Raw genomic sequence first — 57,671 nt, 5'->3', positions numbered from 1 at the left:
AAAGACTAAAAATGCTAATGCTAATACTGAACTTTTAAATGTCCGAAACTTTCCTTTTACACTACGAGGATAAATAGGAATTCGTTTTGCATAAAGATCACCGGCATTAGGTGTTTGATTCTGCTCTGTTACATTGTTTGCCACGATAGATACCCTTATGAGCTAATTATTAATTATTATTTGAATCATTATACCAACTTTCTAATAAACATTAAGGTCTCGGATCAACTAAATGATACCAAGATCATGTTTCACAGCAAGAATGTAAATACTGATATCGATATTATAGTAATATCGGTTCAAAATAAGCCAATAGAAATGCCAGCCCATCAACTGATCAAGGTGAGGAAACTGTTTTGTCTGGCATCTTATAAATGTTATTTAGTATGGTTTAATGTTCTTTTAAAATCGCACTCGCTACTTAACACTATTTTAAGCGTATAAAAAACGCCCTTTTACTCCAAAGGGCGTCTAATTATCATCAATACTTACCATGTATATAAATATTGATTAATTGAGTCTATTACTTACTAGCTTCAGCAGGAACAACCCCACCACCTAACTGATGAACATAAACAGCTAATGCACGAATTTGTTCAGGTGTTAAACGAGATTCCCAAGCAGGCATCACACGATGTGTTGTTGCAGGATCTACCCCATCACGAATTTGTGGAATAATCGCTGCCACTTTCTCTTCTGGTGTATTTTTAGAGTTGATGTCCACGATTTCCCAAATTTGATCAGTTAAGTTAGGTGCCCCTAAAAGTGGGTTACCTTGCGCTTTACGTGGATCTTTGGTGAAATCTACGTGACAAGTAAAACATGCACCTTTACCGAAGAATAACTCTTCACCTCTTGAAGTGGCTTCATCAGGTGTATAGTTATTTGATAAAGTTAAAACATATTTGGCAACATCCTCGATCTCATTAGGTGTCATCGTTAACTTACCAGCAGGCATGTTACCACGACGACCTTTTGTGATAGTCTCTTCAATACGCGCTAATGTTCCACCCCACAACCAGTTATCATCGTTAAGGTTTGGATACATACCAATTACACCTTCCGCTTGTGGCCCATGACAAGTTGCACAGTTATCAGCAAATAATGTTTTACCTGCATTTTGCGCAAACTTGATCATGTTAGGATCATTGATAATTTCAGCTTCTGTTTTCTCCATCAATTCAGAGAAATGCTCATGGCGTTTTAATGCTTCTGGTGAAGATTGTAATTCATGAACAAGACGTGAACGCGTTGTCCAATGAACCTTAACTTTCTCCATAGGTGCATTATCAGCATCTTCAGCATTCACTAAAGCATCACCAGATTGTTGTACTACAGGACGTTCAATCTCAACTTTATAGATTCCTTTCGTATAACCATCACCCATCGGCCAGGTTGGGAAAAGAATCCAATAGCCAATTGCAAAGATGATTGTGCCATAGAAGGCATAGAGCCACCATCTTGGAAGAGGATTATTATACTCTTGTAGATCACCATCCCACACGTGACCGGTGGTTTCGGTCTCTAAGTTCTCTAAATCTTTCTTATTTGTGTTATCACTCATTATTGTATTCCTCAATCATTTTGATCATGAAGAGTGGTTCTATTATTTCGCTTGAGAGTCTTGATCTTTCTGCTCTTTAGATTCTTTGCGATCAAAAATAAATTCTTCATCATCCATAAATGGAATATATCGATATTCATCAAACCGTTCTTTCCGCGCTTTTCCAGTAAAAGTGTAGATGATGATTCCAATAAATGTTACAAAAAAGATAACTGCTGCTAATGTCTTACTGTTACCTAAATCAGTAAACCAATTTAAAATGTCCATCATCGTACACTCTCCTTAAAACTTTATAACGCTTTTAATTTTATAAACTAACTATAAATTAACGGAATTCACTAAATTCGATACCTTGATCTTCTTTGAACTCAACCATCGTACCTAATACTTGTAGGTAAGCAATGAGTGCATCCATCTTAGTCAAGCGTGAAGGATTCATGTCGTAGTTACCGGCAGCAGCTTGTGCTTCAAGATTTTGTGCAGCTAAATCAATCACAAGCATATTCGCTACATCGACACCGAAACGTTCAATATTCGCTTCGTACTCTTCTTGTGTTTTAGAGTAAGGAATACCAGCGATACGTGCCGCATTCATCTGCGCCTTAACATCTGCATAGTAAAGATCTTCTTCTAATAACCAAGGATACTTAGGCATGATTGAAGCAGGTACACGGCTCTTAGGATTCACTAAGTGGTCAACATGCCACTGGTTATCCATTTTACCACCAACGCGAGCCAAGTCTGGTCCGATACGGCGTGAACCCCATTGGAATGGTTTATCAAATTGCGACTCAGCCGCAAGTGAGTAGTGACCATAGCGCTCATACTCATCTTGCATAGGACGAATTTGTTGTGAGTGACAGTTATAACATCCCTCAGCCACGTAAATATTACGACCTAAGAACTCTAGTGGTGTATATGGACGAATCGCATCTACTTCACGAGTGACCATAACAGCATTACCATTCTCATCTAAGACTTGTTGATAATTCTCATCGAGTTTCACCTCGGTGATATTTTTCTTAACTTCCTCAACTGAGCCATCGATATAGAAAAGGGGAACAATCTCAATAAGACCACCGATACTAATAACTACTAATGTAAAAAGAAGTAGAAGACCGGTATTTTTTTCTAAACGTTCATGTTTAATCATTTAATGTTTTCTCCTATTAAGCATGAGCTCTTGCATCAGGAATCATCGCATTGCTATCTGCTTGTGCGCGTGATCCAATGATCATAGTCATAATGAAGTTGAAGATCATAATAACTGCACCCAATAAGAATAGACCACCACCAATTGCTCTGAAGATATATGGTGTATGCATGAATTTCACTGTTTCGATAAATTCATAAGCTAATGTACCGTATTCAGGGTTAAATGCACGAAGCATCATACCTTGACCAATACCTGCAACCCAGAGAGAAACAATGTAGATAACGATACCAATAGTTGCTAACCAGAAGTGAGCAAAAATTAGTTTTTCACTATAAATTTTACCACCAAAGATACGTGGAACCATGTGATAGAGCGAGCCGAAAGTAATCATCGCAACCCAACCTAAAGCACCCGCATGAACGTGACCAATGGTCCAGTCTGTATAGTGTGATAAAGCGTTTACAGAACGTAAACTCATTAATGGACCTTCAAAAGTACTCATACCGTAGAATGAGAGAGAAACCACCATGAAGCGGATAATTGGATTTGTACGAATACTATCCCAAGCACCAGAAAGGGTCATAATACCATTGATCATACCACCCCAAGATGGAAGCAATAGAATAATCGAGAATGTCGCTGAAAGCGATGATACCCAGTCAGGAAGTGATGTCCAGTGAAGATGATGCGCACCGGCCCACATATAGAGGAACGTCAATGCCCAGAAGTGAACAATTGATAAACGATATGAGTAGATTGGACGACCTGCTTCTTTAGGTACGAAGTAGTACATCATACCGAGGAACGCAACTGTTAAGATAAATCCTACAGCGTTATGTCCATACCACCATTGAACCATCGCATCCTGCATACCACTAAAGACGTTATATGATTTGAGGCCTTCTGCACCAAATACAGGAATTGAGATGTTATTAAATACATGAAGCAATGTTGTTGCAAGGATAAATGCAAGGTAGAACCAGTTTGCAACATAGATATGCTTCTGTTTACGACGAAGAACAGTTGTTACATAGACAAAGAAGTAAATTAACCAAATTACCGCAACCGCCCAGTCAAAAATCCATTCAAACTCAGCATACTCTTTACCTTGTGTATAACCCATCATGTAGCTAATTGGCACAAGAATAAAGATGACTGTCCAGCCAATCCACACAATATAAGCTAAAACTGGATATGCTAAACGAACTTGACATGTTCTCTGTACAACATAGAACGATGTTGCGATCAATGCTGAACCACCCATACCAAAAATCACAAGCGTAGTATGAACAGGTCTTAATCGACCGAAAGTCAATCCTGGTAAATCAAAGTTAAAAACAGGCCATGTCAGCTCAAGCGCTGCCCAAAGCCCTGCGGACAATCCTAATGCTCCGAAAAGCAGAGTACTCATTACAAGTCCTCGGATTACCCCATACTCATAATGATCATGAAGACTATTGCTTTGTCCCATAGTTCCCCCAAAAGTTAATAAACATCATATATAAATGCATCCCATTCTAATATTACTCGTCGTGATATCTTACAAGAATCAATTAGCTGTGTCTTGATATCCGTCAAGAAACAATTCTCATTATCATAGAATCTCTTGACATGATTAGTGACTATACCTTTCAGTAATAGCGCATATTAAACAAGAGTTATACAGGCAAATCAACCCCCGTAATCATTTTAAATACTTTTACTGCATAGCGATCCGTCATTCCGGAAACAAAATCGGTTATTCTTTGCGCACGCAAATACGAATTTTCACTAATCTTACGATTCTTTTCAAAAAATTGATCGGGCAAAAATTTCAACAACATTTTTGAACGAGCCCCCCCTCGACTCCCCTGCTCAACCGCATCCACAAAAGCCTCTAACAATGTATCTATCACCTTAAACCCAGCGATACCAACCTTTAGCACAGAGTCTGAGTGATAAATATACTCTTGTGAATAAGTTTTAATCTCTTGCAATACTTTTGCCTCAGGAATTAAATCTAAGAGAGGCTGCGTTAACTCACCCTCAATAATTTTTGTTTCATTAGCAATAAACGCTTCCATCACTCGATCAATGAGCAACCCAATTGTAAAAGCGCGTAAATATTCCACACGATCTTTTGTTCTCCCAATACTCTTCAATTTACTTTCAGGTAATGGTCTTGTGACAGTAATCAAACGTTCTAGAAAATGGGTAATTTCCTCACTTGAGATTAACTTCAGCCGATAAGCATCCTCTAAATCCACCAAGTGGTAACAGATATCATCAGCAGCTTCTAGCAAATAGGTCAGAGGATGCCGATACCACACTCCCTCTAGGCCCTCATATCGTTTCATACCGCATTGATCAGCAACCGTTGCAAACAACGTTTTTTCTGACTGAAAGTAATTATATTTCTTATAAGCAATATGCTTCTCTTGTGGCTTATGACTACTTGCACAAGGATATTTCATAATCGAGGCTAAGACGGGTAAAGAGAGTTGTAATCCACCGACATTATCGACATTTTGTAATTTCGTCAGCACTCTAAAAGCTTGTGCATTACCTTCAAATGACAAAAGATCTGCTTGCTCTTCCGGCACCATAGATTGAATAGCTTCAATACCGACAGGATTTCTTTTAAAAAAACGACTAATCGCCTCTTCCCCGGCATGACCAAAAGGGGGATTACCAATATCATGCGCTAATGCACCGGCCGCTAAAATAGCGCCTAGATCTGCCGGCGTAAGATTATTTATTCTTTCAGACTTAACGAGATGCTCACCGAGTAATGTCCCTAAGCTTCGACATACACTACTCACTTCTAAGCTATGCGTTAATCGAGTTCGGACATAATCTGTTTGCGCTAGAGGAAAAACTTGCGTCTTATCTTGCAAACGACGAAAAGAGGCTGAAAAAATCAAACGATCAAAATCTTTCTGAAAATTAGTACGATAATCTTGAGGCTTTGCCTGTTGAACACCTAATCGTGTTTGAGGCAAAAGTGCTTGCCATCTCTGCGCTAAATAGGTATCGACCATTATATATTCATCCTTTTCATTCAGTACTAAAGACAGCAGATATTCCCAGAATATGACATTTCGTGATATTTAAATATAGTTAACTATCGAATGTTATACAATCTTCCATCTTTATCTATCGATAATATGACAATATTTTTGATAACTTCAAATAAAACATAGTGTAAATAGGAGAGCATTGGCAACTTAAACATCCGTTTGATTAGTCACCTGATCAATAGGCCAACGCGCCACTAATTGAATTTGTTCACTCTTTTCACCGCGAGATAGACGCTCATGTCCAAGATAAGCCACCATTGCCCCATTATCAGTACAAAATTCAGATCTTGGAAAATAGACATTAAACTGCCCTAACTCTGATAACCGACGTAATTCTGAACGTAAATATTGATTCGCACCGACCCCACCTGATACCACTAAAGCGCTAGCGCCGGTTTGCTTTAAGGCTCTTAAGGACTTTTGAATTAAAGTATCAATCAAGGCTGCTTGAAAGCTTGCGGCAATATCAGGATAATCAGCTTCTGTGGCTGACTCAATTGTCAATAATGCTTTTGTCTTGATACCGCTAAAGCTAAACTCAAGCCCCGGACGGTTCAACATTGGCCTTGGAAATGTATATCGCTCAGAATCCCCGTTTTCTGCAAGCTTTGCTAATTCAGGGCCACCAGGATAAGGTAGTCCCATAATTTTAGCAGTCTTATCAAATGCTTCACCTACTGCATCGTCTAGGCTTTCACCTAATAGTTCGTAATCTCCAAATGCTTTTACGAATACTAATTGTGTATGCCCGCCTGAGACCAAAAGCGTCACAAAAGGATATGAAGGTTTCTCTTCTTCAAGCATCACCGCCATTAAGTGAGCCTCCATATGATTGACCCCTAACACAGGGATATCGAGCGCTAAACCAAGTCCTTCAGAATAAGTAGCACCGACCATCAACGCGCCAATCAGCCCCGGCCCTCTTGTAAAAGCGATCCCTTCAAGATCCGAAAAATCAAGCCCTGCTTCTTTTAATGCAGCATTCACTAATAAAGGAAGCTTACGAATATGATCTCGAGAAGCAAGCTCAGGCACAACGCCACCGTATTGTGCATGCAGCTTTATTTGTGAATATAATTGATGCGCTAACAGTCCTTTATCACCACTATAAATTGCTACCCCTGTCTCATCGCACGAGCTCTCTATTCCCAATACAATCACTATCTGCCTCTTTATCTTCTACTGATTAATAAATCATTCATAAATGCTTATGACACCAAATCTTGTTTCGACGATTTTATATTTGTAAGCTTATATCTCTATCTCATAATTATCGACATATAATTGTTGGCAATGAATCATTACGGATAAAAAATGATCGCACCCCAAACAATGATAACTAGCCCTATCGCAATCATCACAAGTGCCGAGCCAATATCCTTTGCTTGCCCTGATAACGGATGATAATCAAAACTAATACGATCAACAATAGCCTCAATTGCCGAATTAATCAGCTCCATCAAAAACACGAGTATTAAGCTTCCGAGCAAAAGTGACAGCTCTATCCCGCTATCTGCAACATAAAAGGCTAAAGGAATTAAAAATATGGCTGCAAAAAGCTCTTGCCGAATCGCAGCTTCATTCTGAAAAGCCGCCTTTAGCCCACGCAAAGAGTAGCCCCCTGCTGCAATAATTCGCCCTAAACCTGTGCGATTGGGCTTATTCATTTTATTATTCATTATAATTTTGCACCTTGAGTCAACTGACCAATAATCTCAGATTTATTGAGCAATAAAAAATAGACAAATAGATAATTTGCCTATAATTGCGCAACAATCTCGACACTTTTTCGCGTAGACTATGCTATTTTAACGGGGTAATTGCACTTCAATGATCTGATTTGTTTCATTCTCTTTATCAGTATCATCAAGCATTACCCATACAATGAAAGCAATGATCAATACGAGAATAAGCCACTTAAAGGGACGTTTGCGTTTTTTTTCTTGGTAATACATAGTGATATAAATTCTACTTTTCTTGTTAATTTAAAGAGATTGCTTGAAATATTATTACAAATTACTCAAACTACTAATTCATTTTAAAAAGTATTTAAGAGTATCGAATTCACCCATTGTAGCAAATCCGAACCTTTTTGAACTATAAAATTCGTATCAATTAATCGTAGGAAGAGTTGAGAATATAGATGAGTAAATCATTAGTTATTGTTGAATCACCCGCCAAAGCGAAAACTATCGAGAAATACCTCGGTAAAGATTACACTGTCCTAGCCTCATTTGGGCATGTGCGTGCTTTAGTGCGCAAACAAGGATCCGTTGATCCTGATAATCATTTTGCGATGAAATACGAGGTGATCCCACAAAATAAAAAACACCTTGCTGCGATTGAAAAAGCACTCAAAGATGCCGACAACCTTATGCTCGCAACTGACCCGGATAGAGAGGGTGAAGCAATCTCTTGGCATATACTAGAGTATCTCAAAAGCAAAAGAGCCCTTACTGGTAAAAGCGTTTGTCGCGTCGTCTTTAATGAGATTACTAAAAGTGCCGTACAATATGCGGTTGCGCACCCACGACAAATTGATATGGATCTTGTTGAAGCACAACAAGCTCGAACAGCGCTCGATTATTTAGTCGGTTTTAATCTCTCGCCACTACTCTGGAAAAAAATTAATCCTGGACTTTCTGCGGGACGCGTACAATCTCCGGCACTTCGTCTCATTGTGGAACGAGAAGATGAAATTAACGCCTTTGTTAGCCAAGAATATTGGTCAATCTTTGCAGATATGGCAAAAGACAAGAGCCAATTCTCTGGTAAATTGACAGAATACAAAGGTGTAAAAGTTGAGCAATTCTCTTTTACCGATGAGAAAAGTGCTCTCGAAGTACAAAACACATTAGAAGCACGTTTTGGAAAGACGATTCCCGTTTATAACGTTGAGAAGAAACAACGTAAACGTAATCCGGCAGCTCCTTTTACTACCTCAACGTTACAACAAGAAGCTTCACGTAAATTGCGCTTTAGCACTTCTCGGACTATGCGCACAGCACAAGATCTCTATGAAGGGATCAACTTAGGTCATGATACGATCGGTTTAATCACCTATATGCGTACAGACTCTGTTGCGCTCTCCAATGAAGCGCTTGAGGATATCCGTAAATATATTCTCACCAAACATGGAAAAGAGTATCTTCCTAAAGAAGTTCGTGAGTACAAAACTAAAGCGAAAAATGCGCAAGAAGCCCATGAAGCCATTCGCCCTACCTCTGTCTTTAGAACGCCTGAATCAGTTAAAGAGTATTTAACCTCTGATCAATATCGCCTATATGAACTCGTGTGGAAACGTGCGATTGCCTCACAGATGGAATCTGCCATTATGGATACAACCGCCGTTGATCTTGGGGAAAAAGGGCTTCATACCTTTAGAGTTACAGGTTCAACCATTGCGTTTCCTGGCTTCATGAGTCTCTATCTTGAAGATGTGGATGATGAGAAAGAAGATCAAAAAGAGGAAGATCGTATCTTACCGGAGATGAAAACCGGCGATATTATCGATTTAGAAGCGATTAACCCTAATCAGCACTTTACAGAGCCACCACCGCGTTATACTGAAGCATCCTTAGTTAAATCATTGGAAGAGTTCGGCATTGGTCGTCCTTCTACCTATGCTTCCATTATTGCAACGTTACAGAAACGTGAATATGTCATTTTAGATAATCGCCGCTTTATCCCTACAGATACAGGTAAGATAGTCTCTCGATTCTTAAGTTCGGAATTTAAACGTATTGTCGATTATGAATTTACCGCCTTGATGGAAGATGGCTTAGATGAAATTTCTCGTGGAGAGAAAGAGTGGATTCCATTACTTCAAGAGTTCTGGAAACCTTTTATCGCTCAATGTGATTTTGTGGAAGAAAATGTCACACGCGCAGAAGTTGCTCAAGCTAAAGTATTAGGGGAAGACCCCAAAACCGGTAAGCCTGTCTCTGTGAGAGTTGGCCGCTACGGACCTTTTGCACAGATTGGCGATAAAGATGATGAAGAGAAACCTCGCTTTGCTTCCCTATTGCCGGGACAGAGTATTGATACTATTACCTTTGATGAAGCGATGGCGCTCTTTAGATTACCCCGCGTATTAGGTCAAGGTGAAGATGGCTATGATATTCGTGCGAATATCGGTCGTTTTGGACCTTATATTCAGTATGGTCCTCGCAAATTTGTATCACTCAAAGAAGATGATCCGTACAGTGTCTCTTTTGAGAGAGCCCTTGAAATCGTAGAAGCACATAAAGCAGCAGAAGCAGCGAAATTTATCAATTCTTTCCAAGATGGCGATGTCACGATTGAGATCATCAATGGTCGCTTTGGCCCTTATGTTACCGATGGTAGTAAAAACGCCAAAGTTCCAAAAGATCAAGATCCTGCAGAATTGACCCTTGAAGCCTGCAAAGAGATGCTAGAAAAAGCACCGGCGAAAGGAAAACGGAAAGCTGCCACGAAAAAAAGCACAAAAGCAGACGAAGATAAGAAAGCAACAAAATCAACAGCTGCTAAAAAAACAACTGCAAAAAAGACGACTGCAAAGAAAACAACTACTAAAAAAGCAACGACCAAAAAGACAACAACAGCCGCTTCAACAAAAACAGCTACAAAATCAAGTAGTACTACTAAGAAAAGTACTGCTAAAAAAGCACCGACAAAGACGACTGCTACAGCTAAAAGTCGTGCAAAAAAAACGACTGCTGAAAATTAATTGCTTTTTTAGGTATACTAAGGGGGAGTTTCGACTCCCCTTTTTCTATGCCCACCTCAACCACTATAATAAAGTCATGATCACTGAGCGACACATATAAGATACGACATTAAATTGGTATTATTAATTGATACCAAACATTGATATCAAATTGAAATAAAAATAAATTTATATGTCATATTGCGCTAATCGGGGATTAACCTTATCTGAACATAAAGAGAGATGTAACTGCTATGCTATCGGAAAAACCTTACATATTAATCGTAGATGATGAGAAAGATATCTGTAACCTTGTCAGCGATATCCTGCAAGATGAAGGATATGAAGTAGCGATGGCCTATAATGGCAATGAAGCGAAGGCTCTTAAAGCAAAACGGGAACCAGATCTGATTTTACTCGATATTTGGATGCCGGATATTGATGGGATCTCTCTTTTACAATCCTGGAAAGAGAATAATGACTTACACTGCCCTGTCATTATGATGAGTGGACATGGAACTTTAGAGCATGCGATCGAAGCAACTAAACTAGGCGCTTCTGATTTTCTAGAGAAACCTTTAACATTAGCCAAACTCTTACTTGTGGTAGAAAAAACACTGCAAGAAGTGAAAGAGATGCCCACCGTTGCTTCACAAGAAGGAATTAAACCTTTAGATATCCCGCCATTTGAGCCAATCGGTAGAAGTTCGATGATGAATCACCTACGACAAAAACTCAAAGAGGCGGCAAAATCAGAAACCAATATCCTTTTAATTCATACTTTTGGCTCAGAAGTTGCCGGCATTGCAAGTTATATTCATCATCAATCACATCGTAAAGCAGCGCCATTTTTTGAACTTAGCTTTAATTCTCTCACACTTACAGAGATGAAAGAATTAATCGAAAATGCAGATAAGCGCTCAAAATTATTGCAATCTATCGATGGTGGTACACTATATGTCAGTAATATTGAGCAAGCTGATGATCGTGCACAAAGACTGCTCTACGATTTACTGCAGACTAAATCATATACGCAACCTCAAACAGGAGCGATTGTTCCGACGAATATTCGCTATCTCTTTTCAGCACAACCCTCTCTTTTCAATCTTGTAGAAAATGATGAGTTTGATGAACGTCTATGGCACCTTATTAATGTTGTCGTGATTGAAATTCCATCACTAGCAGATCATCCTGAAGATGTTCCCGAGTTGATCAACTACTATGTGCATCATTTCGTGGAAGATAAACATCTCACCTATCGCCATTTCTCAATTGCGGCACAAAATCGTTTACGCAATCACTATTGGAAAGGTAATCATTTAACGCTTAAAAATATTATCCAGCGTCTCTTAATCCTAGGTAAAAGTGATGAAGTCACGTTAGATGAAGTTAATCAAGCTTTAGAGCAAGATAGTAAATTAGAAGAGAGTAGCGCATTTACCTCGACTGATCATTTACTGCTTCACTTACCCTTGAGAGAAGCACGCGAACAGTTTGAACGGGCTTACCTCATTGCCCAATATGAACGCTCAGAAGGTAATATTGCGAATCTTGCAGAACTTGTCGGCATGGAACGCACTAATCTCTATCGAAAACTCAAATCTTTAGATATCGATCCTAAAAAAGGCTATTAATCGAAGATTGATTAAGCATTATCTATTTATTGAGCCTTAGATATTTATTGAGCCTTAGATATTTGTTAAGTCCTAGATATTGATTGAGCAATATTCATTATCCATTCGAAAATTGAGGATATTTTACCTGTGATTACTCAAGCGCAATTACACGCAAATTTAGAAAAAATTAATGAGCGCATTGTAGAAGCGGCTCATAAAGCATCACGAGCGCCGGCTGATATTACCCTATTATTAGCCACCAAAACCCGAACGCCTGAAGTGATTAATGAAGCTATTCGTTTAGGTTATGGGTTAATTGGTGAAAACCGCGCACAAGAACTGGTTGAAAAAGCCCCCTTTTTAATACCGGCATCTATGCCTACCTCTAATAAAGAGATAGCTGACATCACTCAGCAGTCAATTTCTGCTGAAGCAATTTCTTACGTTACCCCTCGAGAAACGCATTTTATTGGCGCTTTACAAGGTAATAAAGTCAATGAAGTCACTAAACTTGCCGATTGCATACAAAGTGTCGATCGCTTACGAATCGCACGAAGAATTCATCAATATGCACTCGATAATCATCTGCAAAAACGGATTCTGATACAGGTTAATAGTAGCCTTGACCCTAACAAACAAGGGGTTTTACCTGATGAATTACCGCAATTTTTGGAGGATATTGCTTCTTTCTCAACCCTGAAAATAGAAGGATTAATGACCATAGGTCTACAGACTGAAGATGAAAAACTGATTCGACAAGGATTTGCTGACCTACGAATACTGAGTGAAAAGATGCGTACTCAAGGATTACTTCCGGCTGATGCCACAACTTTATCAATGGGTATGAGTGGTGACTTAGAGCTTGCAATCTTAGAGGGCTCGACACTACTTCGTGTGGGAAGTGATATATTTGGTGCTCGATAATCATCGAGTATTAACTTTCACAATATCATCGGATAAGCACAGCAACTTTGTTGTGCTTTCTTTATTGCTTCTTCATTATTGTATCTTCTTTGAACAATATATCGTGAAATCGGTTCAAAATAAGTTTATTAAAATGCCGGTGCATCAGTTGTAAGAAGTGCGAAAGCTGTTCTATCCGGCATCTTGCAAGTGTTGTCTAGCACGGTTTGATTTTTTTTAAAATCCCGTAATAGCTGTTTAAAAAACCATTTTTCTTAAACAAAATTTACTATAAGAACTTGAATTTCTATTTTCTACCTACATATTACCAATCGTTCAATAGAGGCAGGCTTACAGCGTGAATGATTATTAGATAATTATTACCTTGTCCATTACTTTGCTCATTATCCGATTCCGTTTAGATGAAATAAGGTAAATTCAAGAAGATTTACCTCAATGTGTGCACTAAGACTACGGTTTTTTCAATTTTTTTGTATTTTTTTGAATAAATCACTTGAAGTCTTAAAAATCGTTCCCATATTGTACTCAGAAACGGGCGAATGGACTCATAAGCAGATAATAAACAATGATTATCCCATTCATTCAAAACTGTAGTTCAGCCCAACAAGTTTTTAATATTAAAAGTTCATTCAAAAGTATATTTAAACATCAATTTAAAACAGATATTTTTACTCGATTTACTTTGATTCATTATCTTGTAATTCAAGTATCACTTAATAAAAAGGAAATAGAATAATGGCTAAAATTATTGGTATTGACTTAGGTACAACTAACTCATGTGTTGCGGTAATGGAAGGCGATAAAGTTCGCGTTATTGAAAACGCTGAAGGCGATCGCACTACCCCTTCAATTGTTGCTTACACACCAGATGAAGTATTAACCGGTGAACCTGCAAAACGTCAGGCAATCACAAACCCTAAAAATACGTTGTATGCAATCAAACGTCTCATTGGTCGCCGTTTTGATGACGCAGAAGTACAAAAAGATAGAGAGATCGTTCCTTTCTCTATTATCAAAGCAGATAATGGCGATGCTTGGGTTGAAGTATTAGATAACCAAAAAATGGCACCACCAGAAGTTTCAGCACGCGTTCTAATGAAAATGAAAGAGACTGCTGAAAAATATCTCGGCGAAAAAGTAACTGAAGCGGTTATTACCGTTCCTGCATACTTCAATGATGCGCAGCGTCAAGCGACTAAAGATGCAGGCCGCATTGCTGGTCTCGATGTAAAACGTATCATCAACGAACCAACAGCAGCAGCGCTTGCATATGGTCTTGATAAAGATACTAAAGGCGAGAAAAAAGTTGCAGTATTCGACTTAGGTGGTGGTACATTCGATATCTCTATCATTGAGATTGCAGACTTTGATGGTGACAAACAATTTGAAGTACTCTCTACAAATGGGGATACATTCCTAGGTGGTGAAGACTTCGATAATGCAGTAATCAACTATCTTGTTGAAGAATTCAAAAAAGAGTCAGGCATTGACTTACAAAATGACCCACTAGCATTACAACGTCTTAAAGACGCAGGTGAAAAAGCGAAAATTGAACTCTCTTCTGCACAGCAAACAGAGATCAACTTACCTTACATCACAGCAGATAATACAGGACCTAAACATCTTAATATCAAGATGACACGTGCTAAATTAGAAGCGTTAACAGAAGATTTAGTTGAGCGTACTTTAGAGCCTTGCCGTATCGCACTTAAAGATGCAGGTTTATCAGCGGGACAAATCGACGAAGTGATCTTAGTCGGTGGTCAAACTCGTATGCCTAAAGTACAAGAAAAAGTGAAAGAGTTCTTTGGTAAAGAGCCACGTCACGATGTTAACCCTGATGAAGCAGTAGCATCTGGTGCGGCAGTTCAAGGGGGTGTATTAGGGGGCGATGTTAAAGACGTTCTTCTTCTTGATGTAACCCCGCTATCACTTGGTATCGAAACTATGGGTGGCGTGATGACAAAACTCATTGAGAAAAATACAACGATTCCTACTAAAGCAAGCCAAGTCTTCTCTACAGCACAAGACAATCAGCCTGCAGTAACAATCCATGTATTACAAGGTGAACGTCCTCAAGCATCAGAAAACCACTCTTTAGGTCAGTTTGATCTTTCTGATATTCCACCAGCACCACGTGGAACACCACAGATCGAAGTGACATTTGATATCGATTCTGACGGTATTATGAACGTTTCGGCAAAAGATAAAGCAACTGGTAAAGAGCAATCTATCCAAATTCGCTCTAACTCAGGTTTATCAGAAGCTGATATCGAAAAAATGGTGAAAGATGCTGAAAAACATGCGGAAGAAGATAAGAAATTCCAAGAGCTTGTTTCAGCACGCAATATGGCAGAACAGATGATTCATGCTTCTGAAAAATCAATTAAAGATTTAGCAAATAAAGTAGAAGAATCAGAAAAAACAGCTATTGAAGCGGCGATCGAAGAGCTTAAAGTTGCAGTAAAAGGTAGTGACCTTGATGATATCAAAGGCAAAACTGAAAAACTCACTGAATTAGCTGGCGCATTAGCACAAAAAGCATACGCTGAACAAGGTGATGCTGCAGGCGCTGAGGCTGCTGAAGCCAAAGATGAAAATGTCGTCGACGCTGAGTTTGAAGAAGTTAAAGATGACAAGAAAAACCAATAAGGTTTAACACTTGTAATAGTTAATAGTAGGATACCTCTTAACGGGGTATCCTATTTTACAGATCACAATACAACAATCTTGAAACCCTTTATCAATAGAACATTTATAAAATTTGAACCTCATAAAAGGTTACAACCCTAAATTTCTATCGATAAATAGTTTTGATATTGAACGCTATTTATAACGCTATAGCGCTATCATGGCAGATAAGTATTACATAGGTAATACATAAGTAATAAATTCACAATATTTCAACGATATTCTGATAACATTCAAACAAAATTTAAAAACATTTAGATAAGATCAATAAGTAAGGACAAGCATTTATGGCAGAACGGGATTATTACGAAGTATTAGGTGTTTCTAAAACGGCAACACAAGATGAAATTCGTAAAGCTTACAGACGGTTAGCGGGTAAATATCACCCAGATCGTAATGCCGATGATAAAGAAGCGGCAGAAGAAAAATTCAAAGAAGTACAAAAAGCATATGAAATCCTCTCTGATGAAGAGAAAAAGGCTGCTTATGACCGTTTTGGTCATGCTGGTGTCAATGGCCAAGCTGGCGGATTTGGCGGTGGCGGTCAAGGTGGATTTGGCGGCTTCGAGGATATTTTTGGTGGCAATGGCGGTTTTAGCGATATCTTTGGTGACTTCTTCGGCGGTGGTCGAGGTGGTGCGAGCAGTGGTCCGCGCGCTTATCGGGGAGATGATATCGGTTATCAGCTTGATGTCACGCTTGAAGAAGCTGTATTCGGTACCACTACTCGTATTACAGTTCCTACAACCGTTCACTGTCACTACTGTAATGGAACCGGTGCAGCAGAAGGTTCTGAACCTGTGACCTGCCCTACCTGTCATGGTGCAGGACAAGTGAGAGTCTCTCAAGGTTTCTTCTCTGTGCAACAGACCTGTCCTGACTGCCATGGTCGTGGTAAGAAAATCACCAATCCATGTAAACATTGTCATGGTACCGGTAATGTGAAGAAAAATAAAACGCTCGAAGTTAAAGTACCTGCAGGTGTGGATACCGGTGATCGTATTCGTCTATCCGGTGAAGGAGAAGCGGGTGAAAACGGCGGACCTAACGGAGATTTATATGTACAAATCCGCGTGAAAAAACATGCCATTTTCACTCGAGAAAATGAAAACCTCTACTGTGAAGTCCCTGTAAGTTTTACAACAGCGGCACTCGGTGGTGAGATTGAAGTGCCTACCTTAGATGGTCGAGTAAATCTTAAAATTCCAGCGGAAACACAAACTGATCGCGTCTTCAGATTACGTGGTAAAGGTGTCAAACCGGTTCGTGGCGGCGCGCAAGGCGATCTATACTGTACCATTAAAGTTGAAACACCTGTAAAACTCAGCAATGAACAGAAGGATATGCTTCGTAAATTTGGGGAAACATTGGGAGAAAACCACGCCCCTAAGCAAAATAGCTGGCTTGACAAAGCAAAACGATTTTTCGAAGACTTGGGTAAATAGAGCCAGCGAGAAGTTACAAAAGTGGTTTCGCCACCTTAAAGATTGGTGGCATTCTCACACACAACGATAAAGATATTAAAAACGCATTTCAGCAGTGTGGAATGCGTTTTTTAGTACCCATTTTTTAATGCTCTCGCTTTTATCGTACGATCGATTCAAAATAAGCGTATTTAAATGCCGGCGCATCGGTTGTAATAAATAAGGAAACTGTTCTATCCGGCATCTTGCAAGTGTTGTTTAGTACGCTTTTATGTTTTTGAAATCCCACAATAGCTGCTGAAAAACCATTTTTCTTAAACCAAATTTACTATAGTGCTCTTGAGCACTCATTACGAATCTAATCAGCAACCTCAGATTTTTGCGCGATCTTATCATCCTGTGCAATATCCGCACTACTCGCACTTGGTAACTCTTTCCATGGTTGGAATAGGAAGAAATACGCAATTGCGCCCAATAATCCCGAAACTCCCATAACAGTTGTAAGCATCGATTGATCTTTCATTACAATAGAACTTGCGACAGCCCCGACAAAGAATTGCGTGGCCGAATTAAGTGCCATTGCTGCCCCTGCCCGATTGTAATTAAGCTCAATAATTTGAGAGATAATATTATTCCCAATAAAACCAGAAACACACATGAGCATAAAAGTAGAGAAGAAGAATCCCCATAAAGAGCGATCGCCAATTAAAAGCATTAAGATACCGGCCAGACTAATCCAAATAAGCCCAAAGATCGCCAGTGTTGCAATATTAAATCGGCGAAGTAAAACGATATTCATAAATGCACTAATGATCACACCAACAATATTGAGACCAAATAGTAGACTAAATTGGAATTCTGATAATCCGTAAGTCCCTTGATAGAGATAGGAGGATCCGGTGACATAAGCAAATACCATTCCTGCCGGCAATGCACAGCCGAGCATCGCTCCTAATGAACGGCGATCTTTGAGGATCAAATAATAGTTATAAAATGTCCCTTTGAGAGTAATATCCGGGCGATCTCCTTTTTTATAGGTTTCCGGTAAAAAGAAAAATGTCAGGAAAAATGCCAAAGAGCCAAAAAGTGTCAATACCCAAAAGAGCGCACGCCAATTATTAAAAAACTTCAGAACCATAACACCGACAAGAGGTGCTAAGAGCGGTGCAATCATCATAATGACCTGCACTACAGACATCATCACCGCAACTTGTTTACCTTTAAAAACATCTCGTATTACCGCACGCCCAACCACCATACAAGCACCTGCACCAATGGCTTGTAACAGACGTAGCACTTGTAAGCTCTCTACATAAGAGATTAATGTACTGCCAATACTCGTTAAGGAGTAAACAACAGCTCCAAAGAGAATAATATTCCGCCGGCCATATTTATCCGACAGAGGTCCATAAAACATCATACCAATACACAAACCGATCAAGAAAAAGGTCAATGTCTTCTTCACCTCAGCATCCGTTGTCGCTAATCCCTCTTGAATTTGTAGAAATGCCGGTAAATAGAGATCAATCGACATCGGTCCAAATGCCCCCATTAATGTAATAATAATGACCAATAATGGAACTTTAGGAAGCTTAGTAGGTGTATATATCGCCATAAAATCAGTGTCTTTCCTCTATTATCTATTATAAAGAGCTTCAGTTGCGAAGAACTATCAAAATTCAAGCTGTGAGAACCTACTTTGATCAAGCAACTAGCCTGTAGAATTGTAACATAGCTCTAAATTAAAGCTAAATAGTCGCTAAATGGAAGAATTTCTGCCCTTTACGTACCATTACCCTATGAGATGCGCTAGAATAACTGCTTTAAATGTCCTTGCTTCATTATTGATCGAAATTTAGCGATAGAGAGTAACCTATGATTCAACTATATAATAGCCTTACACGACAAAAAGAGACTTTTGTTCCCCTTGAAGAGAATAAGATTAAAATGTATGTCTGTGGAATGACCGTCTACGATTACTGTCATATTGGTCATGCGAGGTCATTAGTGGCATTTGATATGATTAATCGTTATTTTCGTCATAAAGGCTATCAAGTGAAATTTGTCCGTAATATCACCGATATTGATGACAAAATTATTGCACGTGCACAAGAACGTGGTATTACCATTCAAGCCTTGACAAGCGAATTTATCGACAAAATGCACGAGGATTGTGAAGCGCTCAATATCCTATCCCCTGATAGTGAGCCTCGAGCAACAGCGCATGTTGAAGGTATGATCACTATGATCAGCAAATTGATGGATAAGGGGCTGGCCTATCGTGCTGATAATGGAGATGTGTACTATCGTGTCCGCGCTTTCAAAGAGTATGGAAAATTATCGAATCAATCTATTGATGAACTACGCGCCGGTGAGCGTGTCGCCGTAGATCAATTTAAAGAAGATCCCGTTGATTTTGTGCTTTGGAAGCATGCGAAAGAAGGCGAACCTGCTTGGGATTCACCATTTGGCCCCGGTCGCCCCGGTTGGCATATTGAATGCTCTGTAATGAGTGAAGAAGAACTCGGCATTCATTTTGATATTCATGGCGGTGGCATGGATCTTAAATTCCCTCATCATGAGTGTGAAATTGCCCAATCAGAAGGCTGCCACGATGAGAAGATGGCTAATTATTGGATGCATAATGGCTTTATCAATATTGATAATGAGAAGATGAGTAAATCGCTCGGCAACTTCTTTACCATTCGTGAAATCTTAGAAGTCTACCCGGCAGAAGTGCTACGTTTCTTTATTTTAAGCACCCATTATCGTAGTCATATCAACTACTCTAATGAAACGATTACCCAAGCAGGTAATGGCTTACGCCGACTTTACACCGCACTCAGCAACGTGCCAGCTGAACTCCCTGCACTACCAGAATCTCATCCTTTACTGGATAAATTCTATGCAGCGATGGATGATGACTTTAATTCTGCCCTTGCCATCTCCATATTATATGAAGCAGCAACAACCTATAACAAAACTCAAGATGCCATTTACTATACAATCCTTAAAGAACTCGGCGCTGTCTTAGGATTGTTGCAACAAGATCCGAAACAATTCTTACAAGGTGATACAGAAAATCTTAGTATCGATATTGATGCGATGATTATTGCACGCAACCAAGCAAGAGCAGATAAGAATTGGGCAGAATCAGATCGTATTCGTGATGAGCTCGCAGCGCTCGGAATTGCCCTTGAGGATAAAAATGGCCAAACAACATGGAGAAAAATATCATGATTAATCCAGAAACTGGTGAAGCACTCGTTGAATTTCCCTGCCACTTTGCTTTCAAAGTGACCGGAGAAAATACCCCTGAATTTGAAGAGACTATTATTGCGTTGATGACTGAGGTTGATCCTAATCTCGATCATGATCGTATTAAACGTAATTTGAGTAAAACAGGAAAATATCTCTCTTTAACGATTGATGTTTACGTCACTGAGCAAGGACACATCGATAAAGTCTATGAATTACTCAAAGATGAGAAACGTGTTCTCTTTGCAATTTAAGATTCATAAGAGTAGGTTTATGATCAAGGGATACTTTGGCAATGCACAATCTATAATCGATTAGCAATAAGGTTGAGTAACAAGGTTAAAGTATCTAAAAATCCTCGGCTGTTACCCGAGGATTTTTTATGCTATAAGAAATGCTACAAACGGTAATGAGAGCGACTGATAGTCACAGTTAACTACTGCTAACTATTGGAATCTCCGATTATTTATCATACCATAACAAGATTCAGAAAATTATCACAAGTGAGGGAAAATCTATGTCCGGCAATAGTATCGGTCAATTATTTACAGTTTCTACGGCAGGCGAAAGTCATGGTAAAGCGCTAGTCGCCATTGTCGATGGTTGCCCAGCCGGTATTGAAATTGACGAGGCAATGTTGCAAGTGGATCTTGATCGTCGAAAACCGGGTCAATCACGCCATACGACACAGCGCCGAGAAGCCGATCGTGTCTCTATTCTTTCAGGTGTTTTTGAAGGCAAAACAACCGGCACTTCCATTGCACTGCTGATTGAAAATGAAGATCAACGCTCGAAAGATTATAGTAATATTCAAAATCTCTTCCGTCCCGGGCATGCTGATTTTACCTATCATCACAAATACGGTTTTCGAGATTATCGCGGTGGAGGACGCTCTAGCGCTCGAGAAACAGCGATTCGTGTTGCTGCCGGCGCTATTGCTAAAGCCGCACTCAAAAAGCTCTTTAATACGGAAATTTATGGCTACCTTTCCCAATTAGGCCCCATTAAACCGAGCACTTTTGATAAATCAGCCATTGAAGATACCCAAAATCCATTCTTTTGGCCGAATTTACAAGATATCGCAGAGCTTGAAACCTATATGGATCAACTGCGTAAATCAGGCAATTCTATCGGCGCTAAAGTAACCGTTATCGCTGACAATGTACCTGTCGGCTTAGGTGAACCCGTATTCGATCGTTTAGATGCTGATATTGCCCATGCATTGATGGGTATTAATGCTGTAAAAGGCGTTGAAATTGGCGATGGTTTTGATTGTATTGAAGCACTTGGCACTGAATTTCGTGATGAAATTACCGCTGATGGTTTTCTCTCTAATCACGCCGGCGGTATTTTAGGGGGAATCTCTTCAGGCCAGCCTATCATTGCCCATATGGCACTCAAACCGACTTCAAGCCTACGCTTAGAAGGTCGTACAATTGATACTAACGGGGCTGAAACGACTGTTATCACACAAGGCCGACATGATCCTTGTGTGGGTATTCGAGCAACGCCGATTGCTGAAGCGATGTTAGCGATTGTTCTACTCGATCATGCTTTAAGAAATCGAGGACAAAATGGCGTACAATAAACAACTATTAAAATCAGTAGGATAGTTTATTTCCCATAATCAATTTACCTATCTTAACCCACTTATAAAAGGAATTAATATGCGAATATATCAACGGAAGCCATTGATAATTCTCTTATTGTTATTTTCATTTTGTCTCTCTAGCTTTGCGCCTCTTACTTTTGCCAATGATCTCTCTAGTGATCAACGTGCTGAAAAGCTAAATGATATTGAACTAAAGCTTGAGGACATTAATCAACGTAAAAAAGCGTTACAAACTCAGCTGAAAGATAGTAATCTTTCCGAAGATGAGAAAACGGACTTAACTCAACGATTACAAACACTCAATAATCAGAGTAAAGATTTTAATGCGCTCTTTGAACAGACCGTTCTAGGCGGTATCGACCTCTCTCTTTTTCAAGAGCCCGCGGCCGAAGAACCTGCAACAAACCTCAATTACAACTGGCAACAAGAAGTTTTGCAAATACTCCAACCTTTCTTTGCACAAATGCAGAGAATGACCGAAAAAGCACGAACACGTGATCAATTAATTGAGGAACAAAAAGAGCTCAGCAAAAAAATTGAGCTGGCAAATGAAGGAATTGCGACTCTCAAAAGTATCGATCAAGCACAACTTAATCCGCAATCTGTAAAGCTCATTACTAAACTAGATGATGAATGGCTTGATCGTCTAAAATCGATCGAACATCAAAAAAATATTGTTGAGCTTAAACTACAAGATCTCACAGATAATCGTAGTTTCTTTGTGAAATTTACAGATAATCTTTGGAGTTTTATCAAAAATGAAGGGTTAGCGATACTCATTGCAATCGTAGTTTCTGTTGGTTTCTACTATATTCTCAGTCGCTTAATTTTAATATTTACTCGTTATCAACAACAAGATAAAAGTCGTGTCACGAACTTTAAATGGCGCTTAATGTTATTGATCTTCCAATCGTTCAATATCATCTTCTCGATCTCCATCTTTCTGGTCATATTACACACTAGTGGCAATATCATGCTCTTTGGAATCGTGGGCCTCATTCTATTAATGTTAGCCATCAGTTTTCGCGCAAAAATCCCTAGCTATATCAATAAACTACGAGTTTTTCTCAATCTTGGCCAAGCACGAGAAGGAGAACGTATTCTCTATAATGATATCCCTTGGGAAATTACTAAGATCAACCTCAATAACGTCTATCTTACCAATCCACTTCTTGATAATGGTAAATTACGAGTCACAATCGATCTCATCGATAAACTCTATTCTCGAGAAACGGTAAACGATGAACTTTGGTTCCCAAGCCGTAAAGGCGATATTCTCTTATTGCCGGATAAACGTATTGTTCAAGTTCTCCGTCAAACGCCTGAATCCGTCTATCTTGACCATGATGGCTCTACCATTGTGATGGGTACAAGTGAATTTTATAAACTGAAATTTAGTAATCTTTCGCGCGGATATAGTTTAACCCTTAACTTTACTCTCGAAGATACGCCGGAAGCACGCTTAGATTTTGATGATGTCAAAGCAAAAATGCAAGAAGGGATCTATGCAGAGATGAAGCTCGTAGATGAAGCATTGCCGGCGATGATTAAACATCTCAGTTTCAATATTCGCCAACTCATTAGTAGCAATAGTACAAGTTATCAAATCATTGCAGAGATGACACAACATTCAGCGAAACATTACCTCAAAGCCAAAGGAGCGCTTAATAGCGCAATTATCCATACAGCAAGAGATAATGGTTGGTCTATTCTGCTCACAGAGAATCTCTAATCATCATAGTTAGGCAGATACTCTCAACATTGATTAGATCCCTCAGTGGTCTATCGCTATTAAGCGAGCAAAATGCTCGCCTAATGAAATATTAACCTAGTAAAATGAATCACAAATAAGTGCCATCATTTTACTAGGTTTTTTGTTATGCCTTATTAGGAGAATAGGCCCATTTCACGCTTTTATATCTTATTTCCCTACCTTATTCCCCTACCTTGTTCCCATATATTGCTTTCCTATTTATATAGCAATATCGGTTCAAACTAAGCTTATTTAAATGCCGGCGCATCGGTTATAAAAAGGGAGAAAACTATTTTATTCGGCATCTTGTAAAAGTTGTTTAGCGCGGTTTGATGTTCTTTTAAACCCCACAATAGCTGTTTAAAAACCATTTTTTTAGATCCAATTTGCTATAGATTCATATAGCTTACTTTTTGTTATTTAGTGCTTTTTTAGAGATTTTTATAGATTTTTTAACAATTTTTTCTACCATTTTTATTTTATTGATTCATGTTGCCAAAAAACATCTTCATAAAAGCGCTCATAAAAAACACTATTCTTTGAAACCGGCCTAATAGAGAGCATTTTCAAATCTATTTTAATCGTCAATCTAAGATTTCTATCTTTCTAAATAAGTTTCAAAAATCATAAAAAATTACATTTTTTTATTGTTTTTCATAACATATTTGAAATAAAAATCAATATTGTATTTAAAAAATATTTTAGTTAGGGTTATAAAGGTCTTCACAAACAAAAGGAACCCTATGAATCAAAAGAAAAAGATTGCAATTCTAGGTGCAGGTCCAAGTGGACTAGCACAACTTCGAGCTTTTCAAGCGCTTAAAAATCAAGGCCAGGAAATCCCCGAAATTGTCTGTTACGAAAAGCAAGATGATTGGGGTGGTGTATGGCGATATAACTGGGAAACTAGCGTGGATCATAATGGTGAACCGATCCATGGCTGCATGTATCGTTTCCTCTGGATTAATGCACCAAAAGAAGCCTTAGAATTCGGTGATTATACCTTTGATGAGCACTTCAAAGAGCCGATTCCCTCTTACGTACCCCGAGCGGTACTCAAAGATTACATTGTAAGTCGAGTCGAGCGCGATAATATTCGTGACTATATTCGCTTTAATCATGCAGTGCGTTGGGTTGAATATCTTCCGGCTAATGAAAAATTCCGCGTCACAGTCATGGATCATACACAAGATCGACTCATCACTAATGAATTTGATTATGTTGTCTGTGCTACGGGTCATTTCTCAACCCCTTATCTACCACAAGTGGAGGGGCTAGAAGATTTTTCAGGCCGCGTGATTCACTCTCATGAATTTAGAGATGCCCGAGAATTTAAAGATCAAGATATTCTCATCGTCGGTAGTAGCTATTCTGCTGAAGATATTGGCACTCAATGTTACAAATATGGTGCAAAATCCATCACCTTTAGCTATCGTACTAATCCGATTGGTCATGATTGGCCACCTCATTTTGAAGAGCGTCCCTTATTACTCAAAGCGAAAGGTCGTACCGCCTACTTCAAAGATGGTAGCCACAAAGATTTTGATGCTATTATCTTCTGCACAGGCTATCGCTTTAACTTCAATTTCTTAAGCGAAGATATTCGCCTCAAAGCCCACAATAGTATTTATCCTGCCGACCTCTATAAAGGTATCTTCCTAATTGATCACCCCAAAATGATTTATCTCGGTATGCAAGATCAATACTATACCTTTAATATGTTTGATACCCAAGCATGGTACGCACGAGATGTCATCATGGGACGTATTCAACTTCCAAACCGAGAAACAATGATTAAAGATAGTCAGGCATGGATTAAAAAACTTCAGCAGTGTCAGACATCAGAAGATAATATTGATTTCCAAGCATCCTATATCCAAGATCTTTTAGAAGCGACTGATTATCCTGACTTCCACGTCTTTGAACAAGGATTAATTCTTAAATCTTGGCAGCAAGATAAGAAAGAAGACATTATGGGCTTTCGTAACAAGAGCTACAGTTCCACAATTACCGGTACATTAGCGGCTTGCCTACCAAAGCCTTGGATTGAGATTATGGATGACTCCTATAAATCATTTATGAAACAAGAATTTATTCCAGCAGAAGAAGATGCATTGGAATCATCTTAAAAAAGTAGATGAGATCATCAATAAACAACTTGGTTCATTCATAAATTACAACCTATTCAAAGAGCGTAGCTGCCCACTACGCTCTTTTTACTATAGTAAATTGGGTGTAAGAAAAATGATTTTTAAATCAGCTATTGTGGGACTTAAAAGAACATCAAACCTGACTCACCAACACTTGCAAGATGCCGAAGAGAACAGCTTCCTTATCTCTTACAACCGATGCGCCGGCATTTAATGAGCTTATTTTGAACCGATATTACTATAAATAGAGCAAATAAAGCTTGCTATCACGAAGTATTTAAATACATACTAAACATACCTTTCAACAATATTTAACTCAATACTATTCAAAAGTATTGTTATATCATAAAGATAGGATATCAATAATGAGCAAGCAGAATAACGACAATATGGGAATTCTAGAGAAACGTCGCATTGAAGCGGCGATCATTAAGCCCATTTATGAAATCATGAAACGAGAACTCGGCCAAGAAAAAGCCCAGTCGATCATTGCCGAAGCGATCAAGCAAGATGCTATCAATCAAGGCAAAACAATGGCTAATAATACGCTCTCCTCCACCGGCGAACCGCTACCAACCTCTATAACAACATTAGTGGCGATTCAGCCGCTTTGGACTAAAGAGGATGCACTAACCATCAAACCGGTAAGCCAAAGTGAAGCGCACTTGACCTATCGTGTTACGCGCTGTCGTTATGCTGAAATGTATCGTGAAATGGGATTAGAAGAGATTGGCTATCTACTCTCTTGTAATCGCGATCTCTCTTTTATTGAGGGATATGCCCCGGATATTACACTTGAAAGACCGCATACATTAATGCAAGGCGACCACTATTGTGATTTTCATTATCAGGTAAAGTCATAAATCCCCTTAATATATGAACTAATTACCATTACTTAACCTGAAATAAATTCTCACAAAAGTGCTATCTAAAGTGAACTAAACAAAGGTATGGGTAAATAGTGTTTAAATACAAATTTTATTGATTATTTTATGATCTATATTCTCTTTAAAATTGGGAACAAAGGCTTAAAAATAGTACAAAAATGCCCCATTAAATTCACCTCAACAAAATCATCTTTAGCGTTTCTTTCACAATTTTTTCAATTAGTTAACACTAAATTTTGCCTAAAAAATATACAAAAAAACAGAAAAAGGTGGTCATCTTCAAAAAAAAGTGTAAAATTCCCCGAACCTCAGAAAAGAAATGAGGTTTTTTTATGGGGCTTTGAATTTAAGTACCTGTATTAACACAAGGGGGCAATAATTCATCTGAATTAACGCGGCTAATTTATCTCTCTTAACATGCCATTTGAGGCTGGGGGAAATAAACTTATGTTTCATCAAAAAAAAGCGTTATCTCCTAACGCATCTTTCACACCTTCTTCACCTGCAAGATTACAAAAGACACTTGTGCTATGGCAACTGATTATGATCGGTCTTGCTTATATGCAGCCAATGACTGTCTTCGATACCTTTGGTATCGTCAGTGATGATACAGGTGGCCATGTACCAACGGCTTATATTATTACCTTGATTGCGATGATGTTCACTGCACTCAGCTACGGTAAAATGGTACGTTACTATCCTTCAGCAGGTTCTGCTTATACCTACGCTCAGCGTTCATTGAATCCAAACCTTGGATTTGTGATCGGTTGGTGTACGATGCTTGATTATCTATTTAATCCGATGATCAATATCTTATTAGCAACTATCTATCTCAAAACCCTGATTAGCAGTGATATTAGTATCTGGTTCTATGTTGTACCTTTAGCAATCGTCATGACCTATATTAACTATCGTGGTGTTGAGCTCGTTGCAAATGTGAATACTCTCATCGTCTTCTGTCAGTTGCTTCTTATGGGAATCTTCTTAGCATTAGTAATTAAAGGCTTGATGTTTGATGGTGTCGGTGCCGGAACTATTGCAAGTGTTGAACCCTTCTTTACACCTGATATGCAAATTGGCGCGGTTGCTGCTGGTTCGGCGATTCTCTGCTTCTCATTCTTAGGTTTTGATGGTTTAAGTTCATTATCAGAAGAGACCAAGAATGCAGCGAGAACAGTTCCACGGGCAATCTTCTTAACAACCTTTATCGGTGGTTTGATCTTTATCGGGATGACCTACTTTATGCAGCTCTACTTCAAAGGCTACGTATTCCAAGTACCTGATGAGAGTCAGCCGGAAATCCTGCTCTATGTCGGTGAGCAATCTATTACACGCTTTGTTGCCAAAACATTCTTGCAATCTGTAGGTCTTTGGTTAGCAGTATTAGCAGTGTGTGCGTCAGGGATTGCAGCCCATACAGGGGTTTCTCGAATGATGTATGTAATGGGTCGTGATGGTGTATTACCCACTAAAATCTTTGGTTACATCAATCCTAAATACAAAACACCTTCTATCAACATTATTATCGTTGGTGTGATCTGTTTAACTGCAGGGTTCTTTGACCTTAACTTTGCCCTTCACTTAGTAAACTTCGGCGCATTAACCGCCTTCTTCTTCGTGAATCTCTGTGTGGTTGTTCAATACTATATTCGTGATAAGCAACGTTATAGCGTCAACAATAATATTCAATACCTTGTTCTTCCATTCTTAGGAATGGCGTTCATCAGTTACCTCTGGTACAGTCTTGAATATCAAGCACTTGTGATTGGTTTAGTATGGGCAACCATCGGTATTATCTACCTTGCATTTGTAACACGTGGCTTTACCCAATATCCAAAAGAGTTCTTAAGCCGTTCACGTGAACCTGATGCATAATCAATTGATTCTGTTTAAATAACAGATGCAGTAACATCAAAAGGCCTCTTAATAGAGGCCTTTTTTCATTCCTAATCAAAAAACTGATTGCTCTCTTAACACGAAGCACCCAACTGCCGACGCGCGATTGTGACAAGAGCGAGATCATTCGCCCCGGCGATGCGCTTACCTTCTTACACTGAATCATTCTCAATCAACACTGATACCCGGCGGGATCGAACCTTGCCATTCCAGATCAATCCTGCGCCCGCAAGTGAGTGATTGACTCATCTCTCAACATTGTAACAATCAACTATAGCGGGAATAAAATAGGAATAAAGAAGACCGCAATTGCCATAACAATGAAGACAAATGGCACACCGATTTTGATAAAGTCTCCAAAGCTATAACGCCCTGGCGCTACGACTAAGGTATTCACAGGGGAAGAGACAGGAGTCATAAAGGCCGCTGAAGCTGCGATCGCAACCGCCATTGCAAAGGGATACGGGGAAACGCCTAATGCCGAAGCGGTTTGAATCGCAATCGGTGCTAAAAGAACCGCCGTTGCCGTATTTGAGACAAAAAGCCCAATAACCGCCGTAATACCAAAGAGCATCGCTAATAGGACGCGCGGACTTGCATCCCCACTCATATCGAGTAAGAATTGAACAGCTAAGTCAACACCACCGGTATTTTGTAGCGCAACGGCAAAGGGGAACATCCCGACAATCAGAATGACGCTCTGCCAATGAATTGACTTATAAGCACTATCCATCGTAATACAACCAAAAGCACCCATTAAAAGCGCACCAAAGATCGCTACTAATACCGTCGGGAAAATCCCTGAAATCATTAATGCTACCGTAATCAAGAGCGCAATAATCGCATACGGTGCTTTCTCCATTGCCGGCGCAACTTCATCAATCTCTGCCGGAATAGTTAATACAACGAAGTCATTTTTCATCGTCTGTAATTGCCGAATCGCGCGCCACATCCCGACAACTAAAATGGTATCTCCCCGTTTGAGCTTCTCATTGACAAGCTCATTCTCTAACACTTCCCCTTGTCGCTTAATTCCCATCACATTAAGACCATATTGGGAACGGAAAGCACTCTCTAAAACGGTTTTATCAATCAATTTAGAATCCGGATGAATAGTCACCTCAACCATACCGATCTCTCGGGAATGCTCATTAAAGTAGCTACTCATCAATGGTAGAGAAACCAAATTAAATTTCTGCAAGAAAAGATTCACCTGCTCAGGATAGAAGAAATCAAATAAGAGCACATCATTCTCTTGAATAACCCGGTCAGGTACTGCATCGAGCACCACATTGCGAAGACGATTTAAGCGACGTTCTACGGCAATAATATTCGCACCGTGCTCTTCCCGCAGATGCATCTCTGACAGACGTTTACCAATCATGGGCGAACCTTTCCCCACTTGCGCCCGATAATTGCGCCCTTTGAGCCCATATTCTGTCGCTAAATCATCGAAGTTAATGCGAGTATGCCCTGTTGTTGCTGTATCACTGCTCTTTTTCCCTAAAAAACGTCGAGCAAAGAGCATATAGATAATGCCCACTACTAATACAATCAGTCCGATCGGTGTAAATGAGAAGAATTGAAAAGGTGCGTGCCCTGCTAATTGTAACTGCCCTGAAACTACAAGATTCGGCGGTGTCGCCACGAGCGTTAACATCCCACTAATAAGACCGGCAAAGCTCAAAGGCATCATCAAACGCCGGGTATCTGCTTTCATCTTCGTAGCAACACTTAACAGAATCGGAATGAAAATCGCCACAATACCTGTTGAACTCATCACCGAACCTAAGAATGCAACAGAGAGCATTAAGAGTAAAATGAGCCTTGTCTCACTATTTTTAGATTGTTTCATTAACCAATCGCCGACCCGAAATGCAATACCGGTTCGCACCAAACCATCACCAATCACGAAAAAGACGGCCACCACAATCACACTGCTATCACTAAAGCCGGCCAGTGCCTGATCTAATGTCACACTGCCGGTCAATGGCAAGGCTAATAACGCACATACTGCGACCACATCCATTCGTGGCTTATTGAGCATAAATGCCACAACTGCCATAAATAGCAATGCTAATACAATCATCAATTCATAATTCATCTCAATAGCCCTCGACTGAGAAGAGTGGTAATAAGTAGTTCGGTTTTGTCCGAGAATTTTATTAGAAAAATCATCAATAATATTGCCTATATTATTGTTTAAATCATTTGTGATTCTACCTTATCTCGGATTTTTATTAAGTTTATTTTAAAGGGTCGATTAGAAATTTCATCAGGATATTTCATCTGAATATTTTTCAAAAACTCAATGCTCAATCCTCACGGATGAATGCCGAGCAATAACTTAAATTATCTCTTATCTATACAACGATATAAGAAAAAATCCCGATAATACAATAAGTCTACAAGCTACACTTATTGCTCTCATCGGGATCTATTTTTACAATAAATTTTGTAAATTATGATCAATACGCACGTTATTTCAAGCCATTATTGATCACTGCTTGATTCATTGATGAATCGATTCGTTGATGAATTGACTACTTAATCAATTTACTAATTGTCTTAAACTGTGGATGTTCAGCACTCCCCAAAAGCTCAAATAGACACATCTCAACGCTCGTTAAATCAGCGCCTAATTGCATCATCTTATTGAGCGCAATTTCTACACTCTCTTCCACGCGTGAACCTACCGCATCTGCGACCACTTCAACAGCGAGATCCTCCGCTAAAAGATCCCGAACCGTCTGATAGACACAGATATGCGCTTCAATGCCTGCCACAATAAAATGGCAATGCTCGGCAGTATACGGCGCTAATGCTTGTTGCATCGCTTCTGTTTTACAACCACTAAAACTCATTTTATCAATGGGTTCAATACCTTTCTCTTCTAATAGCGCTTTAAGCTCCGGCACTGTTCGCCCAAGTCCACGAGGATATTGCTCGAGCCAAATAATCGGCATATCAAGTGCAATGGCTCCTTCCACTAGAATCGTTAAATTCCGTAGTAGTTGTTCTTGCTTATTCATCACTCTCAAAAGCTTCTCTTGTACATCCACTAAAACTAATACTCTTGGATGATCTTCGTGGCTGTGATGTTCGTGATCGTGTTCGTGATGTTCGTGCATAGCTCACTCCTCTATTCATTAAATGAATTGCAACATAGTAAGGTTAAATTCCCATTCTAACGAATCCCTGCATACAATTGGAAAATATTGGTCGAATTTTTGATTTTAACAACAAAAAAGTACCACTCTCTCGAATGGTACTTCTTACTCAATGCTTTTTGTTCTAGCTTGGCAGTAATAGCGATCAGCCTGAGATCAGTTTAATTACTCTTGGCCGTTAACTTCCGAGGCTTTCGCTTCTCGCTCACGGGCTCTTTTGCCTTTTGCCATCTCTACTTCTTTGTGGTAGTGGGATTGTAAGCCACCTTCAGGAATGAAGTAAGTGACCTCTTCTTCCACAATCGCTTGTTGATCTTCATAGAGCATAATAAAGGGCATTGTGATCATATAGATTAAGCCCGCAACTAATACGATAAAGAGTAGATAGACTAATTTATGCATTGAAAATACCTTTGTTTTGCTGAAGTCTCAAAATGAATCTAGCAATGCTAGTTTGAACAGGATCTAAAAATGAGCACGCTATTTAAGAATCGTAGATTATACGATAAATTCCTTCTTAAAGGGAATATCTCTTACTCCATTACTCAATTTCTGATTCTTTCAGTTTGTAAACCTCTCCTTTTTTAGATCCTTTTGTGATCACTCTTATCATCTCTATAATCGAACAAATCGCATTCTTAAGCAGGTTTCGTGGCTGATTTTAAGCTGGTGACAAATTCTGCCAATGCCGGCAATAATGTTGCTAGATCGGAACAATGCGCCCCTTCTTGATAGTGAGTTCGAATCAATTTCACGATCGCTGAACCACTAATCACGCCCTCAATGCCGAGCGCAAGATAATGCTCTGCTTGTGCTTTTGTAGCAATACCAAATCCTTGAATAATCGGGGGTGCGCCGGCTTTTTTTAGTCTTGCAATATTATCTGTGGCATCACTGAGTAACGTTTGATCAACGCCTGTCACGCCGGCACGAGAGACAAGATAGGTGTAACCTTCCCCTTGCGCTGCAATGCCTTCGATCGTTTCCTCAGTGGCATCAGGCGGACAGATAAAGATCGGCGCGATATTGTATTTTCGAGCCTCTGTTACAAAAGGCTTAGCCTCCCGTAGCGGGACATCGGCGACTAATACAGAATCTACGCCCGCTTCTTTACACGCTTGATAAAAAGCCGATAACCCTTTGGCATTTATCAAATTGGCATACATCAAAAGCCCGATAGGAATATGCGGATGACGTTCGCGAATAATCTTGAGTAACTCAAAACTTCGTGCCACACTCATTCCATTATCCATCGCCCTGAGCACAGCGGTTTGAATCTCCGGCCCATCAGCAAGCGGATCAGAGAATGGGATACTTAACTCTAACGCATCTGCGCCGGAAGCCACTAATTGATCTATGATCGCTAAAGAATCCTCAAAGGTAGGATCGCCCAATACGACAAAGGGAATAAAAGCTTGTTCCTGTTTTTCGGCTAACTGCTGAAAGCATTGTTGATAGCGATTCATATTATGCGCGCTCCTCTAAAATTTTATGTACCGTAAAGATATCCTTATCTCCTCGACCTGAGAGATTGACCACTAATAATTGCGCCTTGTCAGGCTCTGCGTGAATCATCTTCAGCGCATAAGCTAAAGCGTGAGATGATTCTAACGCCGGTAAAATTCCTTCGTGTCTAGCGAGTTGTTGGAATGCATCGAGCGCCTCTTCATCTGTGACCGATACATATTCTGCTCTGCCGATCTCATTTAAATGAACGTGTTGTGGCCCTACGGACGGGAAATCAAGTCCTGCTGAAATTGAGTAAGACTCTTTGATCTGCCCTTCCTCTGTCTGCATCAAGTGGGATTTCATTCCAAAATAGATTCCCGGCGTACCATATTTGAGGGAAGCACCGTGTTCGCCGGTATGAATCCCTTTACCTGCCGGTTCAACGCCGATTAAACGAACATCGCTCTCCGGGATAAAATCCGTAAACATCCCAATGGCATTTGACCCACCGCCAATACAGGCAATCACCGCATCAGGTAAGCGCCCTTCGCGCTTGAGAATCTCCACTTTTGTCTCTTCACCGATCATCTTCTGAAATTCCCGTACAATCGTTGGAAATGGATGCGGACCCGCAGCAGTTCCTAAGAGATAATGGGTTGTTTTATAACTTGCAGACCAATCTCTCAACGCCTCATTACAAGCATCTTTTAGCGTACCTGAACCACTGGTAACCGGAATCACTGTTGCACCCATTAGCTCCATCCGAAAAACATTCGGTTTTTGTCGCTCAATATCTTTTGCGCCCATATAGATTCGGCATTTCATATTTAAAAGCGCACAAGCAAGGGCTGTGGCAACGCCGTGTTGACCGGCACCTGTTTCGGCAATAATCTCGGTTTTCCCCATTCGTTTCGCTAATAGCGCTTGCCCTAATACTTGGTTCGTCTTATGCGCGCCACCGTGCAGTAGATCTTCTCGTTTGAGATATAATTTACTCGCTGTCCCTGCCGTTAAATTACGGCAAAGGGTCAAAGCCGTTGGACGACCGGCGTAGTTTTTCAGCAGATCCATCAATTCTGCCTGAAATTCCGGATCTTGCTGGGCTTCAATAAAGGCATTTTCTAATTGATCAAGAGCGGGAATTAATAATTCCGGGACATATTGCCCACCAAATTCACCAAAGTAAGGATCGAGTTGTCTCATTGTTATACTCTCTTTAATAATCGTTTTTAGGAATATCGTTTCGTAATATCGTCTAGTAATTTTTTAGTTGTTGTTTGATTGTCTTTTAAGCATTTCAATCTACTGTTTAAACGTTTGCCATTGCTCTTAATGTCTGAAAAATTGCTTGTAACTTGACTGGATCTTTTTTGCCGGGGGATTTTTCTACTTTTGAGTTGATATCTAATCCAAAGGCGGGATATTGCAAGACCTCCGAGATGTTATCGCAGGAAATACCACCGGCAATAAAGCAATTAGAAAGATCGCGATTAGCTAACAATTGCCAATTAAAGGGCTCGCCACTTCCCCCTTTAACGCCGTCTAATAGATAGTAATCAACATCTTGGTAATCCATTAGCGGTAGCGTATTTTCCCGCACCGGCAAGGCTTTAATAATCTGGATATGATGCGGTAATAATTGACGAAGCTTTGAAATATAACTTTGTGGTTCTTCGCCGTGCAGTTGTACCGCCGATAATCCCACCTCTTGTGCAATAAAAGCAATGGTATCGATATCATCATTTTGAAAAACGCCCACCCATTTTAGGGGCGCAGATTCTCGAATCACTTTGGCTTGATGATAAGTGACACCCCGAGGACTTGAGAGAATAAAGATCAACCCACCGTACGTTGCACCGGCTTCATAGGCTAATTTGGCATCTTCTGCCGAGGTTAAGCCACAAACTTTATAGCCCCCTTGCAATAGCTGTTGTAAGGCTTGGGGCAGATGATCGCTAGCCATTAGATGACTGCCAATCAAAAAGCCATCGGCCGTTCGGCGTAGACGCTGAATATCTGCATATTGATGAATCCCAGATTCACTGATAACGCATTGATCTTGTGGCATTAAAGCGCGAAGTCGTTCAGTTTTACTCAAATCAATGGAAAGATCGTGCAAATTACGATTATTAATACCGATAATACGCGCTTGTAATTTGAGCGCCCTTGCCACTTCTGCTTCATTGTTCACTTCCGTTAAGATCCCTAAACCAAGCGTATGAGCAGTCTCTGCAAAATAGCGATACTCATCATCTCGTAATACCGAAAGCATTAAGAGCACCGCATCAGCGCCGGCCTCTTTAGCTAAATAGAGCTGATAGACATCCACTATAAAATCTTTACAGAGTAACGGACGGGTTGTCAGTTGCCGAGCTTGCTTCAGATCCTCATAACTTCCGCCGAAGTGACGATTTTCCGTTAAAACTGAAATCGCAGTGGCATAAGGTTCATAGGCACTAATAATGGTAGATAAGTTAAAATCGCTACGAATCAATCCTTTTGAGGGGGATGCGCGTTTGCATTCTAAGATATAGGCCGGTTTATGTGCCTTTTTCTGGGTTTCAATGGCTTGATAGAATCGTGGTTCACTAACAGTTTCACCCATAATATTATCCTGCACTAATTGCAAAGAGCGTTCGCTCCGTAATTGGGCAATATCTATCCGGCGTTGGGCCACAATCGATTCTAATACAGTCATACTCATCTCTACGGTTCCTTCTCTATCCTATTGTGCAATGTTTTGAATAAGGGTTGTGGTTATTGTTACGGTGATTATTACGGTTATCGTTATGGATCTTTCGGTTCTTCTCTTTTCCTTAGGCTCGAATAAGCTCTTCGGCAAAGGATGCAGAATCTTTTTCGGTTAAAATAGCTAATTTCTCTAAGGCGCGCCCTGAACGAATGGCCTCTAGCGCTTGCTCGGCATTCTCTTGTAGATTCTCTTTGCCGAATAGCGTCAAGAAGAGCGCCACATTGATCGCCACCGCTTCTTGATGTGCAAGTGGTGCGTTGCCTGATAAGAGTTGTAATAATGTTCGGCGATTCTCAAGCGCATCCCCACCACGTAACGCTTCAAGGGGATGATAATGTAGACCAAAATCAGCGGGATTCACCTCATACGTGGTAATATTCCCTGCTTTTAATTCTGTCACTTTCGTGGCGCTATGAAGCGCTACTTCATCCATTCCACCGCCGTGAATCACTAAGAGATGTTCATAGCCGAGAAGTGCGCCGGTCTGTGCGATCAGTTCTGTTAATTGCGGATCATACACACCGATCATCGCTCGCTTAGGGCGCGCCGGATTGGTTAATGGCCCTAAGATATTAAAAATAGTGCGTGTTTTGAGTTCTGCTCGTGTCTTGGCCGCATATTTAAAGCCTGTATGATAATGCGGTGCAAAGAGAAAGGTAATCTCATTGTCCATTACCGATTCTTTCGCAGCTTCCGGCGTTTTGAAGAGATCAATCCCAAGCGCTTGTAATAGATCAGATGAGCCCGTTAAACTTGAAACACTGCGATTACCGTGTTTAATCACAGTTGCACCACAGCAAGAAGCCACTAAAGCGCTAGCCGTTGAGATATTAACAGTATTAAGTCCATCACCACCGGTACCCACGATATCGGCAAAGGGTTGTTCAATCGCCGGGAATGGTTTCGCTAATGTGGTAAAAGCACTCGCCGCACCGGCAAGCTCTGCAGGCGTTTCGCCCCGTAATTTCATTGAGATCAGCGCCGCACTTAATCGAGATTCGCTGATTTTCCCCTCAGCGATAGCGGTAAAAAGTTGATAACTCTCCGCTAGGGTCATCGATTCCCCACTATAGAGCTTTTGGAAAATCGCCATTATCTCTACAGATAACTCTGCTCTATTCATCGTCGGATTATTGCTCATTTCTTGCATCTCTTTCATCTTGCTACTCCAATCTTTAATAGTGTCTTATCATCATTTCATCATCTATCTGCGGATTGTTTTAGCGATTCTAGAGACATAAAAAAACCCGCATTGTTGTTTGCGGGTTCTTCATCGATCTGCCTAGATAAAACTTTTAGCTATGCACAGTGACCTCTCCCGCTGTTGCGAGCTTGCCACCAATAGCTATAAAAGTTGATCGTTTGCATTTCTTAATTCCTTTGAATTCTGTTCTTTTTGAAAAACTGCTGAGATTGATTTGATCATTTGATTGATCAGTGAATTCATTCTCAAAAGTTCTCATTGCGTGTTAATAGTTATAGTGAGCTTTTAATTCTTTGTCAACAATCATTTCACAAAAAATGCATTTTTTCCATTGTTCCTCTTCGCAAAAAGCCTTTAACTTATGATCTTTTAATGACAATTTTTCCAAAAACTCGACCTGCCATAATATGACGATAAGCCTCTTTAGCTTCGGTAAAATCATATATTTTCTCAATCATCGGTTTAACATTATGCTCATCAATGAACTGGATATAATCCTGATAAGCCATTTCACTGCCGGTTAAGACACCAAAAATAGTAATGTTTTTCTGAATCATTAAGAGCATATTTTCAATCTCTTGACTATTCTCCATTGCACCAATCATCGACATTCTACCGCCTAGCGCTAATGCATTAATTGATTGAGCCATTGAGGCTGTTCCAGCGGTATTCACCACTAAATCTACACCACCTGTTTGCTGATATACAGCATCTCCCCATCGTGGATCTTCCCGATAATTAAAAACAGCTTTTACCCCCATCTGCTCTAATATCGCGATTTTATCGGGTTGACTTGTCGTACAATAGACTTCAGCACCAGCACTTAGAGCAATAGCAATCGCCCACATTGCCACGCCACCTGTGCCCAAAACTAATACCTTTTCGTGTGATTTTAAAGGCATATGATAAGGCCGATTTCCATAAATCCCTGACCACGCCGTAATACCTGCGCAAGCGAGTGTCGAAGCTTCTTCTACACTTAAAGTTTGAGGTGCTCTTATAATATTATTGACAGATAGGATCACATACTCCGCTAATGTCCCATCTAAATCATTTGAGCCTAATCCCTGCCCAATAGTGCTAGTGATAGTTCCCTCTTTCCAATTGGGATAGAGCTGAGTAACCACACGATCTCCCACTTGCCAGACTTCAACACCCTCTCCTACAGCATCAATCACGCCCGCGCCATCGGAAAGAGGGATGATATCCCGTGTTAAGGCTAATCCTTTTGCCCCCTGCATAATGACAATATCACGATAATTAATGGAATAAGCCTCCATTTTTACCCGAACCTCTCCTTTTTTAGGCTCAGGAATCGAGACAATTTCTAACGTTAAATCTGTCAGCCCTGTTGCCCCTTGATGTAATACCCAACACTGCATATTAGTTCTATTTTGATCCATTTTCATCTCCTAAATATTATCGAGCTTCATCTCATTACTTCGATCAAATAACAGCAATCACGTTATTGTTATTTTTTGTTTAACATTGTTAACAATAGAGCTTCAAGATAAACTATCCCATCGTAGTAGAGTCAAGTTTCCCCTTGGCTTTTTTGATCTCATTTGCAATGAAATCATAGACCAGGGGATGATGATCAATGGCTAGAAGCTAATGCCGAATGACTGATAACTAGTGGCGAAATTAGGAGGAAATGGATGAGATCAAAACAAACGCAATATTACACCATTGGCGAACTCGCGAAAATCAAGGATATTAGTATCAAAAATCTTCGCTATTATGATGAAATCGGCGTATTAACACCTGCTTATACTAATCCAGATAACCACTATCGTTACTATACTTATGAGCAGTTTTATGCGGTCGATCTTATTAAATTTTGCCTCTCGTTAAATGTTCCCCTCAAAACTTACAAAAAATATATCGAGGGGGATCAGATAGATCTCGAAAATTTTCTCACCTATTGCCAAGAGAGAGCGCTTGAACAGCGATATAAGGCCGAACGTAATTGCCATTATGTTGAAAAAGCTTTTAATGATCTTGATACACTCAAACATTATCCGCTTCATAAACCTTTTCAGAGAGAGCTTCCAGAAAGACAGCTCTACCTAATGCCCTATTTTGGTGAATATGGTACTCGAAGCTTTAGCGAAGCAATGACAGAGTTAAAGCATCAATTAGCCCCCTATATTCAAGGGGAAATTTTTGATTATGGCATCATCACTCATTATCAAGCACAGCAACAAATGCGCGCCGTTTACTGTATTCCTCATCAATCCATTGAGATAGATCTTCCTACACTTCTATTACCAAGTTTGCAGGTCAATTGCGTCACTTATACCTTAGAGCAAGATTCTAAAAATAGTGCAATGCAACAATTATTCCTCAATGCCCCACCACAATATTATCTGCTTGAAAAAGAGCTCTGCTCCTCTTTTATTACCACCTCTAAAACCTTGCTAGAGATGCAATGCTATCCGCTTTAAACGTGGTTTATCGTCTCTGACATTTATGGATATAAATATGGGCGGATAGATTGATGCCTCCTGATTGAATAGATATTATATATTATAGATATCAATATCTATGAACACCGATTCATATCCATCAATCTATTCATTCCATCGACTCAACAAACTTACTACTGACACACATCTAACACCATATAATCCGAGTGCGTGCCAATTCTAAACTGCCCGCCCCAAAGGCCAATGCCGGAACTGATAAGATAATTGTGAGAACCCTCTTGTAATTGTAATAATCCCGGCGCAACACCGTTAATCCATTTGGCGACATAATTATAAGGCCATACTTGCCCATCGTGGGTATGCCCTGAAAATTGCAATAGGTCACCCTCTGCACGTTGGTTTAGTGTTGGTTGATGATCTAATACAAAGAGTGGATATTGAGGGTCAAGCTCTGCGGTAAGTGCTTCAAAAGATTGCCGTAGCTTATTCATTTTGTCATCTCGCCCTACGAGATAGAATCCTTCCGGCAATAGCACCACTTCATCACGTAATAATTGAATATCGGTCTGTGCAAAAAAGTCGATACTCTCCTGCACGCCGGCAAGATACTCGTGATTGCCTAATACAGCATAGATCCCTTTTGTCGGTGCTAATCGGCCTAAAGCTTGCTCAATGCCTTGATGATAGAGCGGACGAACATCGTTATCAATTAGATCCCCGCTAATGAAGATATAATCAGGGTTCTCACGATTGATAAGATCAATCCATCGCTCTAATTGATCTCGCCCAATAATATGCCCTAAATGCAAATCACTTATCATCACCATCCGAAGCGGTTCAGCGCCATTTTGGCATTGTAATGGGGCTTCTCCTGATTGATGATGCTCTGCTTGCGTGGCTGTATGTGTTGCCATCTGCGTGACCGTTAATGGCGACAGCGTGACCACATAATGTTCCCGCACTTTTTGCTGATACGTATAATTTGCCCAACCAAAAAAGCCGGCATAACCGATCAGTAAAATAGAGAGTAACAGACCATTTTTCGTGCGAAAACGGTTCAATTTCGCCGATGAGATCCATTGAAAAGGCCAATTGATCAGGCGAAACAGATCCATCAAGAAAACAGGTAGGAAGAAGTAGATCAAACCAATAAGCCAAGCTGAGCCAATGGTATAGAAAAAGGCCATCAATGGCAGAGGCATCGTCCGAGCAAAATAGAGTGACAGCGGTAAGCTGACCGTTAAAATCAGCGCAATAATCAATGCAATCCAACGCAAGCCCCATTTTGCCGGCACCAATTGATAATAGCGCCACAACACATAACTCTGAATCAGGAAATAGAGTCCCATAATGACGATAAACATCTAGCCCTCCTTTTAAATTGAATCAAAAGGTTATCACACTCATTACTCGGCTTTCTACTCTTTTTAGTCGCCAAATCCATTGGACAGCAATCGGGAAACCCTCTATCATAGGGAACTATTTATATATTTATTTACACATCTATTACAAATATTTAAAATAGAGAAGTAATATCTGCTAACTTTGTCACAACCGATTTTATCGACGTAGAAGATAAGATGTAAAAGATAATCTAAGGCACGATAAAAGGTATCTACTTAGTCGCATTTCTCCCATATCTTTATCATATAGAGAATATCAAATAGAGGCGCTATCAATTTTTGCATCGTTCATAATTGTTCAACTAATTCCACGATCATAAAGGGATTACCACTTAAAGAGATCACTATTCAATGAAGCAATCTGTTCCAACATCACTTTGCCAAAAGATGAGATATCTCCAACATTTCAATCTCTATCAATTTCTCTTTTTTGTGGCCATATTGCTGATTGTCATCTTTTTCTCCCTCTTTTATGGCAGTGTTCATATCAGTTTTGAAGAACGTATCAGTACCGTTTTAAAAATCATCACCGGCACGCTCGACACTGACAATCTCAAGCCCTACGAAACGATCATCTACCATATTCGCCTGCCCCGAGTATTATTAGTGGCGATTACCGGTGCATCGCTCTCGCTCGTGGGGATTTTGATGCAAACCATCACCCGCAATGAATTAGCCGATCCCTATATTCTCGGCGTTTCATCCGGCGCAAGTGCCGGCGCTGTCTCGGCGATTGTGCTTGGCCTTTTCGCCTTTATCTCCCCTTATAATATCTACTTCGGCGCTTTTGTCGGTGGGTTAGTTGCTACAAGTGTAGTCGTGGTTTTTAACCTCAATCGGCGTAATATGAGTAATCTCGTGCTGATTGGTATCGGAATCTCCAGTCTCTTCTCGGCGATGACGACGGCAATTATCTACCTCTCGAAAAATGAGAGTCAGGTCAAAAGTGCGATGTTCTGGATGCTCGGTAGCTTCTCCGGCGTGAAGTGGTCCTTTCTTCCGCTTCCCTTTCTGGCGCTGATTGCCATTCTCATTTTCTGCCTACTCTGTAGCAATATTCTCGATACGCTCCTCTTGGGCGCTGAGGCTTCACAGCAATTGGGCGTGAATGTTGGGATGATTAAATTAGCCATTATTCTGCTCTCTTCGCTTGTGGTCTCTATTATTGTGGCAAATGTGGGTGTGATCGCTTTTATCGGCCTGATTATCCCCCATATTGTCCGGCAAATTATCTCGGTTAAGCACTTTAAACTCTCGCTCTATTCGGCCCTGATTGGTGCTACATTCCTCATTATTATCGATACTATCTCTCGCAGTTGGTTTAAGCCGGAAGAGATTCCTATCGGGATTCTCACCTCCCTCATCGGCTCACCGCTCTTTGTCTATATCATCATTCAAGGTAGCCGGAGACGTTAATGGCACAAGTTTATCCTATTCATATTCGCAATCTGAGTTACAACGGGATCTTAAAAGAGATCAATATTACGCTCGAATCCCCCAAACTCATTGGTATTATCGGCCCCAATGGTTCCGGTAAGACCACTTTACTGCGCCATATCTACCGAGATATCAAAACCAAAGCACAGGTTTTTCTCAATCGAGAGGATATCGCACATTTCTCAATTAAAGCATTAGCCCGTGAGCTCTCTGTGTTGACCCAATTTAATGATCAAGTAGAAGGTAAATTAACGGTCGAAGAAATTGTCGTAATGGGACGGATGCCTTATAAGCGCTATTATACGAATTATCAGGCTTCAGATTTTGCCATTGCCGAGCATTATATGGCACGCTTTGGTTTAGAGAATATGCGTCATAAGACCTATGAAACACTCTCCGGTGGTGAAAAACAGCGGGTAATGTTAGCAAAATGCTTTACGCAAGAGACGGATCTTTTAATTCTCGATGAACCGACCAATCATCTCGATGTTCGCTATCAAGTGGAAGCGATGAAAGCGCTCGCAGAATCGCCAGCAACAGCCGTTGTGACCATCCACGATATCAATTTAGCTTCCAAATATTGCGATTATCTTATTTTGATGAAAGAGGGCGAAATCTATCAACAAGGAGCTCCCGAAACTGTACTCACCAAGGAACATCTCTATGCTGTTTTTGGCGTTCATTTCAATGTAGTGCCAATGAAAGAGCACATTGCGATCTTCCTCTAAATATTATTTAACCATTTATTTTTAAGGATTTGTTATTTAAACATCTATTTTTAAATAATTATTCTTTTAATTCTTTCTTTTAATTCTTTTCTCACCATTCTTACAACACTGATCAAGAGGTATCGTATGAATAAAATTGCACTAACACTATCGACTCTACTCTTCCCGGCACTGCTTTTGGCGCAATCGGTAGAAAGTACAGGTACAACGGCAGAAAGCCAAGCAACGTTGAATCAGCGTACCCCTAGTCAACCTATTGAGTTTACTGCTGACTTAGACGGACAACTCTACCAATTTAAATTAACAGAATATCCACATCGAATTGTCTCCCTTAATCAGATCACCACAGAGATGCTCCTTGCCTTAGGCCTTGCCGATCGTATGGTGGGTACGGCTTTCTTAGAAGAGCCGATCTATCCGCCGGTGGCTGAAGATTACGACAAGGTGCCGGTGCTTGCGGAACGTTGGCCCTCTTATGAAGTCTTTATGGCCTCGAATCCTGATTTTACGACCGGCTGGGGCAATTCATTCTCCAAATTAGCGCTTGAAGCCAATAAGATTGTCCCTGAGGGCATCTCTATTTATGTACCTGAATCAATGACCTCCTCTAAGGCCGATGTCAATACTTACTTCAATGATATGCTCAAATTTGGGGAAATTTTTGGTATTGAAGCCGAAGCAGAAGCCTATGTTGCCCAAGAGAAAGAGAAACTCAATGAAGTAATGACCAAGATCGAAGCTTATCCCGTTAAAACTGCTTTTATCTTTGATGCGCAGGACGGTAAACCTTATACCTTTTTTGACGGCTATACGACAGAGATGCTCAAATTGATCTCGGTGGATAATATCCTTGCCGGCAAAGGGGCGAATAAAACTTGGGCTGTGGGCAATTGGGAAGATATTGTAATGGCTAATCCTGAAGTGATTATTATCCCGATCTATAAAGGGTTTCGTAATGATGATGATTATGAGCAGAAGATTGCGATTCTAGAATCGATGCCAGAACTTCAAGGCGTTTCCGCAGTGAAAAATAAAAACTATATCAAAGTGAATTTATCAGAATTAGTACCAGGTCCACGCTCGATCGATATTCTCCCTGAGCTTGCGAAGAAGATTCATAAACCGGAAGCAGAGAGCCATCAGTAATGAGTTTGCCTTTGTGCATTAATGGATTATGAGTTATTAATTGAATTCATTAACCATCCACAAAATAGAAGAGCGATTTAATATCGCTCTTTTTTATAATAATATCGGTTCAAAATAAGCTTATTCAAATGCCGGCACATCAGCTGTAAAAATCAAGGAAGCTGTTCTATCCGGCATCTTGCAACTCTTGTTGAGTACGGTTTTATGTTTTTTAAAAATCCCGAAATAGCTGCTTAAAAACCATTTTTCTTAAACCCAATTGACTATATTGGATAGGGGTACAGAAAATCAACACATTATCCTACAATCAGATCATTCACCCACAAGGCAATTACTGCCATTGCCATACAGATAATGGAAATAATACCGCCCGGTTTCGTGAAATCGAAGAAAGAGATCTTCACATTATGAGTTGCCGATTGCTCCACGGCCGTAATGCCGGCGATACTGCCAAAGATGAAGATATTACTTGTAAAACATGCGCCTAAAATGAGCGCAGCCCCCAGGGCATTGGCATTTCCCTCAGGATGAACATATTGAATCAAAAGCATAATGGCCGGCGTTGTCCCGACAAAGATACTCATCACTGCCGTCACTAAGAAGAGTACGATCGGTTGATTGAGATTAATGCCGGCTTTTAAGAGATAATCTAAGATATCTTGCGGTGCACCGGTATGAGAGAGTGCAGCATTGACAATAAAGAGCCCCATAATCAGTAACAGTAAGTTACCATCCACCTGCTTTAACATATCGCTCGAAGCGATCTGCCGATTGAGTAAGAGAAAACTCGCCGCCGCAAGCGCCACTACTTCTCTCGGAATGTGGGTTAAGAGAAAACACGCTACAACAATTACAATCACAATGCCGGCCTTAATCGTCTCCCAACGATCAAAAGCCACAAAACCGGCTGTCTGTTCCGGCGCTTCCCCTTTTTTACTCGTCATCAAGTACCAACGATTTCGATAGAGAAATGCCACAACCGCCCAAGTAACCCCTAATGAGAGCAATACAGGAATACCGGTAACTTGCAAAATCCCCGAGAAAGAGAGATCGAGGGTCTGCGCTGTGATCATATTTTTGGGGCTCCCAATTAATGAACCTGCGGCACCATTATTCGCAGCAAAACAGAAACCTAAGAGGAAAGGGATCGGATTTAAACCGCGCGCTAAGGTAATCGACACTAAAAGCGGTGTCATTGCCACAACCACCACATCATTGGTTAAGATCGAAGCAAGCCCTGCGCCGACCACGATAAAGATCGCCAAGAGCTTATTGGGCGATAAAGGCAATGTTGCAATTTTATGCGCCACTTTATGATAAAAGCCGGCAACGGTAAAAGAAGCAGAGACCACCATTAAGCCAAAGAGTAATCCCACCGCACTATAATCGATAGAATCCCAAGCCACTTGTGGTGTTAATGCCCCAATACCAATCATCGCTAATGCCCCGGCAACAGCGGCACCGGTGCGGTCGATTTTAATCCAAGGAATACGGCCAAAAGCCATTGCAATATAGACTAAGACAAAGATGATAATGGTAAAATCTTTCATATATAGAGGTTTCTCAATCGTTAAGCGATGTGGATAAATGGTTGATGAATGAACTAAGATTCTAAAATATTATTTGAGAAGAGAAGATTTTCCATAATCTGATTATCAATGCTCTCTCCAAAGAGCATCTTAAGTAGAACTTCACTGCCTAAGGTACTCAGTGAAATGAGAAGATCGGGATGTAACAATTTCATATTGTCATAATTTTGGTCATCATTCACGAGCAGAATACTTTTGATATTTGCACCCACTAACTCTTTCGCCGCTAACACCGTTAAGATATTTTCAGCATCCGAATTGCCGAGCACAAAAACCGCTTTAGCACTACTGAGATTGACTTTATTTAAGCTCTCTTTATTCACCTGCTCTGCGGTCACGATATTAATGCCGGCAGGATAACGATCCTTTTCAGCTTCTCGGCAGAGCACCATCACATTTAGATCCCGTTTTCTAAGACCGTAATAAGTATGCAGAGAGAGCGGGCTTGCACCCACGATAACGTAATGATCTTTCATTCTAAATAACCTTTTTCCCACGATTGCGCGGGTATCTTTTGCAAATACACCTAATACATACACGATCGATGTTGTAAACATCGTGATTCCTAAAATAACGATTGAGACCGTAAAGAGTCTCGCTTCCACACTAATCGGCACAATATCGCCAAATCCCACCGTTGTCATACAGACTAATGCGAAATAAAAGGCTGAAGAGATATCAGTCACGTGAGGCTGAAAGTGCGTGCCTAAATAGAGCGTTCCAAAGACAGAAAATCCCAAGAGGGCCGCTAAGCTGACAATGGCCACAAATCCTGCCCCTGAGATACTATGCCGATGAAAGAGCTTCCAATTCACTAGCGCATAGATGAGTAAAATCAGGGAAAAAGTCCCAATCATCACATTCTCTCGAGCAAGCAGTAGATTCATCAAAACTACAATAAAGAGCATAAAACTACTAAAGAGCCAACCAATTCGAAGCCCCCGATAGACCGGAAATGCTAGGATGATAAAGAGTATGCCAATGGCAAATTGGGGAATATCTAATAATCGCAAAGCATCGAATGATTGTATCCACTTCGCAAAATCGAGATGATGTTCTAGTGCCCTGACATTCTGCTTAAAGAGCAGCGGCACCACCATCCATAAGCCATCCATCAGAATCAATACCGCTAATAACGCTCTTGCTAACTCCACACTGCGAATATATTTATAAATCGCATCTCTTTTCATTATCAATCCATTCACTTGCATCAAAAATCTAATCCATTAAGTTATCTATTTAATTTATCTGTAATTTATTAGTGAGTTACGTATGATTTATCTATCATTTATAGTAAATTTGGTTTAAAAAAATGGTTTTAAACAACACTTGCAAGATGCCGGATAGAACAGCTTCCTGACTTATTACAACCGATGCGCCGGCATTTAAATGCGCTTATTTTGAACCGATCTGACTATACCTATCATTACCCGCCATTAATCTAGCTAACTGATCTGTAGGCAGATGATTGCTCATCTGCCCGTCTAGAGAACTGATCAATATCCATTTAACAGGGTTCAATGTGAGTTAAATGTAGGTTAAATAAGCATCCAACAATACCTATTCAGCAAGATTTAACCCACGCATAACCGCAATTTACTGCCGGTGTTTCGGCATAATGTCATTATTCGGCACTAAGAAGAGCCAAGAAGCAAGGACAAAAGGCATCGTTAAAGTGGGGATTCCTAACGGATCAAGGGCAATATCGAGTGCTCCTTGCACAAAGACGGTAAAAATAACCCCGACAATGGCATAGACAGCCACTCGAAAGCTATTAGGCTTATTAAAGGTTGATCCTAATGCAATCGCCGTTAATACCGCACTAAATGAGTAGAGTCCGGTTTGTACACTCACCGCATCCGCTTTTAGAAAAATCGCCACTGAATAGGCTAAAAGTGAGCCAACAACTGCAAAGATCGCCGCCCAAATAGAGCTCACAGCTAATCCTAATGTGAAGATTAATCCTACAGTGACGCTACTAAAGAGAAAGACCTCAGAGATTCCCCGAAAAACATCCGCAATAATATCGCTATGCGGAATATGTTTAAGAATTTCATAATGATGCGGAAATTCAGGAGCCGGTAGCGATACGCCCTCAATGCCTAAAAAGTTATAACTTGCTAATAAAATAGTCCAAGAAACGAGCACAAAAGGAGCCGTTAATGCTGCAACTTTCCACTTTTTCAGAAAATCCATTAAGGCAATCGTCGAGATCACAGAGACAATACTACCTAGAATAATCGACATCCAAACATAGATCGTATTATCTAAAAATGCCGGCAGTGCAACGCCTAAAAGGCAGCCATTGTAACCAAAGAGCCCAACGCGCCAAGATTCTTTATCTAATTTACTGACATAAGCCGTAATAGTGGCGACAATGGTGCCTAAGAGACAGCCAATCGCTACTTGCGGCATTCCTTCAAAATAGGAACCTAAGCCGATTGCAATAAAAAAGAGTAACCCGGTCAGTGCATTATTTTGGAACATCACCTGCGAGTAACCTCGTAGCACGACATCGACAAATTCTACTAAGGGATTTTGATTGGCGAGCTGTTTCCACGCCGAATTTGTGACAAAAGATGAGTTAGCCATACGATTCTTTCCTCAAAGAAGATAAAAAAGATCTGCTTTATTTATCTAATCCTTATTTATCTAATATTTACCGCAATTGACCACTCTCCTTACGTGATCAACTACCCTCTCAATTTGCCCCACTCCTGCAGAACACTTCTAATATCTCTCTACCCATTTCACAACTTTCAATAGCGATCTTCCAATGGCCATCTTCCGATAGCCATCTTCCAATATCTACCGCCATAAAAAGGGCTCTGGTACGGAGATCCCTAAAATCTCCTCGCGAGCAATTCTCCAGAAATCTCGAATCACCATTTTGACATCGGTACTATCATTCCCTAATACTTTAAAGATAATCCCAGCATCGTTCGGAAGTAATGTTGCCCCATAAGCAAGCTTCTCATCGGCATCATAATGCGCTTCAATCCGCGCTAAAATATCCGCGTGATGTTCTTTCGGCGTTAAGAGAATAACATTGCCAAAGATCTCAAATCCCCCCATTACGGCCACTTCTGTGAGAGAGGATTTATGGGGCTCTAAAATATATTTCTCCACAAAGAGCTCATCCGCACTGCCTGTAAGATGAGACTGTTCTTGATTCTGACTTTGATACTGATCAGAATTTTGATAGTGATTCTCATCGTGATCTACCATTCCATTCTCTTCAGTCATACCAGTATTCATTCGAGAAGCACGAATGGTAGAAGAGAAGATATCAAAGCCAAACTGCTCATCAGGATGATGATGCTTCCGCCCTGACATTAAAATTTCTGAATAGATCATCGTCGCCGTGGGATCGATCAAAATCGCGGTATCTGTGATAAAACGCGCGTGACGATGCGGAATAATAGGATCCGGTAGATACTCTAAATACCCTCCTGCTTTCACGACAATTCGCTGATATTGCGTGGCATAGTTCGCATCCATCAGGTGAATCTTAGTGGCAGATTGAGTGGTCACGTGGCCACAAGCATCTTCCTCGACAATGATATCGAGCGCTTGCCGATCCCCTTGCAGTAATCCGCCGGAAGTAGAGATCATCGTGACACAAGGAAGCTGTGGCATTAACTCATCCCAATAGAGCGCTTTTTGTGCTAGTGACGGAACACGCCGCTCCATCTCCACTAACTCGCTGCGATAAGCACCTTCGGCAAATCGTAATTTCAGATAACCACTCTTCCCCACAGAACCACTCGGCATTTGTGGCGGTTCAGATTGATATGGCTGCATCTCTCGTGCTTGTAGCCCTAAACGATGTGCTTTTAATCGTGACGGAATTTGGGCAATCTCTGCTCTGATTTGACTCATCTCTCTTATTTTTACCTCAATGACACAATGGATAATTAGGGATTAAAAAATTCATTACTCAATTACTCAATTAGCAAATTAATCAATTAATCGATTAATTAAGAAATTAAGCAATTGATTCACTTCCTTAATCCCCTTTCCATTCATAGATGACCTCTAACGATATCTCACAATATCTGACAATCGCCCTCAATTAACCTTTACTTGCCGGATGTGTGAAGAGGAATTTTTCCATAATCATATCCACCAATTCCGTAACACCTTCTCCGGTTTTACAGTTAGTTAAGATATAAGGACGATCCCCTCGCACCACTTTCGTATCGTGCTCCATCACCTCTAAACTTGCGCCGACATAAGGGGCAAGATCAATCTTATTGATCACGAGGATATCTGCTTGCACTAAGCCAGGCCCATTCTTCCGAGGAATCTTCTCCCCTTCAGCCACATCAATCACATAGATATAGAAATCCGCCAGCGCCGGGCTAAAGGTTAATGTTAGATTGTCACCACCGCTTTCAATCATAATGACATCGCTATCTGGGAAACGTTCTTCCATCTCCTCAACTGCGGCAATGTTCATACTCGGATCTTCTCTGACTGCTGTATGAGGGCACGCACCTGTTTCCACACCGAGGATCTTCTCTTCATCTAAAATCCCTTTCAACGTCCGTTTTACCTGCTTGGCATCTTCAGTGGTGACGATATCGTTGGTAATAATCAGCGGTTTTACACCCCGTTCAATCAAAATTGGGGTAATCACTTCAATAATTGCCGTTTTACCAGAACCGACAGGACCACCGATTCCGATTCTTGTCATCTTTTTCATTTTCTCTGTTTCCTTTTAATTATCTGATTGATGCTGATATTTGTGCTGACATCTATACTAATATTTATACCTATTTACCTGTTTAAATAGTGAAAATAGGTTTATCTAATCAAAATCCCATCCTCACATCTTCCCTAATTCATAAAGAGACGAACAAAGGATTGTGTATGAATCGCGGCTAATAGATCAATCACCGGCACATAAGAGGCCATCTCGGTAATATCCCCTGAGCTTGCCACATCGCAAAACTGATCGATCTCCTCATTGAGCTCAAAGAGAATGTGCTGCGTTTCATAGTGTGTCACCCGCATTAAGCGCATCGCCGCGCTTAAAATCGTCATCGCAATGCCATATTGATGCATAACCATCACTTCTCGTTCAGGAATATGCTGCACCGCCATCACTAATGCTTGGGTAATAGGTTGCGTTCCCGGCGTATGACCAGCTTTAATCTCCGCTAACCAAGCCGCTACTAGAGGATGCTCAAAAGTATGCACCGAAATCTCGGCGAGCTTCTTCCCCATTCGAGTGGTCATTAATCGAGCCTCTTCATTGAGCTTACGATTTAAAACTGCCCGATCAATTCGAATCAATTGTGCCATTAACGCTGTCACCTGATCACGCTCAAATTCACACTGATTCATCGACAATCGTTCTGAGGGAAATGCTTGAATCACCGCACGATGTGCTGCTGTTAAAGCGATACCATCAGTGTGAGCAGCTACTTCTAAGGAGGTTCGAACAAAAGATTTTAAGCTCTCTTTATCGTGAACAACGCCCTTCTGAATCGCCGCTTCCACGCCATTCGAAAAGGTAAACCCGCCAATCGGAAGCGCCGAATCGGCAAATTGTAGAACTCGAATTAACTCTGATGCTTTCATCTTCCCGCCTCAATGTTAAAGTTTAATGTAACGTTTAGTGAATCAAAAATCGGCAAATATCAGTCAATATGATTAATGTTTATGGTCGTGTGAGTGCGGATATGTATGGGTCTGATCGCCATGCCGATGTTCGTGACTATGCTCATGATACGCTTCGTGGCTATGGTTATGATCATGATCGTGATTGTGATTGTGATGATGATCGTCATGAGAATGACTATATGGATGCCCTTGCGGTGAAACGTGAACATGGGTATGCGTCTCTTCTGATCCTCCAAAGAGTAGACGGGCTTCTGAACGGCTCATTTTAGGAAGAATCTCTCCTCCAGGCACAAATTTAAACGCCGTTTCATCAAAACCATGGGTACGCATGACGGAGGCCATCACCTCTTTACTCACTGAAAGGGGGACATAGACATGATTCTCTTTTAACACCGCTTTCCAATGTTGATTCCCTAACGCATGCCCTAATTCAAAACTCACGCGAATTTGCGCATCCACTGGCATCGTTCCAAGATGAGAAAGATCCACGACCAAGACATCTCGCAATGAGATCTCTACTATAATCATCGTATGGGTTATTTCATCATAAAAGAGTACATCCCCATCGGCGAGTAAGACATTACGATCTAAGGCGATCCCTAAATCCTGCCCTTTTTCCGTATGCTTACGACAACGACTCTTTTGTGCTTCATGTTGATCGAGTCTTAAGATATCCACTTGACTCTCTTTTTTGCGGTCTTGCCAAGTGCTATCTTGTTTAATATTTCCTAAAACCTTCTCAATAATAATCATTTAACGCTTCCTCTATGGTGAACTTCATCTTCTCAGCTATCCTTAAAATAGCTTTTGAGTATCTCTTTATTAAAGCTCTACCTGCAGTAGAGCAAGCAGAGCCTCTATCTAGTTCGATCGTTTTATCGATTTTATCGATTTAATCGATTTAACGATTTACTACAACAATCTGATTTAACTAAAGAAATAACGTTGATTCATCGCCGCATCCTGTACCGGTGGACACGTTGCATGCTCGCCATTGACTTTCACTGCAAAGGTTTCAGGATCAACATCAATATGGGGTGTTTCATCGTTGCGAACGAGATCTTTTTTGCTGATCGCTCGACAATTTTTCACCGCCATCACTTGCTTCTCAAGTCCTGCTTTCTCTTTAATACCATCATCCATCGCCGCCTGTGATACAAAGGTCACGCAGGTATCTTGCAATGTTTTACCCATTGCACCAAACATCGGACGATAGAAAACAGGTTGAGGGGTTGGAAGTGAAGCATTTGGATCTCCCATCGCCGCCCAATTGATCATGCCGCCCTTAATCACTAACTTCGGTTTGGCGCCGAAGAAACGAGGATCCCAAAGAACTAAATCGGCCATTTTTCCAACCGATACAGAACCGAGAACATGACTTACGCCTTGTGCAATTGCTGGATTAATGGTGATTTTAGAGACGTAACGTAACACTCGGAAATTATCATTCCCCGGTGCATCCTGTGGCAACTTCCCACGCGCAGCTTTCATCGCATGTGCCGTTTGAATAACCCGTAACCAGTTTTCTCCCACTCGCCCCATCGCTTGTGAGTCACTTGAGAACATTGAGATCACACCCATATCGTGAAGTACATTCTCTGCTGCAATGGTTTCAGGACGTACTCGGCTCTCAGCAAATGCCACATCTGATGGAATATTAGGATTAAGATTATGACAGACCATAATCATATCAAAGAGCTCAGCTTGACTATTGACACCAAAGGGTAACGTTGGATTCGTTGAGCTAGGTAATACATTCGATTGACTCACCACTTTCAGAATATCAGGTGCATGACCCCCGCCAGCCCCTTCTGTATGGAACGTATGAATTGTCCGTCCTTCAAAAGCTTCAATCGTATCTTCTACATAACCGCCTTCATTAAGACTATCGGTATGTACTGCAACTTGAATATCGTACTCATCAGCGACTCGAAGCGCATGACGTATCGCACTCCCTGTTGCACCCCAATCTTCATGAACTTTAAGTCCGGCAACACCTGCCACGATCTGTTCAATAAGTGGATCCCTTGCAAATGAATGTCCTTTACCTAATAGCCCCACATTAATGGGCAATCCTTCTACCGCTCTCAACATCGAGTGAATATGCCAAGAACCTGCGGTAACCGTCGTACCATTAGAGCCATCTGTCGGGCCGACACCTCCGCCAAAGAAAGTCGTGACACCATTAGAGAGTGCTTCATAAGCTTGTTGCGGCGCAATAAAATGGATATGAGTATCAATTCCTGCGGCTGTGAGGATCAGATGTTCTCCTGAGATTGCATCCGTTGAGACGCCAACGACCATTCCCGGCGTAATATGATCTTGAACATGGGGATTGCCGCTTTTACCAATGCCGGCAATCTTACCATCTTTAATGCCCACATCCGCTTTAATAACACCAAGATAAGGGTCGATAATCGTGACATTAGTAATCACGAGATCTAATACGCCATTATCACGAGTAAACGTATTATTCGCACCCATTCCATCCCGTAGAGATTTCCCACCGCCATAAACGGACTCTTCACCATAACCCCGAAGATCCTTCTCAATCTCGATGTAGAGATTGGTATCACCTAATCGAATTTTATCGCCAACCGTTGGTCCAAATAAACCGCTATATTCTTGTCTTGAAATTTGAGGCATCTTTTTGTTCCTTCTTATCTATTCAATATTGATTCAATATCGTCATAAAATCATCATCACTCAATGAGAAACGCGATTAACAGGCTATTTACGCCCTGTAACTGATACTCCGCAATTTACTCTGTGCTATTTTTAAACCCATGTGCAATTGCATTATCAAGCGCAATCTTCTTAGCAGGACGCTCACTATTAGCGACATTCTCGCCCGCCCAACCATCTACAATATTATTAAAGCCATACACTGCTTGTGTACCGCCAAAAGGAATGAGGGACACTTCAATCTCATCCCCTGGTTCAAAGCGAATCGCAGTAGTGGAAGCAATATTCAATCGCTTCCCATAAGCCGCTTCCCGATCAAACTCAAGAGCGCGGTTTACCTCAAAAAAGTGAAAATGAGAACCAATTTGAATAGGACGATCCCCCGTATTACGTACTTTCAAAGTCGTAACAGGCTTATCTTCATTAAACGTAATGGGAGTATCCGCCAGAATTAAGCCTCCTAAGGGAGTTGGAATCTCTGCTTGAGCGGCCACTGATTGTTTGGTGACTTTCTTCGCGGTTGGTGTTGTCGTTTTACTACCGCTAATTGATTTAGAGGTTGAGGCTGATTTGGATGCACCGGTCTTTTTAGACTTTGCGGATGTCACTGTAGCGGCTGTTGTTGGGTCTTGTTTATTATCACTCATTGTTCTATCTCCTTCTAAACGCTCATAAAATAGATAATGCGTTTACTGACTGGATTATTAAATTTGAGATCGATGATTAGATCGGTTGACCTACTTGATCGGATTATGAACGGTTACCAAGCGCGTACCATCGGTAAAAATCGCTTCCACTTGTACTTGGGGAATGAGATCGCCCACGCCTTCCATCACATCCTCTTTCGTCAAGACCATGGCCGCTTCTTTCATAACATCTTCTACACTCTTACCATCTCTCGCACCTTCTAAGGCAGTGACAGTGATAATAGCAACCGCTTCTGGATAATTGAGTTTCAAACCACGCGCACGTCGCTTCTCTGCAACATCGGCAAGGGTATAAATCATTAATTTTTCCATTTCCCGAGGGGTTAATTGCATAACATCTCCTTCATTGATTTAAATAAAGACACCTGCCAAGCGACATAGTGTGCTAAACGTGAGGTATCGTTATTAATGCTTATCTATGCTGATATCTATCAGGTGATATCTCAGGCTTACAATTGATCAACTGTAAAATACAAGATGCATAAACACAAAATTCAAAATATAAATAAGCTAACAATTATTTAATAAACAATACGTTTATTGTCATTATATAGAAGATTATTGCGATATCCAAAAAGATCTGTGAGGATGTAAAGACCCTAGACCTTCGAAATAAACAAAATATTCTTCGAAAGATTCTTCATTTAGCCTTGCTAAAAAAGATAAAATGTAAAGATTAGCCATCTGCTAATCCGTTTTAATGTCATAATCCTCATTAACCTTCAGAACTGTAATAAGTTTCATTGTTAACAGCCTTCTTTTTAATGATCCGATTATGAAATAGGTCCTATTGTGAATATGCCCAAGAATACACGCTCTCAAAAACGCCCCTCTTCTGTCGATGTCGCTCGCCTTGCAAAAGTCTCACAAGCAACGGTCTCTCGCGTCCTAAACCATCCGGAAAAAGTCGAAGCAACAACAAGAGAGAGAGTCTATGCCGCTATTACCCAATTAGGTTATGTCCCAAATCAAAATGCGCGGCAATTAGTTTCCGGTCGCTCTAATGTCATAACCCTTATTTCAGGCCCCTTAGAGAATCCTTTTTTTGTTGATTCCACTGCAGCCATCGTTGAACATGCCACAGAACGAGGTTATAAAGTCAATATCCTCTTTGCCAATGATATTGATATTCACGAAATCTATAAACTGGCACTCGCACAGCGACCTGATGGCTTGATTATGTCTTGTATTCTCTACGATGATCCGATATTTGAACAACTCAAAGAACTTAATATTCCATTTATTAGCTTTAATCGTCGGCATCAAGAGAAGCTCAATTATGTGGAATTTGATAATTTTTTAGCCGGCAGAATGGTATGTCAGTGGCTCAAAATGAAAGGTTATCAATCGCTATTTTGGGTCGGTGGCAATCTTAAGGCGAGTACTTTTCTCTATCGATTTAATGGATTTATCGAAACTTATCGGCAACTCTACCTAGCAGATCTTACCTCCGACATTATCTATCAAGCTGAGCATTTAGATGAAGAGATTCTTCTCTCTCAAATTATGCAGTGGTATGCACAAACACCCGGGAAAAAGGCTATCGCTGCAGCCACAGATTCCATCGCTTTGCAGCTGCTGAGTCTTCTTAAAAATAAGGGCATTCACTGTCCTGAAGAGATCGGCATTATGGGTATTGATAATGTAGAATTAGCCCAACACGCCTATATAGAACTCACTACCGTAGGCACATCTCATAATCTTGGGGAGGTGGCGATCAAATTATTAATCGATCAAATAGAAATGCATGATACTCAAAATATCGCTATTACCCTACAGCCAGAAGTATTTGATCGCGGTACATTACGATCATAGGAAGTAAATTTTCAAGGAAGTGATTAGGAATTATTTGACCATGGAATTTGTTTCATGATATAGATTTGAATACGTATACATTTCTTGAGATTTTACGGAAATAAAATAACAATCTTACTATTTCCCCTAAATAACAGCATATAAATACTTATAAAACAGAATTTTACGCTTAAATATGAATACGTATACAAAAAACTAAGAAACATAGAACCTATAAACAGACTGATAACAATAAAAATAATAGACCACTCAATAAGGAGATCCCAATGTCATTCGCCAAATGGAAAACCCGCACGCCGGGAGAAGAGAGCCCCTATATTCCGCTTGGGCCTTTTCAACTACGTTTACCTTTTATTCATTACCGCTTTGAGTGGCCTGATTATATTCAAGGTTTACTTATGTGCGCGGTGGATCTTGCCGCGATTCCGCTATTAGTCACCCTCCTTGGAATGCCCTTTGAGGTTGCCTTAGCCATTGTGATGCTAAATGGTCTTTTCTATTTAACGCACCATCTTTTAGGGGATCCCTGTGTACCGGGTTGGATTACGCCGGCAATTCCGCTGATTATCCTCTACTGCTCTCAATTCCCTGAAGGACCTGAGCGCGTTCATTCGCTCATTGCCCTTCAAATGATGCTCGGGCTCTTCTCTATCTTCTTAGGGGTAACAAAGCTCTCCAATAAAATGGTTCGCTATATCCCCCATGCCATCAAATGCGGCATCGTAATGGGCGCTGGAATTGCGGCGATTATCTCTATCTTTGCAGTGGGTGGTCGCTTTGAGAATTTCCCAATTACAATTACCATTGCCGTCGGTATTGCTTTCTATCTGCTCTTTTCTCAACAAT

The 57,671-nt window shown here is 40.6% G+C and carries 47 protein-coding genes (2 of these 47 cut by a window edge); 18 read left to right on the top strand and 29 right to left on the bottom strand.

Going from position 1 to position 57,671, the window contains the following annotated elements:
* The 9 genes from ccoG to DC083_RS10230 all read right to left on the bottom strand — a co-directional run.
* Positions 1 to 144, bottom strand: the beginning of a protein-coding gene (gene ccoG, locus DC083_RS06200; RefSeq protein WP_109189367.1) for a cytochrome c oxidase accessory protein CcoG. It extends 1,287 nt beyond the left edge of the window; only the first 144 of its 1,431 coding nucleotides appear in the window; its start codon is at positions 142 to 144; its stop codon lies beyond the left edge, outside the window.
* A gap of 379 nt (positions 145 to 523) precedes the next feature.
* The gene (locus DC083_RS06195; protein WP_109189366.1) at positions 524 to 1,564 is read right to left on the bottom strand and encodes a cbb3-type cytochrome c oxidase N-terminal domain-containing protein; all 1,041 of its coding nucleotides are present in this window, start codon (positions 1,562 to 1,564) and stop codon (positions 524 to 526) included.
* A gap of 42 nt (positions 1,565 to 1,606) precedes the next feature.
* A complete protein-coding gene (locus tag DC083_RS06190; RefSeq protein ID WP_109189365.1) occupies positions 1,607 to 1,834 on the bottom strand; it encodes a cbb3-type cytochrome oxidase subunit 3 in 228 nt (75 codons plus the stop codon).
* Positions 1,835 to 1,889: 55 nt separating this feature from the next.
* Entirely contained in the window at positions 1,890 to 2,714 is an 825-nt protein-coding gene (ccoO, locus tag DC083_RS06185; RefSeq protein ID WP_373296742.1) for a cytochrome-c oxidase, cbb3-type subunit II, read from the bottom strand.
* A gap of 19 nt (positions 2,715 to 2,733) precedes the next feature.
* Complete coding sequence (gene ccoN / locus DC083_RS06180; protein WP_109189363.1) at positions 2,734 to 4,191, bottom strand: cytochrome-c oxidase, cbb3-type subunit I; 1,458 nt, start codon at positions 4,189 to 4,191, stop codon at positions 2,734 to 2,736.
* A gap of 187 nt (positions 4,192 to 4,378) precedes the next feature.
* A complete protein-coding gene (locus DC083_RS06175; protein WP_109189362.1) occupies positions 4,379 to 5,740 on the bottom strand; it encodes a deoxyguanosinetriphosphate triphosphohydrolase in 1,362 nt (453 codons plus the stop codon).
* Between the two features lie 186 nt (positions 5,741 to 5,926).
* Entirely contained in the window at positions 5,927 to 6,940 is a 1,014-nt protein-coding gene (gene tsaD, locus DC083_RS06170) for a tRNA (adenosine(37)-N6)-threonylcarbamoyltransferase complex transferase subunit TsaD (protein WP_109189361.1), read from the bottom strand.
* 140 nt (positions 6,941 to 7,080) lie between these two features.
* Positions 7,081 to 7,458, bottom strand: coding sequence for a diacylglycerol kinase (locus DC083_RS06165; RefSeq protein ID WP_229822368.1), 378 nt, complete (start codon positions 7,456 to 7,458; stop codon positions 7,081 to 7,083).
* Positions 7,459 to 7,587: 129 nt separating this feature from the next.
* Positions 7,588 to 7,734 (bottom strand): hypothetical protein, encoded by a 147-nt coding sequence (locus DC083_RS10230; protein ID WP_189364565.1) that lies wholly within the window; start codon positions 7,732 to 7,734, stop codon positions 7,588 to 7,590.
* Positions 7,735 to 7,922: 188 nt separating this feature from the next.
* Here DC083_RS10230 and topA point away from each other — a divergent pair, with 188 nt between their 5' ends.
* The 5 genes from topA (at position 7,923) to dnaJ (ending at position 17,145) form a co-directional block, all read left to right on the top strand.
* The gene (topA, locus tag DC083_RS06160; RefSeq protein ID WP_109189360.1) at positions 7,923 to 10,490 is read left to right on the top strand and encodes a type I DNA topoisomerase; all 2,568 of its coding nucleotides are present in this window, start codon (positions 7,923 to 7,925) and stop codon (positions 10,488 to 10,490) included.
* 233 nt (positions 10,491 to 10,723) lie between these two features.
* Complete coding sequence (locus tag DC083_RS06155) at positions 10,724 to 12,103, top strand: sigma-54-dependent transcriptional regulator (RefSeq protein ID WP_109189359.1); 1,380 nt, start codon at positions 10,724 to 10,726, stop codon at positions 12,101 to 12,103.
* A gap of 129 nt (positions 12,104 to 12,232) precedes the next feature.
* The gene (locus DC083_RS06150; RefSeq protein WP_229822370.1) at positions 12,233 to 13,009 is read left to right on the top strand and encodes a YggS family pyridoxal phosphate-dependent enzyme; all 777 of its coding nucleotides are present in this window, start codon (positions 12,233 to 12,235) and stop codon (positions 13,007 to 13,009) included.
* A 735-nt stretch (positions 13,010 to 13,744) separates the two neighbouring features.
* Positions 13,745 to 15,661, top strand: a complete 1,917-nt coding sequence (gene dnaK / locus DC083_RS06145) for a molecular chaperone DnaK (RefSeq protein ID WP_109189358.1) — start codon at positions 13,745 to 13,747, stop codon at positions 15,659 to 15,661.
* A 326-nt stretch (positions 15,662 to 15,987) separates the two neighbouring features.
* Positions 15,988 to 17,145: a molecular chaperone DnaJ gene (gene dnaJ / locus DC083_RS06140; RefSeq protein ID WP_109189357.1), complete on the top strand. Its 1,158-nt coding sequence runs from the start codon at positions 15,988 to 15,990 to the stop codon at positions 17,143 to 17,145.
* Between the two features lie 337 nt (positions 17,146 to 17,482).
* Here dnaJ and DC083_RS06135 read toward each other — a convergent pair whose 3' ends face one another.
* The gene (locus tag DC083_RS06135; RefSeq protein WP_109189356.1) at positions 17,483 to 18,739 is read right to left on the bottom strand and encodes a multidrug effflux MFS transporter; all 1,257 of its coding nucleotides are present in this window, start codon (positions 18,737 to 18,739) and stop codon (positions 17,483 to 17,485) included.
* 260 nt (positions 18,740 to 18,999) lie between these two features.
* On the opposite strand from DC083_RS06135, the gene cysS reads away from it, so the two are divergent.
* The 7 genes from cysS to DC083_RS06095 all read left to right on the top strand — a co-directional run bounded on the left by cysS (position 19,000) and on the right by DC083_RS06095 (position 28,659).
* On the top strand, positions 19,000 to 20,364 hold the full coding sequence (gene cysS, locus DC083_RS06130) for a cysteine--tRNA ligase (protein WP_109189355.1): 1,365 nt from the start codon (positions 19,000 to 19,002) through the stop codon (positions 20,362 to 20,364).
* Positions 20,361 to 20,636 carry an HP0495 family protein gene (locus DC083_RS06125; protein ID WP_026879166.1) on the top strand — a complete coding sequence of 92 codons (276 nt, stop codon included), beginning with the start codon at positions 20,361 to 20,363 and terminating at the stop codon, positions 20,634 to 20,636. The genes cysS and DC083_RS06125 overlap by 4 nt, the downstream gene beginning before the upstream one ends.
* Before the next feature lie 263 nt (positions 20,637 to 20,899).
* Complete coding sequence (aroC, locus tag DC083_RS06120; RefSeq protein ID WP_109189354.1) at positions 20,900 to 21,970, top strand: chorismate synthase; 1,071 nt, start codon at positions 20,900 to 20,902, stop codon at positions 21,968 to 21,970.
* Between the two features lie 79 nt (positions 21,971 to 22,049).
* On the top strand, positions 22,050 to 23,726 hold the full coding sequence (locus DC083_RS06115) for a coiled-coil domain-containing protein (protein WP_109189353.1): 1,677 nt from the start codon (positions 22,050 to 22,052) through the stop codon (positions 23,724 to 23,726).
* 764 nt (positions 23,727 to 24,490) lie between these two features.
* On the top strand, positions 24,491 to 25,876 hold the full coding sequence (locus DC083_RS06110; RefSeq protein WP_109189352.1) for an NAD(P)-binding domain-containing protein: 1,386 nt from the start codon (positions 24,491 to 24,493) through the stop codon (positions 25,874 to 25,876).
* 386 nt (positions 25,877 to 26,262) lie between these two features.
* Positions 26,263 to 26,760, top strand: a complete 498-nt coding sequence (locus tag DC083_RS06105; protein ID WP_109189351.1) for an L-2-amino-thiazoline-4-carboxylic acid hydrolase — start codon at positions 26,263 to 26,265, stop codon at positions 26,758 to 26,760.
* Positions 26,761 to 27,231: 471 nt separating this feature from the next.
* A complete protein-coding gene (locus DC083_RS06095; RefSeq protein ID WP_109189349.1) occupies positions 27,232 to 28,659 on the top strand; it encodes an APC family permease in 1,428 nt (475 codons plus the stop codon).
* A gap of 292 nt (positions 28,660 to 28,951) precedes the next feature.
* Here DC083_RS06095 and DC083_RS06090 read toward each other — a convergent pair whose 3' ends face one another.
* The 8 genes from DC083_RS06090 to DC083_RS06055 form a co-directional block, all read right to left on the bottom strand.
* A complete protein-coding gene (locus DC083_RS06090; RefSeq protein ID WP_109189348.1) occupies positions 28,952 to 30,784 on the bottom strand; it encodes an SLC13 family permease in 1,833 nt (610 codons plus the stop codon).
* A gap of 439 nt (positions 30,785 to 31,223) precedes the next feature.
* Positions 31,224 to 31,811: an isochorismatase family protein gene (locus DC083_RS06085; RefSeq protein ID WP_109189347.1), complete on the bottom strand. Its 588-nt coding sequence runs from the start codon at positions 31,809 to 31,811 to the stop codon at positions 31,224 to 31,226.
* Positions 31,812 to 32,015: 204 nt separating this feature from the next.
* Positions 32,016 to 32,252 carry a hypothetical protein gene (locus DC083_RS06080; protein WP_109189346.1) on the bottom strand — a complete coding sequence of 79 codons (237 nt, stop codon included), beginning with the start codon at positions 32,250 to 32,252 and terminating at the stop codon, positions 32,016 to 32,018.
* 236 nt (positions 32,253 to 32,488) lie between these two features.
* Positions 32,489 to 33,316, bottom strand: coding sequence for a tryptophan synthase subunit alpha (gene trpA / locus DC083_RS06075; protein WP_109189345.1), 828 nt, complete (start codon positions 33,314 to 33,316; stop codon positions 32,489 to 32,491).
* A 1-nt stretch (position 33,317) separates the two neighbouring features.
* On the bottom strand, positions 33,318 to 34,502 hold the full coding sequence (gene trpB, locus DC083_RS06070) for a tryptophan synthase subunit beta (RefSeq protein ID WP_109189344.1): 1,185 nt from the start codon (positions 34,500 to 34,502) through the stop codon (positions 33,318 to 33,320).
* 106 nt (positions 34,503 to 34,608) lie between these two features.
* Positions 34,609 to 36,003, bottom strand: coding sequence for a bifunctional indole-3-glycerol-phosphate synthase TrpC/phosphoribosylanthranilate isomerase TrpF (trpCF, locus tag DC083_RS06065; protein ID WP_109189343.1), 1,395 nt, complete (start codon positions 36,001 to 36,003; stop codon positions 34,609 to 34,611).
* A gap of 112 nt (positions 36,004 to 36,115) precedes the next feature.
* The gene (gene trpD / locus DC083_RS06060) at positions 36,116 to 37,147 is read right to left on the bottom strand and encodes an anthranilate phosphoribosyltransferase (RefSeq protein WP_109189681.1); all 1,032 of its coding nucleotides are present in this window, start codon (positions 37,145 to 37,147) and stop codon (positions 36,116 to 36,118) included.
* A 467-nt stretch (positions 37,148 to 37,614) separates the two neighbouring features.
* The gene (locus DC083_RS06055; protein WP_229822374.1) at positions 37,615 to 38,658 is read right to left on the bottom strand and encodes a zinc-dependent alcohol dehydrogenase family protein; all 1,044 of its coding nucleotides are present in this window, start codon (positions 38,656 to 38,658) and stop codon (positions 37,615 to 37,617) included.
* 255 nt (positions 38,659 to 38,913) lie between these two features.
* Between DC083_RS06055 and DC083_RS06050 the strand changes: the two genes are divergently transcribed.
* On the top strand, positions 38,914 to 39,702 hold the full coding sequence (locus DC083_RS06050) for a MerR family transcriptional regulator (protein WP_109189342.1): 789 nt from the start codon (positions 38,914 to 38,916) through the stop codon (positions 39,700 to 39,702).
* A gap of 155 nt (positions 39,703 to 39,857) precedes the next feature.
* On the opposite strand, the gene DC083_RS06045 is transcribed toward DC083_RS06050, so the two are convergent.
* Positions 39,858 to 41,048: a metallophosphoesterase gene (locus DC083_RS06045; protein WP_109189341.1), complete on the bottom strand. Its 1,191-nt coding sequence runs from the start codon at positions 41,046 to 41,048 to the stop codon at positions 39,858 to 39,860.
* Positions 41,049 to 41,438: 390 nt separating this feature from the next.
* On the opposite strand from DC083_RS06045, the gene DC083_RS06040 reads away from it, so the two are divergent.
* The 3 genes from DC083_RS06040 (at position 41,439) to DC083_RS06030 (ending at position 44,398) form a co-directional block, all read left to right on the top strand.
* Positions 41,439 to 42,503 (top strand): FecCD family ABC transporter permease, encoded by a 1,065-nt coding sequence (locus tag DC083_RS06040; protein WP_109189340.1) that lies wholly within the window; start codon positions 41,439 to 41,441, stop codon positions 42,501 to 42,503.
* Positions 42,503 to 43,252 carry an ABC transporter ATP-binding protein gene (locus DC083_RS06035; protein WP_109189339.1) on the top strand — a complete coding sequence of 250 codons (750 nt, stop codon included), beginning with the start codon at positions 42,503 to 42,505 and terminating at the stop codon, positions 43,250 to 43,252. Before DC083_RS06040 ends, DC083_RS06035 begins: the two co-directional genes overlap by 1 nt.
* 126 nt (positions 43,253 to 43,378) lie before the next feature.
* Positions 43,379 to 44,398, top strand: coding sequence for an ABC transporter substrate-binding protein (locus tag DC083_RS06030; RefSeq protein WP_109189338.1), 1,020 nt, complete (start codon positions 43,379 to 43,381; stop codon positions 44,396 to 44,398).
* 296 nt (positions 44,399 to 44,694) lie between these two features.
* On the opposite strand, the gene DC083_RS06025 is transcribed toward DC083_RS06030, so the two are convergent.
* From DC083_RS06025 to DC083_RS05980, 10 genes are all read right to left on the bottom strand, one after another.
* On the bottom strand, positions 44,695 to 45,948 hold the full coding sequence (locus DC083_RS06025) for an ArsB/NhaD family transporter (protein WP_034855829.1): 1,254 nt from the start codon (positions 45,946 to 45,948) through the stop codon (positions 44,695 to 44,697).
* A 53-nt stretch (positions 45,949 to 46,001) separates the two neighbouring features.
* The gene (locus DC083_RS06020) at positions 46,002 to 47,177 is read right to left on the bottom strand and encodes an ion channel (RefSeq protein ID WP_109189337.1); all 1,176 of its coding nucleotides are present in this window, start codon (positions 47,175 to 47,177) and stop codon (positions 46,002 to 46,004) included.
* A 406-nt stretch (positions 47,178 to 47,583) separates the two neighbouring features.
* Positions 47,584 to 48,579, bottom strand: a complete 996-nt coding sequence (yut, locus tag DC083_RS06015) for an urea transporter (protein WP_109189336.1) — start codon at positions 48,577 to 48,579, stop codon at positions 47,584 to 47,586.
* A 216-nt stretch (positions 48,580 to 48,795) separates the two neighbouring features.
* Positions 48,796 to 49,869 (bottom strand): urease accessory protein UreD, encoded by a 1,074-nt coding sequence (locus DC083_RS06010; protein ID WP_189364567.1) that lies wholly within the window; start codon positions 49,867 to 49,869, stop codon positions 48,796 to 48,798.
* A gap of 193 nt (positions 49,870 to 50,062) precedes the next feature.
* Positions 50,063 to 50,695 (bottom strand): urease accessory protein UreG, encoded by a 633-nt coding sequence (gene ureG / locus DC083_RS06005; RefSeq protein WP_109189335.1) that lies wholly within the window; start codon positions 50,693 to 50,695, stop codon positions 50,063 to 50,065.
* Between the two features lie 134 nt (positions 50,696 to 50,829).
* Entirely contained in the window at positions 50,830 to 51,576 is a 747-nt protein-coding gene (locus DC083_RS06000; RefSeq protein WP_109189334.1) for an urease accessory protein UreF, read from the bottom strand.
* Positions 51,577 to 51,648: 72 nt separating this feature from the next.
* Positions 51,649 to 52,371, bottom strand: coding sequence for an urease accessory protein UreE (locus DC083_RS05995; protein WP_109189333.1), 723 nt, complete (start codon positions 52,369 to 52,371; stop codon positions 51,649 to 51,651).
* Positions 52,372 to 52,545: 174 nt separating this feature from the next.
* A complete protein-coding gene (locus DC083_RS05990; RefSeq protein ID WP_109189332.1) occupies positions 52,546 to 54,264 on the bottom strand; it encodes an urease subunit alpha in 1,719 nt (572 codons plus the stop codon).
* Between the two features lie 116 nt (positions 54,265 to 54,380).
* Positions 54,381 to 54,950, bottom strand: a complete 570-nt coding sequence (locus DC083_RS05985; RefSeq protein WP_109189331.1) for an urease subunit beta — start codon at positions 54,948 to 54,950, stop codon at positions 54,381 to 54,383.
* 90 nt (positions 54,951 to 55,040) lie between these two features.
* Positions 55,041 to 55,343: an urease subunit gamma gene (locus DC083_RS05980; protein ID WP_026879111.1), complete on the bottom strand. Its 303-nt coding sequence runs from the start codon at positions 55,341 to 55,343 to the stop codon at positions 55,041 to 55,043.
* Positions 55,344 to 55,808: 465 nt separating this feature from the next.
* On the opposite strand from DC083_RS05980, the gene DC083_RS05975 reads away from it, so the two are divergent.
* Both DC083_RS05975 and DC083_RS05970 read left to right on the top strand, forming a co-directional pair.
* Positions 55,809 to 56,825 carry a LacI family DNA-binding transcriptional regulator gene (locus DC083_RS05975; RefSeq protein ID WP_109189330.1) on the top strand — a complete coding sequence of 339 codons (1,017 nt, stop codon included), beginning with the start codon at positions 55,809 to 55,811 and terminating at the stop codon, positions 56,823 to 56,825.
* Positions 56,826 to 57,091: 266 nt separating this feature from the next.
* Positions 57,092 to 57,671 carry the start of a hypothetical protein gene (locus tag DC083_RS05970; protein WP_229822376.1) on the top strand. Its footprint extends 881 nt past the window's final position, so 580 of the gene's 1,461 nt are visible here — the first part of the coding sequence; the start codon lies at positions 57,092 to 57,094; its stop codon lies beyond the right edge, outside the window.

The sequence above is a fragment of the Ignatzschineria ureiclastica genome (assembly GCF_003121845.1).
Lineage (GTDB): Bacteria > Pseudomonadota > Gammaproteobacteria > Cardiobacteriales > Wohlfahrtiimonadaceae > Ignatzschineria > Ignatzschineria ureiclastica.
Note: the sequence above shows the minus strand (reverse complement) of the source record. Positions and strands in the feature narration are given on the sequence as shown.

Bases quoted from the DNA above. Each gene is read 5' to 3' on its own strand.
- aroC (WP_109189354.1), top strand. From the start codon at position 20,900: ATGTCCGGCAATAGTATCGGTCAATTATTTACAGTTTCTACGGCAGGC.
- trpB (WP_109189344.1), bottom strand. From the start codon at position 34,502: ATGAGACAACTCGATCCTTACTTTGGTGAATTTGGTGGGCAATATGTC.
- DC083_RS06000 (WP_109189334.1), bottom strand. From the start codon at position 51,576: ATGAAAGCATCAGAGTTAATTCGAGTTCTACAATTTGCCGATTCGGCG.
- DC083_RS05995 (WP_109189333.1), bottom strand. From the start codon at position 52,371: ATGATTATTATTGAGAAGGTTTTAGGAAATATTAAACAAGATAGCACT.
- DC083_RS06085 (WP_109189347.1), bottom strand. From the start codon at position 31,811: ATGCACGAACATCACGAACACGATCACGAACATCACAGCCACGAAGAT.
- DC083_RS06165 (WP_229822368.1), bottom strand. From the start codon at position 7,458: ATGAATAATAAAATGAATAAGCCCAATCGCACAGGTTTAGGGCGAATT.
- topA (WP_109189360.1), top strand. From the start codon at position 7,923: ATGAGTAAATCATTAGTTATTGTTGAATCACCCGCCAAAGCGAAAACT.
- DC083_RS06135 (WP_109189356.1), bottom strand. From the start codon at position 18,739: ATGGCGATATATACACCTACTAAGCTTCCTAAAGTTCCATTATTGGTC.
- DC083_RS06195 (WP_109189366.1), bottom strand. From the start codon at position 1,564: ATGAGTGATAACACAAATAAGAAAGATTTAGAGAACTTAGAGACCGAA.
- DC083_RS06040 (WP_109189340.1), top strand. From the start codon at position 41,439: ATGAAGCAATCTGTTCCAACATCACTTTGCCAAAAGATGAGATATCTC.
- DC083_RS06025 (WP_034855829.1), bottom strand. From the start codon at position 45,948: ATGAAAGATTTTACCATTATCATCTTTGTCTTAGTCTATATTGCAATG.
- ureG (WP_109189335.1), bottom strand. From the start codon at position 50,695: ATGAAAAAGATGACAAGAATCGGAATCGGTGGTCCTGTCGGTTCTGGT.
- DC083_RS06010 (WP_189364567.1), bottom strand. From the start codon at position 49,869: ATGAGTCAAATCAGAGCAGAGATTGCCCAAATTCCGTCACGATTAAAA.
- yut (WP_109189336.1), bottom strand. From the start codon at position 48,579: ATGGCTAACTCATCTTTTGTCACAAATTCGGCGTGGAAACAGCTCGCC.
- DC083_RS06050 (WP_109189342.1), top strand. From the start codon at position 38,914: ATGAGATCAAAACAAACGCAATATTACACCATTGGCGAACTCGCGAAA.
- DC083_RS06155 (WP_109189359.1), top strand. From the start codon at position 10,724: ATGCTATCGGAAAAACCTTACATATTAATCGTAGATGATGAGAAAGAT.
- DC083_RS06175 (WP_109189362.1), bottom strand. From the start codon at position 5,740: ATGGTCGATACCTATTTAGCGCAGAGATGGCAAGCACTTTTGCCTCAA.
- DC083_RS10230 (WP_189364565.1), bottom strand. From the start codon at position 7,734: ATGTATTACCAAGAAAAAAAACGCAAACGTCCCTTTAAGTGGCTTATT.
- DC083_RS06080 (WP_109189346.1), bottom strand. From the start codon at position 32,252: ATGCATAAATTAGTCTATCTACTCTTTATCGTATTAGTTGCGGGCTTA.
- ccoN (WP_109189363.1), bottom strand. From the start codon at position 4,191: ATGGGACAAAGCAATAGTCTTCATGATCATTATGAGTATGGGGTAATC.
- DC083_RS06115 (WP_109189353.1), top strand. From the start codon at position 22,050: ATGCGAATATATCAACGGAAGCCATTGATAATTCTCTTATTGTTATTT.
- DC083_RS06020 (WP_109189337.1), bottom strand. From the start codon at position 47,177: ATGAAAAGAGATGCGATTTATAAATATATTCGCAGTGTGGAGTTAGCA.
- trpA (WP_109189345.1), bottom strand. From the start codon at position 33,316: ATGAATCGCTATCAACAATGCTTTCAGCAGTTAGCCGAAAAACAGGAA.
- DC083_RS06090 (WP_109189348.1), bottom strand. From the start codon at position 30,784: ATGAATTATGAATTGATGATTGTATTAGCATTGCTATTTATGGCAGTT.
- DC083_RS05990 (WP_109189332.1), bottom strand. From the start codon at position 54,264: ATGCCTCAAATTTCAAGACAAGAATATAGCGGTTTATTTGGACCAACG.
- DC083_RS06095 (WP_109189349.1), top strand. From the start codon at position 27,232: ATGTTTCATCAAAAAAAAGCGTTATCTCCTAACGCATCTTTCACACCT.
- DC083_RS06110 (WP_109189352.1), top strand. From the start codon at position 24,491: ATGAATCAAAAGAAAAAGATTGCAATTCTAGGTGCAGGTCCAAGTGGA.
- DC083_RS06035 (WP_109189339.1), top strand. From the start codon at position 42,503: ATGGCACAAGTTTATCCTATTCATATTCGCAATCTGAGTTACAACGGG.
- DC083_RS06190 (WP_109189365.1), bottom strand. From the start codon at position 1,834: ATGATGGACATTTTAAATTGGTTTACTGATTTAGGTAACAGTAAGACA.
- cysS (WP_109189355.1), top strand. From the start codon at position 19,000: ATGATTCAACTATATAATAGCCTTACACGACAAAAAGAGACTTTTGTT.
- trpCF (WP_109189343.1), bottom strand. From the start codon at position 36,003: ATGAGTATGACTGTATTAGAATCGATTGTGGCCCAACGCCGGATAGAT.
- DC083_RS05980 (WP_026879111.1), bottom strand. From the start codon at position 55,343: ATGCAATTAACCCCTCGGGAAATGGAAAAATTAATGATTTATACCCTT.
- DC083_RS06030 (WP_109189338.1), top strand. From the start codon at position 43,379: ATGAATAAAATTGCACTAACACTATCGACTCTACTCTTCCCGGCACTG.
- DC083_RS05975 (WP_109189330.1), top strand. From the start codon at position 55,809: ATGCCCAAGAATACACGCTCTCAAAAACGCCCCTCTTCTGTCGATGTC.
- DC083_RS06125 (WP_026879166.1), top strand. From the start codon at position 20,361: ATGATTAATCCAGAAACTGGTGAAGCACTCGTTGAATTTCCCTGCCAC.
- DC083_RS06045 (WP_109189341.1), bottom strand. From the start codon at position 41,048: ATGTTTATCGTCATTATGGGACTCTATTTCCTGATTCAGAGTTATGTG.
- dnaJ (WP_109189357.1), top strand. From the start codon at position 15,988: ATGGCAGAACGGGATTATTACGAAGTATTAGGTGTTTCTAAAACGGCA.
- dnaK (WP_109189358.1), top strand. From the start codon at position 13,745: ATGGCTAAAATTATTGGTATTGACTTAGGTACAACTAACTCATGTGTT.
- DC083_RS05985 (WP_109189331.1), bottom strand. From the start codon at position 54,950: ATGAGTGATAATAAACAAGACCCAACAACAGCCGCTACAGTGACATCC.
- DC083_RS06105 (WP_109189351.1), top strand. From the start codon at position 26,263: ATGAGCAAGCAGAATAACGACAATATGGGAATTCTAGAGAAACGTCGC.
- DC083_RS06055 (WP_229822374.1), bottom strand. From the start codon at position 38,658: ATGGATCAAAATAGAACTAATATGCAGTGTTGGGTATTACATCAAGGG.